This is a genomic window from Pseudomonas sp. FSL W5-0299 (assembly GCF_005930655.1).
Classification (GTDB): Bacteria; Pseudomonadota; Gammaproteobacteria; order Pseudomonadales; family Pseudomonadaceae; genus Aquipseudomonas; species Aquipseudomonas mandelii.
In genome coordinates this window covers 1-56,538 of the sequence record NZ_RXHX01000024.1, presented here as the reverse complement: position 1 = coordinate 56,538, position 56,538 = coordinate 1, and the positions used below count along the sequence as shown (strand labels likewise).

The 56,538-nt window shown below is 60.2% G+C and carries 55 protein-coding genes (1 of these 55 only partly in view); 19 read left to right on the top strand and 36 right to left on the bottom strand.

What is annotated here, in order from left to right; translation table 11 throughout:
• The 14 genes from FHL16_RS23835 to rfaH all read right to left on the bottom strand — a co-directional run.
• Window positions 1–193, bottom strand: the start of a protein-coding gene (locus tag FHL16_RS23835; RefSeq protein ID WP_077749508.1) for a family 16 glycosylhydrolase. Its footprint begins 1,280 nt before the window's first position; 193 of the gene's 1,473 nt are visible here — the first part of the coding sequence; the start codon lies at window positions 191–193; the stop codon falls past the left edge of the window.
• A 5-nt stretch (window positions 194–198) separates the two neighbouring features.
• The gene (gene galE / locus FHL16_RS23830; RefSeq protein ID WP_077749473.1) at window positions 199–1,254 is read right to left on the bottom strand and encodes a UDP-glucose 4-epimerase GalE; all 1,056 of its coding nucleotides are present in this window, start codon (window positions 1,252–1,254) and stop codon (window positions 199–201) included.
• Between the two features lie 30 nt (window positions 1,255–1,284).
• On the bottom strand, window positions 1,285–2,703 hold the full coding sequence (locus FHL16_RS23825; RefSeq protein WP_077749472.1) for an oligosaccharide flippase family protein: 1,419 nt from the start codon (window positions 2,701–2,703) through the stop codon (window positions 1,285–1,287).
• A gap of 15 nt (window positions 2,704–2,718) precedes the next feature.
• Window positions 2,719–3,672, bottom strand: a complete 954-nt coding sequence (locus FHL16_RS23820) for a glycosyltransferase family 2 protein (protein ID WP_077749471.1) — start codon at window positions 3,670–3,672, stop codon at window positions 2,719–2,721.
• 17 nt (window positions 3,673–3,689) lie between these two features.
• Window positions 3,690–5,003, bottom strand: a complete 1,314-nt coding sequence (locus FHL16_RS23815; RefSeq protein WP_077749470.1) for an O-antigen ligase family protein — start codon at window positions 5,001–5,003, stop codon at window positions 3,690–3,692.
• Window positions 5,000–6,112: a glycosyltransferase gene (locus FHL16_RS23810; RefSeq protein WP_077749469.1), complete on the bottom strand. Its 1,113-nt coding sequence runs from the start codon at window positions 6,110–6,112 to the stop codon at window positions 5,000–5,002. Before FHL16_RS23810 ends, FHL16_RS23815 begins: the two co-directional genes overlap by 4 nt.
• Window positions 6,109–7,191 (bottom strand): glycosyltransferase, encoded by a 1,083-nt coding sequence (locus FHL16_RS23805; protein WP_077749468.1) that lies wholly within the window; start codon window positions 7,189–7,191, stop codon window positions 6,109–6,111. The genes FHL16_RS23810 and FHL16_RS23805 overlap by 4 nt, the downstream gene beginning before the upstream one ends.
• Before the next feature lie 2 nt (window positions 7,192–7,193).
• Complete coding sequence (locus FHL16_RS23800; RefSeq protein ID WP_077749467.1) at window positions 7,194–7,898, bottom strand: WecB/TagA/CpsF family glycosyltransferase; 705 nt, start codon at window positions 7,896–7,898, stop codon at window positions 7,194–7,196.
• Window positions 7,899–7,911: 13 nt separating this feature from the next.
• Entirely contained in the window at window positions 7,912–9,252 is a 1,341-nt protein-coding gene (locus FHL16_RS23795; protein WP_077749466.1) for a UDP-glucose dehydrogenase family protein, read from the bottom strand.
• Window positions 9,253–9,299: 47 nt separating this feature from the next.
• Entirely contained in the window at window positions 9,300–10,691 is a 1,392-nt protein-coding gene (locus tag FHL16_RS23790) for an undecaprenyl-phosphate glucose phosphotransferase (protein WP_077749465.1), read from the bottom strand.
• Window positions 10,692–10,859: 168 nt separating this feature from the next.
• Entirely contained in the window at window positions 10,860–13,175 is a 2,316-nt protein-coding gene (locus FHL16_RS23785) for a GumC family protein (RefSeq protein WP_077749464.1), read from the bottom strand.
• Window positions 13,176–13,177: 2 nt separating this feature from the next.
• Complete coding sequence (locus FHL16_RS23780; RefSeq protein WP_077749463.1) at window positions 13,178–13,711, bottom strand: polysaccharide biosynthesis/export family protein; 534 nt, start codon at window positions 13,709–13,711, stop codon at window positions 13,178–13,180.
• A 12-nt stretch (window positions 13,712–13,723) separates the two neighbouring features.
• Window positions 13,724–14,884: an outer membrane beta-barrel protein gene (locus tag FHL16_RS23775; RefSeq protein WP_077749462.1), complete on the bottom strand. Its 1,161-nt coding sequence runs from the start codon at window positions 14,882–14,884 to the stop codon at window positions 13,724–13,726.
• A gap of 27 nt (window positions 14,885–14,911) precedes the next feature.
• Entirely contained in the window at window positions 14,912–15,448 is a 537-nt protein-coding gene (gene rfaH, locus FHL16_RS23770; protein ID WP_077749461.1) for a transcription/translation regulatory transformer protein RfaH, read from the bottom strand.
• Between the two features lie 611 nt (window positions 15,449–16,059).
• On the opposite strand from rfaH, the gene FHL16_RS23765 reads away from it, so the two are divergent.
• Complete coding sequence (locus FHL16_RS23765; protein WP_077749460.1) at window positions 16,060–17,037, top strand: NAD-dependent epimerase; 978 nt, start codon at window positions 16,060–16,062, stop codon at window positions 17,035–17,037.
• A gap of 82 nt (window positions 17,038–17,119) precedes the next feature.
• Here the strand turns inward: FHL16_RS23765 and FHL16_RS23760 are convergent, their stop codons facing one another.
• The gene (locus FHL16_RS23760; RefSeq protein WP_077749459.1) at window positions 17,120–17,908 is read right to left on the bottom strand and encodes an alpha/beta hydrolase; all 789 of its coding nucleotides are present in this window, start codon (window positions 17,906–17,908) and stop codon (window positions 17,120–17,122) included.
• Between the two features lie 100 nt (window positions 17,909–18,008).
• On the opposite strand from FHL16_RS23760, the gene FHL16_RS23755 reads away from it, so the two are divergent.
• Together FHL16_RS23755 and FHL16_RS23750 are read left to right on the top strand one after the other, a co-directional pair.
• Window positions 18,009–19,295: an NTP/NDP exchange transporter gene (locus FHL16_RS23755; protein ID WP_077749458.1), complete on the top strand. Its 1,287-nt coding sequence runs from the start codon at window positions 18,009–18,011 to the stop codon at window positions 19,293–19,295.
• The gene (locus tag FHL16_RS23750) at window positions 19,282–20,226 is read left to right on the top strand and encodes an aldo/keto reductase (protein WP_077749457.1); all 945 of its coding nucleotides are present in this window, start codon (window positions 19,282–19,284) and stop codon (window positions 20,224–20,226) included. Before FHL16_RS23755 ends, FHL16_RS23750 begins: the two co-directional genes overlap by 14 nt.
• 74 nt (window positions 20,227–20,300) lie before the next feature.
• Here FHL16_RS23750 and FHL16_RS23745 read toward each other — a convergent pair whose 3' ends face one another.
• A complete protein-coding gene (locus tag FHL16_RS23745; RefSeq protein ID WP_077749456.1) occupies window positions 20,301–21,692 on the bottom strand; it encodes an aldehyde dehydrogenase family protein in 1,392 nt (463 codons plus the stop codon).
• Between the two features lie 101 nt (window positions 21,693–21,793).
• Between FHL16_RS23745 and ptrR the strand changes: the two genes are divergently transcribed.
• Window positions 21,794–22,672, top strand: coding sequence for a putrescine utilization regulator PtrR (gene ptrR, locus FHL16_RS23740; protein WP_077749455.1), 879 nt, complete (start codon window positions 21,794–21,796; stop codon window positions 22,670–22,672).
• A gap of 152 nt (window positions 22,673–22,824) precedes the next feature.
• On the opposite strand, the gene msrA is transcribed toward ptrR, so the two are convergent.
• From msrA to FHL16_RS23715, 5 genes are all read right to left on the bottom strand, one after another.
• A complete protein-coding gene (msrA, locus tag FHL16_RS23735; RefSeq protein ID WP_010455339.1) occupies window positions 22,825–23,331 on the bottom strand; it encodes a peptide-methionine (S)-S-oxide reductase MsrA in 507 nt (168 codons plus the stop codon).
• A gap of 170 nt (window positions 23,332–23,501) precedes the next feature.
• Window positions 23,502–23,954, bottom strand: coding sequence for an Ohr family peroxiredoxin (locus FHL16_RS23730; RefSeq protein WP_010455338.1), 453 nt, complete (start codon window positions 23,952–23,954; stop codon window positions 23,502–23,504).
• A gap of 109 nt (window positions 23,955–24,063) precedes the next feature.
• Window positions 24,064–24,516, bottom strand: a complete 453-nt coding sequence (locus FHL16_RS23725) for an Ohr family peroxiredoxin (RefSeq protein WP_077749454.1) — start codon at window positions 24,514–24,516, stop codon at window positions 24,064–24,066.
• Window positions 24,517–25,065: 549 nt separating this feature from the next.
• The gene (locus FHL16_RS23720) at window positions 25,066–25,485 is read right to left on the bottom strand and encodes an organic hydroperoxide resistance protein (RefSeq protein WP_010455335.1); all 420 of its coding nucleotides are present in this window, start codon (window positions 25,483–25,485) and stop codon (window positions 25,066–25,068) included.
• A 171-nt stretch (window positions 25,486–25,656) separates the two neighbouring features.
• Window positions 25,657–26,439: an SDR family NAD(P)-dependent oxidoreductase gene (locus FHL16_RS23715; RefSeq protein WP_077749453.1), complete on the bottom strand. Its 783-nt coding sequence runs from the start codon at window positions 26,437–26,439 to the stop codon at window positions 25,657–25,659.
• 207 nt (window positions 26,440–26,646) lie between these two features.
• Here FHL16_RS23715 and FHL16_RS23710 point away from each other — a divergent pair, with 207 nt between their 5' ends.
• Window positions 26,647–27,096, top strand: coding sequence for a winged helix-turn-helix transcriptional regulator (locus tag FHL16_RS23710; RefSeq protein ID WP_010455332.1), 450 nt, complete (start codon window positions 26,647–26,649; stop codon window positions 27,094–27,096).
• Window positions 27,097–27,241: 145 nt separating this feature from the next.
• Window positions 27,242–27,694, top strand: a complete 453-nt coding sequence (locus tag FHL16_RS23705) for a cupin domain-containing protein (RefSeq protein ID WP_010455330.1) — start codon at window positions 27,242–27,244, stop codon at window positions 27,692–27,694.
• Window positions 27,695–27,742: 48 nt separating this feature from the next.
• Here FHL16_RS23705 and FHL16_RS23700 read toward each other — a convergent pair whose 3' ends face one another.
• Window positions 27,743–28,870 (bottom strand): DmpA family aminopeptidase, encoded by a 1,128-nt coding sequence (locus FHL16_RS23700; protein ID WP_077749452.1) that lies wholly within the window; start codon window positions 28,868–28,870, stop codon window positions 27,743–27,745.
• Between the two features lie 65 nt (window positions 28,871–28,935).
• Window positions 28,936–30,039 (bottom strand): extracellular solute-binding protein, encoded by a 1,104-nt coding sequence (locus tag FHL16_RS23695; RefSeq protein WP_077749451.1) that lies wholly within the window; start codon window positions 30,037–30,039, stop codon window positions 28,936–28,938.
• A 111-nt stretch (window positions 30,040–30,150) separates the two neighbouring features.
• Here FHL16_RS23695 and FHL16_RS23690 point away from each other — a divergent pair, with 111 nt between their 5' ends.
• A complete protein-coding gene (locus FHL16_RS23690; protein ID WP_077749450.1) occupies window positions 30,151–30,924 on the top strand; it encodes a helix-turn-helix transcriptional regulator in 774 nt (257 codons plus the stop codon).
• A gap of 137 nt (window positions 30,925–31,061) precedes the next feature.
• Here the strand turns inward: FHL16_RS23690 and FHL16_RS23685 are convergent, their stop codons facing one another.
• Window positions 31,062–32,003, bottom strand: a complete 942-nt coding sequence (locus FHL16_RS23685; protein WP_077749449.1) for a class I SAM-dependent methyltransferase — start codon at window positions 32,001–32,003, stop codon at window positions 31,062–31,064.
• 200 nt (window positions 32,004–32,203) lie between these two features.
• On the opposite strand from FHL16_RS23685, the gene FHL16_RS23680 reads away from it, so the two are divergent.
• A complete protein-coding gene (locus FHL16_RS23680) occupies window positions 32,204–32,605 on the top strand; it encodes a response regulator (protein WP_010455297.1) in 402 nt (133 codons plus the stop codon).
• Window positions 32,606–32,658: 53 nt separating this feature from the next.
• Window positions 32,659–33,327, top strand: a complete 669-nt coding sequence (locus FHL16_RS23675; RefSeq protein ID WP_077749448.1) for an HAD-IA family hydrolase — start codon at window positions 32,659–32,661, stop codon at window positions 33,325–33,327.
• A 105-nt stretch (window positions 33,328–33,432) separates the two neighbouring features.
• On the opposite strand, the gene FHL16_RS23670 is transcribed toward FHL16_RS23675, so the two are convergent.
• The gene (locus FHL16_RS23670) at window positions 33,433–34,092 is read right to left on the bottom strand and encodes a methyltransferase family protein (protein ID WP_077749507.1); all 660 of its coding nucleotides are present in this window, start codon (window positions 34,090–34,092) and stop codon (window positions 33,433–33,435) included.
• Between the two features lie 155 nt (window positions 34,093–34,247).
• Between FHL16_RS23670 and FHL16_RS34100 the strand changes: the two genes are divergently transcribed.
• A complete protein-coding gene (locus FHL16_RS34100; protein WP_158080550.1) occupies window positions 34,248–34,385 on the top strand; it encodes a hypothetical protein in 138 nt (45 codons plus the stop codon).
• Between the two features lie 57 nt (window positions 34,386–34,442).
• Here the strand turns inward: FHL16_RS34100 and FHL16_RS23665 are convergent, their stop codons facing one another.
• Window positions 34,443–35,390: a GlxA family transcriptional regulator gene (locus FHL16_RS23665; protein WP_077749447.1), complete on the bottom strand. Its 948-nt coding sequence runs from the start codon at window positions 35,388–35,390 to the stop codon at window positions 34,443–34,445.
• A gap of 124 nt (window positions 35,391–35,514) precedes the next feature.
• On the opposite strand from FHL16_RS23665, the gene FHL16_RS23660 reads away from it, so the two are divergent.
• A complete protein-coding gene (locus FHL16_RS23660) occupies window positions 35,515–36,306 on the top strand; it encodes an SDR family NAD(P)-dependent oxidoreductase (protein ID WP_077749446.1) in 792 nt (263 codons plus the stop codon).
• A 100-nt stretch (window positions 36,307–36,406) separates the two neighbouring features.
• The gene (locus tag FHL16_RS23655) at window positions 36,407–37,327 is read left to right on the top strand and encodes a pyridoxal-phosphate dependent enzyme (protein WP_077749445.1); all 921 of its coding nucleotides are present in this window, start codon (window positions 36,407–36,409) and stop codon (window positions 37,325–37,327) included.
• A gap of 63 nt (window positions 37,328–37,390) precedes the next feature.
• Here FHL16_RS23655 and FHL16_RS23650 read toward each other — a convergent pair whose 3' ends face one another.
• The 6 genes from FHL16_RS23650 to FHL16_RS23625 all read right to left on the bottom strand — a co-directional run bounded on the left by FHL16_RS23650 (window position 37,391) and on the right by FHL16_RS23625 (window position 44,086).
• The gene (locus FHL16_RS23650) at window positions 37,391–37,708 is read right to left on the bottom strand and encodes a DUF2388 domain-containing protein (protein WP_010455283.1); all 318 of its coding nucleotides are present in this window, start codon (window positions 37,706–37,708) and stop codon (window positions 37,391–37,393) included.
• A gap of 106 nt (window positions 37,709–37,814) precedes the next feature.
• Window positions 37,815–38,582, bottom strand: coding sequence for a hypothetical protein (locus FHL16_RS23645; RefSeq protein WP_077749444.1), 768 nt, complete (start codon window positions 38,580–38,582; stop codon window positions 37,815–37,817).
• Window positions 38,583–38,598: 16 nt separating this feature from the next.
• Window positions 38,599–38,973 (bottom strand): SLOG family protein, encoded by a 375-nt coding sequence (locus FHL16_RS23640; protein WP_010455279.1) that lies wholly within the window; start codon window positions 38,971–38,973, stop codon window positions 38,599–38,601.
• The gene (locus FHL16_RS23635; RefSeq protein WP_077749443.1) at window positions 38,961–40,616 is read right to left on the bottom strand and encodes a Na/Pi cotransporter family protein; all 1,656 of its coding nucleotides are present in this window, start codon (window positions 40,614–40,616) and stop codon (window positions 38,961–38,963) included. Before FHL16_RS23635 ends, FHL16_RS23640 begins: the two co-directional genes overlap by 13 nt.
• Window positions 40,617–40,803: 187 nt before the next feature.
• Complete coding sequence (gene mgtA, locus FHL16_RS23630) at window positions 40,804–43,524, bottom strand: magnesium-translocating P-type ATPase (protein ID WP_077749442.1); 2,721 nt, start codon at window positions 43,522–43,524, stop codon at window positions 40,804–40,806.
• Between the two features lie 286 nt (window positions 43,525–43,810).
• A complete protein-coding gene (locus FHL16_RS23625; RefSeq protein WP_077749441.1) occupies window positions 43,811–44,086 on the bottom strand; it encodes a hypothetical protein in 276 nt (91 codons plus the stop codon).
• A gap of 583 nt (window positions 44,087–44,669) precedes the next feature.
• On the opposite strand from FHL16_RS23625, the gene FHL16_RS23620 reads away from it, so the two are divergent.
• The 3 genes from FHL16_RS23620 (at window position 44,670) to FHL16_RS23610 (ending at window position 48,359) form a co-directional block, all read left to right on the top strand.
• A complete protein-coding gene (locus FHL16_RS23620; protein WP_077749440.1) occupies window positions 44,670–45,608 on the top strand; it encodes a cyclase family protein in 939 nt (312 codons plus the stop codon).
• 165 nt (window positions 45,609–45,773) lie between these two features.
• Entirely contained in the window at window positions 45,774–47,357 is a 1,584-nt protein-coding gene (locus FHL16_RS23615; protein WP_077749439.1) for an aldehyde dehydrogenase (NADP(+)), read from the top strand.
• Between the two features lie 72 nt (window positions 47,358–47,429).
• Window positions 47,430–48,359, top strand: coding sequence for a LysR family transcriptional regulator (locus FHL16_RS23610; protein WP_077749438.1), 930 nt, complete (start codon window positions 47,430–47,432; stop codon window positions 48,357–48,359).
• Here FHL16_RS23610 and FHL16_RS23605 read toward each other — a convergent pair.
• The 3 genes from FHL16_RS23605 to FHL16_RS23595 all read right to left on the bottom strand — a co-directional run bounded on the left by FHL16_RS23605 (window position 48,352) and on the right by FHL16_RS23595 (window position 50,972).
• Window positions 48,352–49,335, bottom strand: a complete 984-nt coding sequence (locus tag FHL16_RS23605) for a cyclase family protein (protein WP_077749437.1) — start codon at window positions 49,333–49,335, stop codon at window positions 48,352–48,354. The genes FHL16_RS23610 and FHL16_RS23605 overlap by 8 nt on opposite strands.
• Before the next feature lie 142 nt (window positions 49,336–49,477).
• Window positions 49,478–49,792, bottom strand: a complete 315-nt coding sequence (locus FHL16_RS23600) for an NIPSNAP family protein (protein ID WP_077749436.1) — start codon at window positions 49,790–49,792, stop codon at window positions 49,478–49,480.
• A gap of 13 nt (window positions 49,793–49,805) precedes the next feature.
• Window positions 49,806–50,972, bottom strand: coding sequence for an iron-containing alcohol dehydrogenase (locus FHL16_RS23595; RefSeq protein ID WP_077749435.1), 1,167 nt, complete (start codon window positions 50,970–50,972; stop codon window positions 49,806–49,808).
• Window positions 50,973–51,126: 154 nt separating this feature from the next.
• Here FHL16_RS23595 and FHL16_RS23590 point away from each other — a divergent pair, with 154 nt between their 5' ends.
• The 4 genes from FHL16_RS23590 (at window position 51,127) to FHL16_RS23575 (ending at window position 55,327) form a co-directional block, all read left to right on the top strand.
• Window positions 51,127–51,915: an SDR family oxidoreductase gene (locus FHL16_RS23590; protein ID WP_077749434.1), complete on the top strand. Its 789-nt coding sequence runs from the start codon at window positions 51,127–51,129 to the stop codon at window positions 51,913–51,915.
• Between the two features lie 270 nt (window positions 51,916–52,185).
• Window positions 52,186–53,499 (top strand): MFS transporter, encoded by a 1,314-nt coding sequence (locus FHL16_RS23585; protein WP_010455258.1) that lies wholly within the window; start codon window positions 52,186–52,188, stop codon window positions 53,497–53,499.
• Window positions 53,500–53,515: 16 nt separating this feature from the next.
• A complete protein-coding gene (locus tag FHL16_RS23580; RefSeq protein WP_042933077.1) occupies window positions 53,516–54,631 on the top strand; it encodes an NAD(P)/FAD-dependent oxidoreductase in 1,116 nt (371 codons plus the stop codon).
• 102 nt (window positions 54,632–54,733) lie between these two features.
• Window positions 54,734–55,327 (top strand): DinB family protein, encoded by a 594-nt coding sequence (locus tag FHL16_RS23575; RefSeq protein ID WP_077749433.1) that lies wholly within the window; start codon window positions 54,734–54,736, stop codon window positions 55,325–55,327.
• On the opposite strand, the gene FHL16_RS23570 is transcribed toward FHL16_RS23575, so the two are convergent.
• Window positions 55,248–56,168 (bottom strand): LysR substrate-binding domain-containing protein, encoded by a 921-nt coding sequence (locus FHL16_RS23570; protein ID WP_077749432.1) that lies wholly within the window; start codon window positions 56,166–56,168, stop codon window positions 55,248–55,250. The genes FHL16_RS23575 and FHL16_RS23570 overlap by 80 nt on opposite strands.
• Between the last annotated feature and the right edge of the window lie 370 nt (window positions 56,169–56,538).

Sequence of the window (56,538 nt, the reverse complement as noted above, 5' to 3'; positions counted from 1 at the left end):
TGGCGTGATGGGACTCGCCGGATTTGTCGCTCCAGTGCTGGACACGGTTCTGCGCATCCAGGGTCATTGATGATGCATCGGCCGCATCCAGCCACAGCACGAGCCCGGTGGTGGGTACACCGGGGGGCGCTTGTGCGGCGTTGCAAACCATCGACACCGACAGCAGCAGGGCCAGCACAGAGGCATTAAACATCGGCTTCACTTCACGGCACTCAGCACTGGCGTTTCGAATGAAGACTGATACCCCTGCGGATTACACGACTGCCATCGCCAGGTATCGATAATCATCTGTTGAAGATCGCGCTGCGCGGTCCAGCCCAGTTCCCGCCCGGCTTTGCTGGGATCGGCCCAGCATTTGGCGATGTCACCTTCGCGTCGCGGTGCGAAACGGTAGGGAATGGTGATGCCGGTGATGTCCTCGAAACTCTGGATGATCTGCAGCACGCTGTAGCCAATGCCAGTGCCCAGGTTCCAGAAATTGATGCCGCTGTGGTGGTGCAACACCTCAAGCGCCTTGAGGTGGCCGATGGCAAGGTCGACCACGTGGATGTAGTCGCGCACGCACGTCCCGTCCACGGTTGGGTAGTCGCACCCGTACACCGTGAGTTCGGGCATTCGTCCGATCGCTACCTGCGTCAGGCAGGGCAACAGATTGTTGGGTCGGCCTCTGGGATCTTCGCCGATCATCCCGCTTTCGTGCGCGCCAATCGGGTTGAAGTAGCGCAATAACCCGATGCTCCAGCGCGGATCGGAGTGGCACAGATCGGTGAGCAACTCCTCGATCATGAGCTTGGTGCGTCCATAGGGATTGACCGGCTTGCCGGTGCCGAAATCTTCGGCAATCGGCGTGCGTGTGGGCTCGCCGTACACCGTGGCCGATGAGCTGAACACTAGCTGGAACACGTTATTGCGCGCCATCGCCCGGCACAGGTTGAGCGTGCCGGCGACATTGTTGGCGTAGTAGTCCAGTGGTTTGCGCACGCTTTCTTCTACGGATTTGAGGCTGGCAAAGTGCACCACGGCATCAATGTCGTAGCGGCTGAATATATCGTCGAGCAGGATGGGGTCGCGAATATCGCCATTGACGAAATCGACACGGGTGTGGGTCAGCAACTCAAGACGCCCGATGCACTCTCGACAGCTGTTACACAGGTTGTCGAGCACCAGCACATTGTGCCCGGCGTTGATGAGCGCCAACGCGGTATGGGAACCGATGTAGCCGGCCCCGCCAGTAATCAACGTAGTTTTGCGCATGGTGAGGTCTTCCTGTCTCAGGGATTGAATTCAGCGGGCGGTGAAAACCGATTTGAATTCTTGCGGCCAGCGCGGGTGCATGACGCTATACGCCACGGCATAGCTCAGCGCGCCAACCACGATGTTGCAGAACAGGTGCAGATAGCCGTGCAAACCCAGCTGCGGTGAAACAGACAGGACGGTTGCGGCCATGACGACCGAAGCAATCACGCTGCGGTAATTGGAGTCGAAGAACCGCTGCCAGCCGTAACCGATGGCCGCGATGAGCCCACGGATTTGCAGCGGCGTGATGATCAGCATCCGGGCCAGCAGAGCAAGGGCAGCGGCCATGCCGCCATACAGGTTGCCGAGGGTGTAGACCAGCGCCAGCGCGAGAACGGTGGTTGCCACTTCAGCCTTGATCGTGAGGTGGCTGCGGTTGACTGCCACCAGTGCCGTCGTGGCGTACATGGCGGTGTTGCCAATGGCCGCCGTGCAGGCCAGCACTTGCAGCAGGGGAATGGCGTCGGTCCACTTGGCGCCGAATATCAAAGGGATGAGGTCGTTTGCCGTGAGCGCGATGCCAATGAACAGGGGCGTCAACAGAAAGCCGCTGACGGCGGTTGAATCGCCAATGATCCCCAGGAGCCGCGACGGCTCCGCGCTACGCCGGGCGAATGCCGGCAGCGCATAGCTCAACAGACCGTTGTAAATCGCAGTGCGCGGCAGCTCGATGATACGCATGGCCATGTTGAACATTCCGACCGCGTTGACGCCGGCCGTCATCCCGAGCACCACGTTGACCCCGCGCTGAAGTGTTTGTGAGCTCAGTGCGTTGATGGCAACCGGTGCGCCGGACTTCAACAGTTCGCGCAAGACCGGACCATCGATATGGAAGGCAATGCGGCGCCGGTCTCCGAGCATCAACACGATGATGGATACCAGTTCCATGATCACCGCTTGGGCAATTACCGCCCATGCCCCCAGACCCCAGAGTGCGACAGCAATGCCGGCAACACCGCCAAACACCTTGCCCAGTAACGTGCGTGACGCCAGCATCTTGAAGTTGCCATTGCGGCGCATCTGCGCCACGTAGACGCGCGCCATCATGGTGAACAGGATTTTCACCGAGGCCACCGCCGTCATCCATTGCAGCACCGGGTCGGGCGTGTACAGCATCACTGCGCCCGAGATGACGACGATGGACACCAGGCTGACGAGCACCGCCGCCCAGAAGGCCGTGGTGATGTGTTTGTCCTCCAGCCGTTCGAGTCGTACCAACGGGTCTTCCAGAACCGATGAGTACACCAGGCCGATCAACTCGACGATGGCAATGATGACCGTGCCCACACCCAGTTCCGCCGGCGACAGCAGCCTGGCATACACGACAAACGTAATCATGGACAGGAAGATCAGGCCGAATTTCTCGGTGAAAATCCACCCTAGGGTAATGAGGCGATGATTGGCCATGGGTGTGGGACCGGTTCAATGAGCGGTGGTTGACGCCGTCGCCTTGCGCAAGGTTCTGGCGCGGGCATAGAGGTAGCGCAAGGTCGGTTTGCCGTTGGCGAAGATCAGTGCTTGCCAGGAGCACTCAAGCATTCGCCGGTACACGTCGAGCACCTCGGCATGCTCGTCGCGTCGGGAAAAGGCATTGAGAAAATCTGTGTGGTTGCCCAGCACGAAATCGATCCGTTGCTGCTTGCTGAGCTGCGCGCCATAGCGCGCCAGGTACACCTCGATGAACCGGATCTTGTTCTGGTAGTACTTCTTCGGCTGCGCGGTCATGTTGCCGCCGTTGACCGTGCGCTCCAGCAGCACCTGCGGCACCGTGTGGATCTCCCAGTGTTCGGCAATCCGGGTCCACATGTAGCGGTCTTCGGAGTAACGCAGGCTGGCATCGAAGCCGCCGAGTTGCATGATCACCTCGCGCTTGACCAGCGCGGTGGAGACGCCATTGACGACGTTGGCGTGGATGAAATCGTAGAAATGCCGGCCGTTCTTGCGCCGGTTGTCCAGTTGCCGCCGGCCGTCGCTGTAATTGACCTGCGTGTAGCAGTCGATCAGCCCCACCGACCGTCCCTGACGAGTGAGTTCGTCATACAGGGCCAGTTGCAGCTCCAGCTTTTGTGGACGAAATTGGTCATCGGCATCGAGCATCGCCACAAACGTCTCTTCCGAGTGCCGCAATCCGTGGTTGCGGGCGCTGGCCTGGCCTTCGTTGGCTTGCTGCAACAGCGTCAGGCGAAACGGCGCCACGAAGTCTTTGACCCGTTGGGGGCCGTCATCGGTGGAGCCATCGTCGACGACGATCACGTGATCGGGCAGCCGGGTTTGCTCGACCAGGGACGTCAGCGTTTGCTCGATGCTGCCGGCGCCGTTGTACATCGGGATTACGACGCACACTGAATGCGCTAGAGGGGAGGTTTGGTCTGACACGGGTGTTTCTCCTTTGATTACGCCTGGGCTGAATCGCGCGGGAATTCCCCGCCAGACGGACGCTGGCGCAGGGGTGTCGGTGATAATTCGGGGTAGGTCGCGTGGTGACGCCGAAAGGACAGGGCCAGGGTGCAGAACACCAGGAACTCGGCGGAGCGGTAGTTGGGAATCACGTACGCCACATAATTGGTGACGACGAACAAGCCGATGATCACCAGGGCACTGGCGCGAAACTGCGCCGCCTGGTTCGCCGTCACGGCGCGGTATTGTTTGAACAGCGCTTCGCCCAGCAGCAACGCCAGTGCGGTCAACTGGATGACGCCGCCGTTGAGCAGGGTCTCCATGTAGCCGCTGTGGGCGTTGCCGATGTAGCCCCAGCGAAGGATGAACGCATTGGCGTCGGGACTGGCCCAGAAGGCGCCAAAGCCGTAACCCTTGAGCCATTGTTGGTCGACAAAGGGCGCGAGCAACTCCCAGATCAACGTGCGGTCCGTGAGTGACGGATCGCGGCCGGCGATCTCCAGCAGCCACGCAAGGTGGTTGTACAGCAGCAGGCAAACCAGCAGGAACGCCAGCGTGCAACCGAAGAACAGCCACTGCGAGCGGTTGATACGCAGGCGGATCAGGGTGAGGAAATACCAGTAGCTCAACGTGCCGGAAACAATCAATGCCACGCCGGTCGCCGACTGGGCAAGCAGGATGGCAATCAGCGAAAAAAACGAGCAGAAGAGGGCCCAGCGGTTGCGTTGGCGGATCATCGGCAGCAACAGCAGGATGGCAATCGCGTTGAGCCGGGCGCCGGCGTTCTTTTCGGCAAAAATACCCTTGAATGCGCCGTCGCGAATACCACCGGACAAGAACGCGACGCCCGGCATGACCACGGCGAGTATCAATCCGATCAACGCCGCCACCCCGATGGCACAGCCGAGCATGAAGGTGATTTTTTCAAGGGGGTAGTTGTAGGCAATGAAACCGGCAAAAAACACCACGCTGAGCATCGCGATGAACCGCTTGAGGCTCAGCATCGGGTCGTGGGACCAGCCGATCGATGCGATGACGCAGAGCATGAACACCAGCAGAAAGAAGTTGCTGCGGTAAAAGGTTTTGCTGAGGAACACCTTGTTGCGGATGAAGAAGAACAAGGGCACCAACAGTGTGATCAGGCCGCAGATCTGGTTGGCGACGTTGCCTTCGAGGTCTTTATCGATGTCGCCGAAGCTGGAGGCGCCCCCCAGACTGAGGGCAAACGTGATCACCTGGATGTAGAACAGCACGCCAAACAAGGTGAAGCCATCGCGCAACGTCGAATACCTGATCTGCAGTGTGCTCATGATGACGGACTCCCGAGCAACGCGGCGAGGTAGGTCTGCACCGCGCTGGCATTCATGAACCGGGTGGCCGCATCCAGGCGGGAATGACGTTGCAGGTCCCGTGGTGTGGAGAGTTGCAGGGCAACCGCCTGCGACAGCGCGATCGGGTCGTCGACGGGCACGAGCGGTGCGACGAGGCCGCCGATGAGGATGTCCTGAGGACCATGGGGGCAGCGCGTCGCCACCACCGGTGTACCCGTGGACAAGGCCTCTACCAGCGCATTGGGACTGCCCTCGAAGCGTGACGACAACACAAAGCAATCCGCCGCGGCCACTTCTGCCAGAGGCTCACAGGTGTAACCCGGCAGGTCGAAGCGATCCGCCACGCCCAGCGTCCGGGCCTGGTCAAGCAACTGCGCCCTGAGCGGGCCTTCGCCAAAAATGATCAAGCGGGCGTCTGAATCCGGCAACGCGGCGAACGCTGTAATCAAGGTGTCGAAGCCTTTTTGCGGCACCAGGCGACCCACGGCAACAATCACCGAACCGGTTTTTTCCAGCAGCCAGCGGTGGCTTGGCGGCCCAGGCGACTTGTCGCGGAAGTCGTTATCGAGCACCGGGTTGTCGGCAATGGTCACGTCCTGGCGACGCGCAAGGGTGGTATCGACCAGGTCCTGGGCGACACCGCGCGAGACGCAGATCACCGGGTTGGGAATGAGCCGATACAGCAGTGGCGCCACCAGATACGCGACCCGCACCATGAAGTCGGGGTTGACGTGTTTGTCATGGGAAAACGCATTGCGTTCGCTGACGTGCAGGCGTGCCAGCGTGCCGGACAGCACGGCTGCGGCGATCGCCACCACGTTGACGTGCGTGAGGGCCGCCAGTTGCGCGTCAAAGCGATTGGCGCGCAGAAATCGCGCGAGTGCCGGTACCGCACGTGCGGTGCGTTGGCTTTGCAGTTCAACTTTCTTGACACGCGGGTCGAGGTTCGCCGCATGGAGGCCGCCGCCGGTGAGCAACAGCAAGGTCACGTCATTGCCAGCGTCCACCAGGGCACCGGCGAGGCGCGCCATCATTTTTTCAGCCCCGCCTGCGCCGAGGTCATGCAGGATAATCAGCAGCTTTTTCATTGGCTCCATACCTGGTAGTACGCTTGCGCGGCGTGCTGGCTGGTGTACGGATGGATGGCGTCACTGAGCATTTTTGCGCTAGGTGCAACGCCGCTTTGTGCGGTCAGGCTTTGAAGCATTCCCCGCGCCAGCGCCGGTACGTCGTTGACGGCGACCAGTTGACCCAGTCGACCGTTGTCCAGCAGTTCCCTTGGGCCGGTCTCGCAGTCGCATGCCAGCACGGGCGTGCCCAGTGCCAGCGCCTCGATCAGGACGGTCGGCATGCCTTCCTGCACGGAGCTCAGAATGAACAGCCGTGCGTGCCTCAGTAGCGGATAGGGGTTGCTCAGGAATCCGGTGAAATGCACCCGGTGCGTGATGCCCAGTCGGGCTGCCTGAGTGGTCAGTGCGTCGAGCAACGGACCGTCACCGACAATCACCAGATCCGGCAGTGTCTCGCTGCGCAACGCCAGGGCGTAGGCATCCAGCAACAGATGAAACCCTTTAGGTTCCACCAGGCGGCCCAGGCTCAACCAATAGTCGCGGGGCAAATCAGCGGACAACGGCGCTTGTGCGGCTTGAAGCAGTTGTTCGGTGACGACAGCGTTGGGGCAATAGCGGATTCGTTGCCGACCCCAGGGCATCACCTCGATGAGGGACTGGCGCAAGGCGGTGGAGACCGTGACCACTTTGCCGCTACCGCAGAGGTACAACGTATAGAGCAGGCGCAGGCTTGAAGGGCCGGCTTTCTGTTCAGTGCAATCCAGTGCCGCGTGGCGGCTGTAAATGACTTTGCAAGGAGTGCCCAAGGTGGCGAACCAGGCGCAGAGGTTGGCTTGCTCCTTGGCGGAAATCACGTGGGTGACGCCCTCACGGCGAATGAGCCGGCGCAACTGCACAATGGACTTGAGCAGGCCGACGATGCCGCCACCGCTGGCGCTGCCGAGCGTTTGAACACCTTCCGTGTCCGGCGTGTCGCCGTTCATGACGAAAAAACTCACGCGCTGGCCATCCTTGAGAAACTGCTCGGACAGCCGTTGCTGGACGCGCTCGACGCCGCCGCCCACCTTGAAATCCTTGAGAATAAACAGGATGTGCATGGTCATTCCTCAACGCTGATGGCGACTTTTCGTGACGCGATGAGCGCCAACAGGTGTACAAAGTTGTTCGGGTAGTCGATGAGGTAGCGCTTGATCGTATGGGGCTCGCGATACATGCGATAAAACGCGCGCATATGCAGGCGATTGATCAGCGCCGGGTAATAGTTGCGCGTGGCCAGGGCTTCCTGACGAATGAACCCGCCACAGGTGAAGGCGACCCCGCGAAACCCCGCGCGCAACGCGTCCTGCTCGAACTGCTCTTGCAGTCCGGCACCCAGGCCCACGATCAGGATGTGCGCTTCGCTGCGGCAGATGTCGGCCTGAATGCCCTCGGCCTGGGACGCATTGAAGTAACCGTTGTGGTAACCGGCGAGGGTCAGCCGTGGGTAAAGGGCCTTGATCTTGCTGACGAACAGTTCCAGTTCCGCTTGCCGGGCCCCGACGAAATACACGCGCTTGCCCTGTTGCTCGGCGCTGCGCAGCACAAGGTCGGCGATGGACGTGAAGTCAAAGCTGACCCTTCCGATCCTCCTGCCGGTCACACGCGACATGAAAGTCGACATCAGCATGCCGTCGCAAAAATAGGTGACGGTGTTCGGGGGCTGCTCGAAAACACTGCCAATGGACGCGAAGTTGATGAAGGAATAGGCCTGGTTGGCCTCCAGTAACTTCGTTGAGTATTGCCCGACTAATTCCAGCCTGATCATGGCGCCGCTCCTTTCAGATGACTGAGCGGGTCTGTCGGCCCACGGAGACGTAGGTAAAACCCCGTTTGCTCAACCGCTGCGGATCGAACAGATTGCGTCCGTCAAAAATCAACGGGTGCTTGAGCTGCCGGCCAAGCAAGTCGAAGTCCGGGGCTCGAAACGATTGCCACTCGGTGACGATGATCAAGGCGTCGGCATTTTTCAGGGCCGCCTCCTTGGTGCCGGCCAGGGTCAGGTCGTCGCGCGAACCGTAAATGCGCTGGGCCTCCTCCATGGCTTTGGGGTCGAACGCCTGGACGCTGGCGCCGGCGTGCCACAAGGCTTCCATCAGCACCCGGCTGGGGGCCTCGCGCATGTCGTCGGTGTTGGGTTTGAAACTCAACCCCCACAGGGCAAAGGTCTTGCCGCGAAGGGCGCCGTCGAAGTGATTGAAAATCTTCGTGTACAGGCTGGCCTTCTGTTCGTGGTTGCGCGACTCGACGGCCTTGAGTACCCGAGCATCGATGTCGACGCTGGCGGCGGCCTGTATCAGCGCCTTCACGTCCTTGGGAAAGCACGACCCGCCGTAGCCCACACCCGGATAGATGAATTGATAACCGATGCGCGGATCAGAGCCGATACCGTGTCTGACCATCTCGATATCGGCGCCCAGTTTTTCGGCGAGGCAGGCCATTTCGTTCATGAAACTGATCTTGGTTGCCAACATGCTGTTGGCGGCGTACTTGGTCAGTTCGGCGCTACGCAGGTCCATGACGATGATCTTTTCGCGGTTGCGATTGAACGGTTCATACAGTTCGCGCATGACCTCCTCGGCGTGTTGGCTGTCGGTGCCGATGATGATCCGGTCCGGGCGCATGCAGTCCTCGACCGCGCAGCCTTCCTTGAGAAACTCGGGGTTGGAGACCACGTCGAAGGTCAGGTTGCAGCGACCGGTGTCGGCCAGCACCTGCTCGATGTGCGCGCGAACCCGGTCACCGGTCCCGACGGGGACGGTGGATTTATCGACGATGATGTGATGCCGGTCCATGTTCAGCGCGATGGTTTGCGCAACGCTCAATACATGTTTGAGGTCTGCCGACCCGTCTTCATCCGGCGGTGTCCCCACGGCAATCAACAGCACATCACCATGGTGGACAGCGCTGGCGAGATCAGTGCCGAACTGCAGCCGGCCACTTTGGTAATTGCTGTGGACCAGGCTTTTCAGCCCCGGCTCGTAGAGCGGCAGCGTGCCGTCCTTCAGCGCCTGTACCTTGTCGGCGTCGACATCCACACAGAGGACGTTATGGCCCACTTCCGCCAGCGCGGCGCCTTGGACAAGGCCCACGTAACCAATACCAAATACGCTCACATTCATGATCAAACCTCAGGTCGGCGTGACAGTGATCAACGAGGGGGCAGGGGTCAGTAGATGTTTTTCGAGAACAGCGTGAAGGGGGTCTTGATGAGGATCTTGATGTCCAGCCACAGCGACCATTGGTTGATGTAGTTGAGGTCCTGGGCGACGCGCAGCTGCATCTTTTCCACCGTCTCGGTTTCGCCTCGATGCCCGGTGATCTGGGCCAATCCGGTAATCCCCGGTTTGAGGCGGTGACGGGCCATGTAGGCGCGCACTTTGCCGGTGTAGTAAATGTTGTGGGTGACCGCATGCGGGCGAGGACCGACCAGGGCCATTTGCCCGAACAACACGTTGAACAGCTGCGGTAACTCGTCAATGGAACTGCGGCGCAGAAAGCGTCCGATCAGCGTGACGCGTTCATCGTCACGGGTGGCCTGGTGCACTTCGCTATCGTCGTGGAGGCGCATCGAACGAAATTTCCAGACCTTGATCACTTCGCCGTTGCAGCCATGGCGATTTTGCTTGAACAGCACGGGACCGGCGGAAGTCAGCTTGACGGCGATCGCCACCGTCAAGAGCATCGGACTGAGGACAATAATGGCCACGGCGGCCAGGCTGCGTTCGAACAGGTCTTTGCAAAACAGGCTGGCCGGATGGGAGCTGATCAGGCTTTCGTTGAGGTAAATGGCGGGCATCCGCTCGATTTCCGAGATCGAATGGTTGAGCAATACCATGCTGCCGAAATCCGGGATCCAGACCACGTCGACATTCATGTCCAGCAGGTCGATGTACAACGCTTCGATGGTCGCGGCATGCGTCATCGGCAGGACAATGTAAACGCGGCGCACATCCAGGCGCGTGATGATTTCGCGGATCGAATCGACGTGGCCGAGCAACGGCAGGATGCTGGGGGCCGGGCCGCTGTTGTCGGCTGCGGCGATGAAACCCATGACCAGCGCACGGTTTGGTCTGGAGAGTTTTTTCGCCAGTTCATGGGCGGTCGGGCAGGTGCCGATGATCACCGCACGACGCTCGTTGCAGACCATCCGCGAATGCAACCGGGCGAAGTAATGCAGGGGCAGAAACATCGCAGCCTGGGCGACGAATCCCAGCACCGCCCAGACCATGATGACCTGGCGCGAGTAAATCGCGCTGGTCTGGGTGATGAACGCAATGGCCGCCAGCACGGCCAGCAGGATCAGCCAGCCGGCCAGCAACCGGCCGAGCCCGACCACCAGGCCGTGACGCTTGTGGTAAACCTGCATCACGCTGTAGATCGGCACCGAGCCGAGCACCGTCAGAACTATCAGGATGCGGTATTCGCTGGTGAGGCTGCCAACGCGCCAATACACGAGCAGCATCAGCAGCGAAGTCGCCAGCGTCAGTGCACACAACCACTGCCCCCAGAACGTCAGGCCTCGGCGGTGTGTCATGTGAGCGGTATAGAGAGGAGTCATGGGCTTAACCTCAAGGCAGAATTAATGCATCAACGCTGATGGGCGCGCACGGCGTGGCTCCCGCAGGCTTTTCCGTAGCTCGGCAGAGGTGAAGCAATGTGTGGTGATGGCAGAAAGACTGTGGTGAGGGGGCTTGCCCCGTTCGGCCTCGCCGCAGATTTTATGGTGTCAGCGGGGGGCGAAGTCGTAGTTATAAAACGTCTTGGAATGGTGGTAGCCGTACTTGCGCGCCTTGCGCAGGTCTACCTGGTTGAGCACGGTGCCAAATACCGGCACATGGCTTTGCTGCAACATGGCAATGCCCTTCTGCACCTGACTGATCGGCGTGCTGTCGGCCTTGACCACATAGATCACCGCATCCGAATGCTTGGCCAGCAACAGTGCATCGCTGATCATTTCCGCAGGCGGTGAGTCGATAATGATGTGGCGGTAACGCGACTTCAGCGCCTCAAGCATGCGCGCCATGCGCGGCGAACTGAGCAGATCCTGCGGTGGAGGCTGGCGTGACGGGTTTAGCGATTCGGCGGGGGAAGGCAGGCGCGGCGCGGTGAACAGATCACGCGAAGGCGGCATGACCATGCCAGCCGGCAGCATGTCCAGATTGCCCACCGAAACGATGCAGTCTTCAAGCCTGGCGGTGCCCGCAATGACATTGGCCAGTCCCGGGCTGTCAGGCGGAAAATCGAAGTTCAGTGAAAGGGTCGGTTGGCGCATGTCGGCATCGATCAGCAACACTCGCTCCAGCGAAGTGAGGGAACTGGCCAGGTTGGTGGCAATGGTACTTTTACCCTCACCGGCAACGGTCGACGTCACGAGTACCACCTGCGACGGCATTTCACTGCTTTGCAACATCAGCCAGGTGCGCAGATTGCGGATGGTCTCGGAAAAGCGCGGGTTGTCGTTGTCTTCGAACAAGCGCGCCAATTGGCGGCGACTTTTCTTCATCACCAGCGGCACCACGCTGAGCAGAGGAATGTTAAGCGTGCTTTCAATCGTCTCGTCGGTTTTAAAGGTGTTACTCAGGCTGTCGAAGAGCAGCGCCAACGCGACGCCGATCACTGCAGCCACCAACCCGACGATCCCGACAATCAATGTTTTACGTGGCTTGCTCGCTTCCACTGGCACAATCGCCGGGTCGACGATGCGCACTTTGGTGGAGTCCATGTCGGCAGTGGCCGCAGTTTCTTTCAAGCGGGTGACGAAGGTTTCATACAGTGCACGGGTGCTGTCGACTTCCCGCTGGAATTCGCGCAACTGAAATTCCTTGCGGGCGATGTCCTGGATCTGCGCCTTGTTGCTGTTGAAGGATTGGCGCAGCGAAGCTTCACTGGCTGAGGCCAGCTGGTATTGCCGTTCGATCCCGGCGACCACTTGCTGCACCTGCAATTGCAGACTGGTGGTGGCGGCGCGCAATTCCGATTGTGCGGAAATCAGGCTCGGGTGTTTCGGGCCATAGCGTCCTGACAGCTCATCGACCTTGGCTTGCGCCTTGGCTCGGTCCGCCTGGAATTGCTGGACCAGCGGGTTACTCAAGACTGCCGGCACGCTGGAGAGTCGGCTCAGGTCGCCGTTGCTCAGGGCTTTCGCCTGGCGGTATTCACTCTCGGCTTCAGCGCGGTTGCGGCGGGCGTCGACCATGCGATTGCCGGTCATTTCCAGTTCGTTGGCGCTGATGGTGGCAACCCCGCCGACATCGACCAGGCCTTGTTCCTCCCGGTAGCCCTGAAGCTTTTTCTCGGCAACACGCAGGTTGTCGCGCAGTTTGACCAATCGTGTGTTCATCCACGCGGTGGTGGTCTGCGAGGACTTTTCGCTGGTGTCGAGCTGACTGTCGGTAAAGCCATGGGCCAACGCGTTGGCCGCCGCTGCCGCCAGGACAGGGTCTGGCAGCTCGACCTCGATTTCGAGCAGTTGGCTCTTGCCGACGAACTTGACGCTGGTGTGCAGCATGAGGTTCTGCGTGACCTGATTGAAGACATCATCTTCACTTGGCTCAGCTTTCATCGGCTTCAACAGGCCGCCCAGCCCCGGGATCCATTGATCAAGGTTCAGGTCGGCCAGCCATTGGCGTGGCGTGAACCATGGCTTCGATTGCTGGCGCGGATCGGTGACCGGGTTGGTCGTCAGCTCGAGTTTTTTTACTGCTCGTTCGGCAAGGTCCCGTGATTGCAGGAGCGCCTGTTGTGTCTGCAAGTAATCAGTGGCGTTGCTGCCTGAGTCCTTGACTTGCTGGAAGGACATCAGCGGCGGGGTTTTATCGTTGAACAGCAAGGTGGTGCTGCCGACGTATTGCGGGGTGATGTTCGAGACCACAACGACCGCCAGCAAACCGCACAGCAGGACAAACCATCCGATGCTCCATTTGGCGCGCCAGATCACCCTCCAGAGTTTGAGAAGATCAATGGTGTCCTTGTCGTCGCTGTACTGCTGATGCAGATGCGTTTGCAGAGGACGTTCGACGTAGGTGCTAGGGCTGTTGTCCATGATTAGAAAAAGCCTTGTGCAATGGAAATGGTGTCACCGGGGGCAATCGTGGTGTTTCGCGTGACCTCATCGGTGAGGGTCGGGCCGCCATCACCGCGCAAGATGGTCACGCGTTTGATGGAAGCTCGCTCGGTCAGTCCACCGCCCAGAGCGATGGCTTTTTCCAGGGTCAGTCCGGGTATGAAGGGATAGCTGCCGGGTTTTTTCACTTCGCCGTTGATGTAGAACGAGCGGTATTCGATCTGGCTCAAGCTGACTTTCGGGTCGTTCAGATAGCCTTGTTTAAGTCCGTCGACGATGATCTTTTCGACCTGGCCGGGTGTGAGTCCCTTGGCGGAAATCTCACCCAGGAACGGATAGGAAAATGTGCCGGCATCGCTGAGGCGGATTTTTTTAATGCTCAGCTCCGGCTCGCCGAACACGATGATGCGCAAGACATCGCCAGCGGCCAGTTTGTACTGGGTATCAGGGTCTGCGGCGTAGGTATCGGGTAGCACAAGCAGTGCGAGCAATAAGCCCAGGGTGCGTGAGTTCATGTCGAAACCCTCTTAAAGGCTGACGTTGAAGCTGATCTGAACAACGTTGCGGGTGTAGCTTTGGTCGTCGGCATCAGAGTCGTTGTCGCGGAATCGATAGCCGAGCTCGATGTCCAGCCAGCGGCGCATCGCATACACCACGGCCAGGTTGTAGTCCTGATAGTTGTCGGTTCGGCTTTCGCCTTCGTAGACATAACGACCGTACCCGGCCTGTGCAATCGTGGTGATCCGTTCGGTCCAGCCATGGCGCCAACCGACCTGGGTGAAGGTGGACTTGACGGCATCGGCACCGTCGTCGCCCTCGGCGAGAGCCTGGCGGGCCACAAGGGTGAATGTCGAATAAGTGCGTGGTTTCCATTGCAGGTCCACTTGCCAGGTGGGGTTGTCGAGGTCTTTGGATTCGCTGCTGTCGAAGTCCTTTTTCTCATAACCGACACGGACTTTACCGGTGGTCTTTGCGGTAATGTCCCAGACGGCACCGGCGAGTACCGCGTTGGATTTGCTGCTGCGCGGGCTGTTGGGTTCCTGATAGTCAAAATTGGTGTGGTCGTACTCGAGCAGGCCACGGGTATTGCTACCGATGCGGTGATACCAGGTACTGGTCAGGGCGGCGGTATTGCGCTCTTTGTCGTCATTGATGCCGTCGGCGTTGTCGTAGCGAAGTTCCGCGTAACTGGCGCCAAAATCGATCTGGTTGTCAGCGCTCCTGGCGCCATAGGTATAGAGGCCACCGACTCTTTTGTTATTGAGCTTGTCGTTGATGCCGTCGACCGCCGTGTCCTCGGTGCGCTCCCACTTGCGGTATTCGGCGTCGAGCTTCAGACGGTGCCGGTCGGTGAACTCCATGATGCTGTCCGCCCGCACCCGTTGTGCGGTGTTCGAGGCATCCGACTCGTCGTGATAAATGTAGCGGATGGGCTGCCAGGTCAGTCGGGTAGCGCTGTTGCGATCTTCGGCCTTGAGTTCGAAAGAGGGCGCCAGCTTCGTGACCATCGAGGACTGTTTGTTGTTCTCCAGTTCTCGAAAGTTATCGTCATAGCTTTCTGAAAACAGAAAGGTAGGTGTGAAATCGAACCCGTAAACATCGATAGGTGCCGGATCAATACTCCAGGCCATTCCAGGGTAGAGGGAGGCCATGATCAGTGCAAAAGGGCAGCGTGAATTCAAGGCCATGTCATGGCTCCTGGAATAAGCGATCAGTCAGATATTGGATTGAAACGAGGGGTGCTGAAGTTCGAGGTCACTCAAGGGCATGCAGATCGCCTGGTCCCGATTCAGAAACTGCATCAGGATCATGACGCGCTCAGCCCCATGTGAAGTGATAAAAATCCCCTCGAGTGTCGACAGTGGTCCACGGATAATTTGCAGGTGGTCGCCGGGCGTAAGGGGCGGGGTATCTGGGGATACCGATGATTCGAAACAGCGTGCACGCAGGTGCTCGATGACGTTCTCAGCCACCGTCGCAGGACCATGATTGAATTCGACGAAACGACTGACGCCCCGAGTGGAACGTATGGGCGCCCAGTTGTCATTACCGCCAAGATGGATAAACAGATACCCGGGAAAAAGGGACTCGCGCACCCTCTGATATTTGCCGCGAATCAGGCGTTCACTCAACAGTTGGGGGTGAAATACGACATAGTTTTGTTGAAGCAGGTTTAGGTGGGCTCGTTCATCCTGGTGAGGCTTGCACTGCAGAAGGTACCAGTTAGAGCGTTCGGAACGGATTGCTGGCATGCTGGTAAACTCCGTATATATCGAAAGTTTAGGCAGGCAGTGGCTCTATAGAGGCCCGAGAAGTAATTAAGCCAGGCAGGGTTGTTTTTTTTATGTGAGGGGCGAAGACGTGTGTCAATAATGAATCAGGTGGTGTTACATAGGCGTAACAGCGTGATAATGAATGTCCGCTATATCTGACAGCCTGTTGGATATATAGCTTGAGTCATTATTCGGAGACAAAGCTACCGCACGGTCCATACGAAGGGGCCGCAAAAAACAAAGACTTCAGAAGTTGTCTGAGAAGCAGCGATAAACGAACAAACTGCACTCGGATTCTGTTTCATCAGACCCGTGTAGTTATTGACCACTCACGACAAGCTGTCAAACGTTCCTTGTCAAAAAACATGCCTTTCATCCAAAAGTGCATTCGGCAATGTTCAAGTGATTGTTTTTAAAGCTGATTTAGTTTCCGTCGAACGGATTAAACTTTTTTTAGCTATAAATAGTCGTCGTGGGGGGCGGGCAAACCGGAAGGATGCCACCCTGATGGGGCCAGTTATAAAACTTGGAATCACGGTCATTGCAACGCTATAACTAACTGCCTGTGATTAGGCAAGCGGGGCGGTATTATGACTATTCTCGTGACTGGCGCGGCAGGTTTCATCGGGTATCACACGGTCAAACGATTGTGCCTGGAAGGGCGTGATGTTGTTGGTATCGACAACCTCAACGCGTATTACAGCGTGGAATTGAAACATGCCCGGCTCAAGCAACTGAGCGAATTGCAAGGTTTCCGTTTTCAGAGGATGGACATTGTCGATAAGCCGTCCTTGATGGCGTTATTCGAAGACAATAAGTTCACCGAGGTCGTGCATCTGGCGGCGCAAGCGGGGGTTCGTTATTCGCTGGATAACCCGGATGTGTATGCGCAATCGAATCTGGTGGGATTCCTGAACGTGCTCGAAGCCTGCCGGCACTACCGGCCTGTGCACTTGATCTATGCGTCGAGCAGTTCGGTGTATGGCGCCAACAGCAAACTCCCGTTCAGCGTCGACGACCCGGTCGATCAACCGGTGTCGCTGTACGCTGCCAGCAAGCGCGCCAATGAGTTGCTTGCCCACAGCTACTGCCATCTCTATGGGATTCGTGCCAGCGGCCTGCGTTTTTTTACCGTGTACGGTCCTTGGGGACGTCCAGACATGGCGCTGTTCACGTTCACCGAAGCGATGCTCAAGGGCCGGCCGATTGATATCTACAACCATGGCCAGATGGCGCGTGATTTCACCTATGTCGACGATATTGTCGAAAGCATCGCCCGGTTGCTTGCGAAGCCGCCGGTCCCGGACAAGGAGGCAAATGGCGTCAACCGGATTTTCAACATCGGGCGTGGAAAACCGGTCGCATTGCTCGATTTTGTCGAATGCCTGGAAGCGGCGCTGGGCATAACAGCGCTGCGCAATTATTTGCCGATGCAGCCGGGCGATGTCGTCAAGACATGGGCCGATGTGTCGGCGCTGGCAGACTGGGTCGGTTTCTCGCCCCAGGTTGAGGTTGATGCAGGCGTGAAGCAGTTTGTGACGTGGTATCGCGACTTCTACCAGGTCTGAGTCTGGCGCTTCAATCCGACACGAAATCCACCGGTTCGAGAAGCCAGCAGGGCAGCTGCTACAGGTCATAGACAGGCGTTGTTCACAGCGCGTCGCCAAGTAATTTCAGGTATTCGGGACTTTCGGAAATGGAATTGTGGCCCACCCCCGGTACGACTCGCAGCGTGGCCACGCCTTTGGCGAAATGCGTGTAGAGCAGCTCGGTGCTTGAACGCGGTATGACTTCATCGTGCTCCGCCGCGATCAGCAACGTCGGTATCGTGATGTGCGCCGCGTACTTCCAAGATTCAAAGCGCTCCTGCAGCAACCACTTCACCGGAAACCACGGGAACTGGCGCACGGCGAGGTCTTCCAGGCTGTTGTAGGGCGTAATCAGGATCAGGCTCGAGGCCGGCCGCTGGCTGGCGAGGCGCACGGCGACCCCCGAACCGAGGCTGCGTCCGACCACGGCGATGTGCGGATGAGTATCGTAGACCTTGTCAAACAAGGTCATGGCATCGCGCTGAATTGACTCCTCCGAAGGCGAGCCGGAGCTTTCCCCGAAACCTCGATAGTGCAGCAAATAGATCGCATGCTCCGGGAATGCCTGGGCGAACCCTGGCAGGTTGCGAGAAACATCCTCGGCATTGCCGCCGAAATAGATCAACGCCTTCGGCCCGTCGTGGGGCCTGATCGACACCGCCACGTCCACATCGTCCACCGTCAGCTTGAGCAGCGTTTCGGACGTCTCGATGGCGCTGGGCTGCGGGAAGTAGATGAGCGCGCGCTGAAACACGAACAGCGCTGCACAGAGCGCCAGGTACAACGCGACCAGGATGGCGACGATTAACACCAGGGTTCGTGGCATTCGGCTAACTTTAGTGGGCGACATTGACGGCTCTGGGCTGAGAAACCCAATCCACTGGATCGGAGCCAGAGTTTAGTTCATCGGTAGCGAGGCACACCGAGCCCGGCTACAGAGGAGGGCACCCATGCCCATCGCGGCAAAATGGCTCGACGTGCAGCCCGGCGAAAGAACCGCCCTGATGCTGGGGTTCGCGTTCCATTTCTGCGTGCTGGCCAGTTATTACCTGGTGCGACCGTTGCGCGATGCCCTGGGCCTTGAGGGCGGTGCCGACAAATTGCAGTGGCTGTTCACGGCGACGTTCGTGGTGATGGTGCTGATGGTGCCGGTGTTCGGAGCGCTGGCGTCGCGGCTGCCGGCCACGCGGTTCGTGCCGTTGATCTATCGCGTGATCGCCGCGTCGATGCTGGTGTTTGGTGTGTTGATCGCCAATCGCATTGCGCCGGTGGCCGTCGGGCGGGTGTTTTTCGTCTGGATCAGCATCTACAACCTGTTCATCGTCAGCATTTTCTGGAGCGTGCTGGTCGACCGGTTTTCCAGTGAACAAGGGCGACGGTTATTCGGGTTCATCGCCGCGGGTGGCACCCTGGGCACGTTCATCGGGCCGTTGCTGGCCGCGACCATGGCCACGCGCTTGGGCCCGGTGGCATTGACCGTCGCGGCGGCGTTGCTGCTGGAAGTCGCGGTGCGCTGCTATCGGGCGCTGCTCTCTCGCACCCAATCGCAGTCCGGCAGCCGCTTGATGGAGGATCGGCGCATGGGCGGCAGCATGCTGGCCGGGATCACGTTGATTACGCGTTCGCCTTATCTGCTGGGGCTGGTGTTGTTCATGTTGCTGCACACCAGCGCCGCGACCTTGTTGTATTTCGAGCAGGGACGGATTGTGGCGGGTAGCTATGCTGATGTGGCCAGCCGGACGCAATTCTTCGCCGTGGTCGATCTGATCGTGTCGGCGCTGACCTTGATCTTTCAACTGCTGCTGACGGCGCCGTTGATTCGGCTGGTCGGTGTCGGCGGGGCGCTGGTGGCATTGCCGCTGGCGACCATCGTGGCGTTTAGCGCCATGGCGCTGGCGCCCGTGCCCGCTACCGTCGCCCTGGCGCAGGGGCTGCGTCGTGCGGTCGAGTTCGCCATCGTGCGGCCGGCGCGTGAAGTGTTGTGGACAGTGGTCAGCCGCGAGGAAAAGTACAAGGCCAAGAATGTGATCGAAACCCTGGTGTATCGCGGCGGAGACGCCGCCAGTGGCTGGTTGTCGGTCGGTCTGACGGCATTGGGCGCCGGTTTTGGTCTGGTGGCGCTGGTGATCGTGCCGTTTGCCGGGCTGTGGGGCTGGTTATGCCTGTGGCTGGCCAGGCATCAGGAAAAACAGGTTGAAAGCAAAAAGGTGGAAGGGTCATTCCATGAGCCACACTGATGAATACACACGTCGCCAAATACTCACGCTGGCTGCCGGTGCTTCGGCGGTTTTCACCTTCGGCCCGGCCTTCGCTGCAACCACGCCGTCGAAGGACACAGGAGGCAAGAACATGCTGACCCGCGCCATTCCTTCCAGCTCCGAGCCATTGCCCCTTGTCGGGTTGGGCACCTATCGCGGGTTTGATGTCGGGCCTTCGAGTCCCGCCTACAAGCAGTTGCCCGCCGTTCTGCGCGCATTGTTCGAGAAGGGCGGAAAGGTAATCGACAGCTCACCGATGTACGGCCGGGCGGAAGAGACGACCGGTGAGTTGCTGTCGATTCATGAGCCACGTTCACCCGCTTTCCTGGCCACCAAGGTCTGGACCCGTGGCCGCGAAGAAGGCATCGCGCAGATGGAGCAGTCCTTCAAACTGCTGCAAACCGATCGCATCGATCTGATGCAGATCCATAACCTGCTGGACTGGCAAACCCATTTGCCGACCTTGCGCAAATGGAAGGAAGAAGGGCGCATCCGCTACATCGGCATCACCCATTACACGGCGTCGGCGTATGACGAGGTGGAAGCGGTACTCAAGGCCGAGCCGTTGGATTTCTTGCAGATCAACTATGCGCTGGATGACCGCGGCGTCGAGAAGCGCATCCTGCCGATGTGCCGCGAACGTGGCGTGGCGGTGATCTGCAATCGGCCGTTCGGCGGCGGCAACCTGCTCAGCCGCTTGAAGGACAAACCCTTGCCGCGCTGGGCGGCGGACGTGAGGGTCAACAGTTGGCCGCAGATGGCGCTGAAGTTCTTGCTGTCGCATCCGGCGGTGACCTGCGTGATTCCCGGTACCGGCAACCCGCGCTACATGGCGGACAACGCCGGCGCCGGTTTCGGGCCGATGCTGACCGGTGCGCAGCGCGAGCAGTTGATCGATATCGTCGGTTAACGACAAGGTCTATTTTCTGAACGATAAAGCGCAGAGGCCCGGGCGTGAAAAGACTCCCGGGCCACTGGAGGTGATCAGCGGCGATCCAGCCAAACCGTCTGCGCATTGCAAAACTCGCGCACGCCGAAGTGCGACAGCTCGCGGCCAAAACCGCTTTTCTTCACGCCGCCGAAGGTGACGCGCGGGTCGCTTGCGCAGTAGCCATTGATGAACACGCCACCGGTTTCCAGTTCGCCGGCCATCTGCTGGGCACGTTCGACGTTGCCGGTGTAGATCGTCGCGGCGAGTCCGAATTCGCTGTCATTGGCCAGTTCCAGCGCATGGGTGGCATCGCGTGCGGTGATGATCGAGGCGACCGGGCCGAACAGTTCCTGCTTGAACGAAGTCATTTGGTCGGTGACATCCTTGAAGACCGTAGGCTCGTAGAAGTTGCCCGGGCCTTCAGCCTTTTTGCCGCCCAGCAACAATGTCGCGCCTTCTTCCAGGGTGTCGCGCACCTGTTGATCCAGTTCATCACGCAGATCGAAGCGAGCCATCGGGCCGATGTAAGTGTCGGCGGCCAGTGGATCGCCGATCACCAGTTTGCCCGTGGCCTCGACGAACTTGCGCGTGAATTCCTCGACGATGCCTTGTTCGACGATCAAGCGTTTGGCTGCCGCGCAGACTTGCCCGGTGTTCTGATAACGGCCAATCACCGCGGCTTTGACGGCTTCGTCGAGGTCGGCATCGTCGAGCACGATGAAAGGATCAGAACCGCCCAGTTCCAGTACGCATTTCTTCAACGCTGCACCGGCCTGCGCACCGATGGCCATGCCGGCGCGCACGCTGCCGGTGAGGGTCACCGCTGCGATGCGAGGATCAGCGATCGCCGTGGAGACGCCCTCTGGCGTGACGTTGATGACCTCGAACACACCTTCAGGGAAGTCGGCTTGCTTGAAGGCTTCCTGCAGCAGGTAAGCGCTGCCCATCACGTTTGGCGCATGTTTGAGCACGTAGGTGTTGCCGGCGATCAGCGCGGGTACGGCGCCACGCAGGACCTGCCAGATCGGGAAATTCCACGGCATCACCGCGAGAATCGGGCCGAGCGGACGATATTCGATGCGTGCTTTGCCGCCTTCAACCAGGGTCGGCTCGGCGGTCAGCATGGCCGGGCCGTGTTCGGCGTACCACTCGCAGAGCTGGGCACATTTTTCGATTTCACCGCGGGCCTGGGTAATCGGCTTGCCCATCTCCAGAGTAATCATGTTCGCCATCGCTGCGGCGTTACCGCGTAACGCTTGCGCCAGGGCGATCAAAAGCTGTGAGCGTTGCGCCACCGCTGTGCTGCGCCAGACACGGAATCCGTCAGCGGCTCGGGACAGTGCGGCTTGCAGCGCCGAAGCGGATTCAAATGGGTAGTGGCCGATCTGCTCGCCGGTGGCGGGGTTGATCGAAATGGCGTGGGTGAGACTGGAAACGTTGGTCATGGCACCGTCCTGCTAGGTGGGAATGCGCTCAGGTTACGGTGGCGTTAGTTTTCTGGAAACTGAATAATGCTGAGCATATCGTTCACGTTTGGAGAATGACTGTGGATCTGATTCAGCTGGAAATTTTCAAGGCAGTGGCCGAGCACGGCAGCATCAGCGTGGCCGCCCAACACATCCATCGCGTGCCGTCGAACCTGACGACACGGATCAAGCAACTGGAGCAGGACTTGGGCGTGGACCTGTTTATCCGCGAGAAAAGCCGTCTGCGCCTGTCGCCCGCCGGCTGGAGTTTTCTCGATTACGCCCGGCGCATTCTCGATTTGGTGCAGGAGGCCCGGGCGACGGTGGCCGGTGAAGAACCCCAAGGCACCTTTGCGCTAGGGTCGCTGGAAAGCACGGCGGCGGTGCGCATCCCCGAGCTGTTGGCCGCGTATAACCAGAAGCACGCCAAGGTCGAGCTGGACCTGTCCACCGGACCGTCCGGGACCATGATCGACGGTGTGCTGTCGGGCCGACTGGCCGCTGCGTTTGTCGACGGCCCGGTGCTGCACCCGGCACTGGAAGGCGTGCCGGCATTCGAGGAAGAAATGGTGCTGATCGCGCCGCTCAACCATGCCCCGATCCACCGCGCGCGGGAGGTCAACGGCGAAAACATCTATGCGTTTCGCTCCAATTGCTCCTACCGCCACCACTTCGAAAGCTGGTTCGCCAAGGACTCGGCAGTGCCCGGGAAAATCTTCGAAATGGAGTCCTATCACGGCATGCTGGCCTGCGTCAGCGCCGGAGCCGGCCTGGCGCTGATGCCGCGCAGCATGCTCGAAAGCATGCCGGGCTGCACCACGGTGAGTGTCTGGCCGTTGTCGCCAGCCTTCCGGTTTTTGCGCACCTGGCTGGTATGGCGCAGAGGGACGGTGTCGCAAAGCCTGACCATGTTTGTGCGCTTGCTGGAAGAACGCGGCGTGGTGCAGCAAGACGCCTGAATCCTTTAAACGCAAACCCTGCGGGAGCAAGCTCGCTCCCACAAGGGTATTGAGACTGACGTCGGTCGGCGTGCTGTTTAGCCTGCCCTGCGAGGCCAATACCTGATGCCACGGTGCCTGGACGCCGCTGCCGGAACCCAGGGTGTACCGCGTCATGCGCGCTTGGGCAGTTTCCAGTTCGGCCGAATGAAATGGCAGGTGTAACCGGTCGGCAGCCGTTCGAGGTAGTCCTGATGCTCCGGCTCTGCCTCCCAGAACGGGCCGGCGGGGGCGATTTCGGTGACTGCCTTGCCGGGCCAGAGACCAGATGCATTCACATCGGCCACGGTGTCCTCGGCCACTGCCTTCTGTTCTTCATTCAGATAAAAAATCGCCGAACGGTAGCTGAGACCGATGTCGTTACCCTGACGATTGGCGGTCGACGGATCGTGAATCTGGAAGAAAAACTCAAGGATCTGGCGGTAGCTGGTAATGGCCGGGTCAAACTCGATCTCGATTGCTTCGGCATGGGTGCCGTGGTTGCGATACGTTGCATTGGGCACGTCGCCGCCGGAGTAGCCGACTCGAGTCGACAGCACGCCTTTCTGTTTCCTTATCAGATCCTGCATGCCCCAGAAGCAGCCGCCGGCCAGGATTGCGGTTTCAGTGTGCGTGGTCATCGCTTACTCCTCAGTGTTCATTGATGTGATCAGGTTGTTGCGCAGGCGCTCGATCGAGGTCTGCAGTGGCGTGAACTCATTCTGCATCAGACAGGTCGCGTCCGAGAACTTCGTTGCTGCCTTCCGGCGGGTCGACGTGCAGGGTAACGTCGAACCCGCCGTGCGGTGCATCACGCCGTGAGGACTTTCAAGTCCACGTCGATGTTGCCACGAGTCGCCTTCGAGTACGGGCAGATCTGGTCGGCGGTGTGTGCCAGGGTTTTTGCAACGTCGTCCGCCAGGCCGGGCACGCGCAGGGTCAATCGAGCTTGAAGGAAGTAATCCGCACCGGTCTGGCCGACGTCGACTTCGATGTCGACAGACATGTCCGCCGGCAGCACAACGTTCAGGTCATTGGCCACCAGCCCGACAGCGGCGGTGTAGCAGGCCGACCATGCGCCGGCGAACAATTGCTCGGCGGCCGGGTGCGGCTGGGTGGCGGCGAACACGTGCGCAGGCTGGGTGCTGCCGGGCGACGAGAGGGCGATGTCGAGGCTGCCGTTGTGGCCGCGCGAGGTGTTACCGGTGCTGCTGGCGGTGGTGTGGGTTTTGCCGGTGGCCAGTACTTTTTCGATCTTGCTCATGGATGATTACCTGAATGTTTCAATGTGTATGTTTTCGTATGCGCTTTAGTCGCATGCGATATATATGATGTTTCTTGAAAGCCAAATGATGTCAAAGCGTCGCTGTTTATCAGGCCGTGACTACGTTCAGGGCCACGTCAATGTTGCCGCGTGTTGCTTTGGAGTACGGGCAGATCTGGTCTGCGGCGTGGGCGATTTCTGTCGCGACGGCCTGATCCAGACCTGGAGCGCGCAGCGTCAGGCGTGCCTGGAGGAAGTAAGCGTCGCCGGTCTGGCCAAGGTCGACTTCGATATCGACGGACACATCGGAGGGAAGCTCAACGTTGCGCTGTTTGGCAGCCAGACCGACGGCGGCGATGTAGCAGGCCGACCAGGCACCGGCAAACAGTTGCTCGGCTTTCGGGTGTGGCTGAGTGCCTTTGAATTCATGAACGGGCTTGTCGCTGCCAGGTGACGAAAGCACGATGTCGAGGCTGCCGTTATGGCCGCGCGAAGTGGTACCGGTGCTGCTCATGGTGGTGTGGGTTTTGCCGGAGGCCAGGACTTTTTCGATCTTGCTCATGGGATGAATCCTCAAAGGTGTACTAGGTTTGTTTGTATGTCGTATACGTTTGTATCGTATGCGACTGAAATAATATTCCCGCAGTCGCCAATTGAAGTCAATAGGGGAAAGGCCTGCTTGGCGACGAACGGTTGGATTGAGGGGAAGTGGCATTGGCTGCCGGTCCTGCACACAACGAAAAAGCCCGCACAAGGCGGGCTTCGAAATAGAGTAGGTGGCCAGCGCTGGTCTCTGGCTTACAAGGTTTATCAGGCTTCTGACAGAACAGTTTTGTGCTGTCCTGCTTCACACGGCATAAGGGCTGGATCTCAACTCGGAGAATCTTTCTAACCGTGTACCCTTAGGAGCGCGCCCCACGCTTCCTCGCTATCCTCTTGCGCATCAGTCTGCGTCTTCACCTACAGGTTTTAGAATAGCAAAGGCTGCGAAACGCAAACCGGACTTTTTAGACCGATTTCGTCCTTGATCAACGGCGGCAGGATGGATAAATGCTATAGGGAAAAACTCGGTACAGCCTGCCGGGATGGCAGGCCGCATTATGGGCCCGGTTTAAACCAGATTAAGCGTGACGTCGATGTTGCCACGGGTCGCTTTGGAGTACGGGCAGGTTTGATGGGCGGCATCGACTAACGCCCGTGCGACAACAGGATCGAGACCCGGAAGGCTGACATTGAGGCGTGCCTGGAGGAAAAAGGCGTTGTCGGTCTTGCCCAGATCCACTTCGGCATCAACGGCGACGCCGCTCGGCAAGGTCACCTTCAGCGCGGCAGCCGCTTTACCGATCGCGCCGATGAAACAGGCCGACCAGCCTGCAGCCAATAGCTGTTCGGGATTGGTCCCAGCCCCTGAAGAGCCTGGCGGGGAAAGCTTGATGTCCAGACGTCCATCCGAACTCTTCGATTCGCCGTCGCGGCCGCCAGTGGTGTGGGTCTTTCCGGTATACAGCACGGTGTCGATTTCATTGATCATGACGGGTTCCTGCTAAAGGGTTGGGGGCCTCACCGTTTATGTCGCCGCGTTACGGACGAACGGGAGAAGCCCCCACTTTTCCACCTTTATGTAGTGCCTATGTGTCCTGATCCGCTGGTTGTGTATCGCTGTGTAAGATCGTCAGCGAACATACACGCCGATACAAACCCGTTACGCCTGCCAGTTTTTTCGGTGAGCCGGTGCGCCCAATGGCGAACTGGTTGCACCGCCGTCGACAACAATCTCCGCACCGACGACATTCGAAGAGTCGCTGGAGGCGAGGAACAAGGCGACGGTGGCCACTTCTTCCGCTTCGCCAATGCGACCGAGCGGGATCGTGGTGTTCAGTTTTTCCTCCAGCGCATCCATTCCCACTTTCACCGTGTGGGGGTTCCAGACCGGTGTGCGTGCAGCTCCGGGGGTAATCTGGTTGACGCGAATGCCGCGCGGCGCAAATTCTGCGGCCATCACCCGTGTCATGGAACGAACGGCGCCCTTGCTTGCTGCGTAGGCGCTGTAACCCGGCCATCCCATCACAGCGTGCACCGACCCGTTCAAAATGATCGAAGCACCCGGATTGAGGTGCGGTTCGGCTGCCTGCACGGTGAAAAACGTGCCGGTGAGGTTGGTCTGGATGATGGTCTGGAAGGTTTCCAGCGAAGTGCCGCCAACCGGGGTCTGTCCGGCGATACCGGCATTGGCGAACACGATATCCAGTTTGCCGAATGTTGCGACGGCTTCTGATACGGCGCGCTCGATCTCTTTCACGTCGGTCAGGTCCGCCTGGATCGCCAGCAGGTTTGGCCCCAGCGCCTCCCGGGCTTCATCCAGGGTTTTTTGACTGCGACCGGTGATCGCCACTTTTGCGCCTTCTGCGATGAACAGTTTGGCGGTGGCCAGGCCCAGGCCGCTGTTGCCGCCGGTGATGAATGCAGTTTTTCCAGCCAGTTTCATTGGGAATCTCCTACGGTTTTATCATGCAACCATTGAGGGCGAAATCACTGTGCGTCTGGCACAGGGAATCACTCGAAATCGGGTTGTAGGTTTCATTATGAAACCAGTGGAAGTGATTTTTACCAGCATGGGTTGTATTATGCAACCACCTGCCATCTGACCAAATTATCGTCAGCGTTGGCACCCTTTTGGTGGAGGTTCGTTTACGTGAAGCGCAAAAGCTTGCAGGGCAGTCCGTGTCCGGTCGCTCGATCCCTGGACCTCATTGGCGATTGGTGGTCCTTGCTGATCATTCGCGATGCACTCTCAGGCACAAAACGCTTCAGCGATTTTCAAAAAAGCCTGAATGTCGCGAAAAACATTCTGAGCACCCGCCTCAAAGGCCTGGTGGCAGAAGGTGTGATGCGGATGGAGCCGGCGGCTGATGGAAGCATCTACAAGGAGTACGTGCTGACTGAAAAGGGCAGGGCCTTGCAAACCGTCCTGATTGCCTTGTCGCAGTGGGGCAACGAGTTTTTGTACGAACCCGGCGAAGCGGGATCGGTCATGGTCGACGCACAGGATCGTCAGCCAATCCAGAAATTGCAGTTGGTTTCAATGGATGGGCGACAGCTCAAGCCAGAAGACATCGTGACCAGATTCGGCGTTGCGCACTGACGCGCATCTGCGGTTGTATCCGAACGTATCCCCGGCGCCGGTAGTTACCTGGGCATACAAAACCATGCTGTTCTCGACACTTGCGCGATACACCGCGACCTCGTAATGAAGCCACCGCAACCGCGGCATTCATTGGAGAATTGCGATGTCCCGTATCAACTCCCGTCACACCGCAGGCCTGCTCGGCATCGCCCTGGCTGCCGCCGTATCACTCAACGCTTTCGCGGCTGAAGAAGCCAAAGCGCCGGCGCAAGCCACTCCGGCAAAAAGCTGGCAGACAGGCCTGCACCGCACGGACCTGGTGCGCCAGGACCTCGATATTTCCAAGGGTGAGGTGATTCAGGTGCGTGTCGATTTCGACCCGGGCGTCACTTCCCCCAAGCATTCTCATCCTGGGGTGGAGGTCGCCTACGTCATCTCGGGCACGTTTGAGTATCAACTCGAAGGGCGGGCGCCCGTCACGCTCAAGGCCGGTGACTCCTTGTACATCCCCGCAGGCACTGCGCATGTCGCGAAGAACGTCGGTGACGGCAAAGCTTCGGAGCTGGCGACGTACCTGGTGAAAAAAGACACGCCGCTGTTGATCCTGGAAAAATAAGCGATAGCCGCCCGATGCACTGCATCGGGCGTCTTCGTTAAAGCGTATTCAGATCCCGACTGTTTCCCCCGGCCAACCCGCCTGACGCAAGGCCTTGAGCAGTGTTTTCGCGTCCAGCCCCGGCACGGTGTGGCCGTTACCTTCCGTCGTTTCAGCCGCCAGCACGGCGTTGATGATCGCTTCCTCCACCGCTTCAGTCGCGGCCAAAAACAACTCACTGATGTGGTCGTTGTTGACCATGCTCAGGTTGTTGCAGGTGGGGGCACCTTTGCCTTCATAAGCGGCCGGTGGCACGTGTTGGTTGCCGGTGGCGAAGGCGATGAAAATGTCGCCGCTGTGGTCTTCGTTGCCGCCGCCAGTACGGGCAAGCCCGAGGCTGGCGCGCTGTGCGAGGCGCGTGCATTGATGCGGCAGCAGCGGCGCATCGGTGGCCAGGCAAACGACGATCGAGCCCATGCCCGGATAAGGCAGCGATGCCCTGAGGAACGGTGAGTCAGCCTGTTCCATATAGCGACCGACCGGGTAACCGTCGACGCGCAGTTCATTGCGAATGCCATGGTTGGCCTGGACGATCGCACCGACGGTCCAGCCTCCCTGCGCCTTGCTCAATTGGCGCGAAGACGTGCCGATGCCCCCCTTGAATTCGTGACAGATCATCCCGCTGCCACCGCCCACCGCGCCTTCCGTGACCGCTCCGCCGACGGCATTGCGCTGGGCCTCGGCCACATGTTCAGGCTTCACATGAAAACCGTTGATGTCGCTGAGCAGGCCGTCGAAGGTCTCCAGCACCACCGGCATGTTCCAGTAAAGTCGTCCGTCATCGGGCTGAGCCTGACGATCCAGGGCAATCAGCGCATCACGCACCACGCCCAGGCTGTGGGTGTTGGTGAAGGCGATCGGGCTGGTCAGCAAGCCGGCTTCACGAATCCACTCAAGACCCGTGGCGTCACCGTTGCCGTTGAGCACATGGACGCCGGCAAAACACGGTTGCTGATTGGTGGACCCGGCACGCGGTTCTATCAGGGTCACGCCGGTGCAGATGTCGCGGCCATTGGCGGTCCGTCCGCGGACATCGCTGTGGCCGACGCGCACGCCGGGCACATCGGTAATGGCGTTGAGGGGGCCGGGTTGCAGTTGGCCGAACTGGATGTTCAAGTCGCGGGCACGTGGTTTCATCGGTTCTCTCATCTTCAATTTATTCAAAAAATGCGTGGCTGATGCGATCCCTGTAGCAGCCTGAATTACTGCCCGTTCTTCACCTTGCTCCAGATCCGTGTGCGCACCCGCTCGATGGCCGGCGGCAATGGTTGAAGGGTGAACAATGTCGCCAGTGCTTCGGCCGACGGATAAACAGCGGGGTTGTTGCGGGTCGATTCAGCCACCAGCGGTGTCGCGCTGCGGTTGCCGTTGGGGTAGGACAGGTGATCGCTGACCGGGGCGATGACTTCGGGGCGCATGAGGTAGTCGATGAAGGCCAGGCCTTGCTCTGGATGCGGTGCGTCCTTGAGCAACACCAGCGTGTCGAACCAGACCGGCGCACCTTCCTTCGGCAGGCTATAAGCGATCTTCACGCCATTCTTGGCCTGCTCGGCGTTGGTCTTGGCTTCGAGCATCGCGCCGGACCAGCCCACCGCCACACAAATGTTGCCGTTGGCCAGGTCGCTGATGAACTTCGACGAGTTGAAGTAGGCGATGTGCGGACGCAGCTTGAGCAGCAGTGCTTCGGCCTTTTTGTAGTCCTCGGGGCTAGTGCTGTTCGGCGGCAAGCCCAGGTAGTGCAGGGCGACCGGCAACATCTCCGACGGCGAGTCGAGCATCGCCACCCCGCACTGGCCGAGTTTGGCCAGGTTCTCTTCGTTGAACACCAGGTCCCAGGAATCCACCGACGCCTTGTCACCCAGTGCGGCACGGACCTTGTCGATGTTGTAGCCGATGCCGTTGGTGCCCCACAGGTACGGCACGGCGTACTGGTTGCCCGGATCGTTGTTGGCCAGTTTCGCCAGCAGCTCGGTGTCCATGTTCTTGAAATCCGGCATCTGTGCGCGAGGCAGTGGTGCCAGGGCGCCGGCCTTGATCAGGGTCGGCAGGCTGAAGTTACTCGCCACCACCACGTCGTACCCGCTGCGGCTGGTGAGCAGTTTGCCTTCCAGCACTTCGGCACTGTCAAAGGTGTCGTAAACCGGCTCGATTCCGGTGTCGCGCTTGAAGTCGTGCAGGGTGGTGGGGCCGATGTAGTCATACCAGTTGTAGACATGAACCGTGGGCCCCTCGGCAGCGACCGCCGACAGCGAAACGCACATACAGGCGCTCAGTCCAAGATTGATCTGTTGACGGCGACGACTCATGATGCGGCACTCCTGGCCTGCTGCAGGCCGGTGATGAACAGGTGCTTGCAGCGTATCGGCAGGCGGGGTACACACCCATTCCCATCATGGGTTACTCGAAAGGGGTAGTGCGTGGACGCGTTGTTGAAAGAGTTGCCGGTGCACCAAGGGCTGGCGCGGGTATTTGACGCGTTGGGTCAGGACGGTTTCTGGCGCGCGCTGGTCGACACGCTGCGGCTGCTGGTGCCGCTGGACAACGCACTGGTGGCGGTGATGCGGGAGGGGCGAGTGCCCCGCTTGTTGATCGACTTCGACTCCAAGGGGGGCGCCACCGAACACGAAGAACTGGCGGACTACAGCGCCGGCATGTACCTGCTCGATCCGTTTTACCAAGCGGCTTGCGCGGGCATTGCCGATGGCCTGCACAGCCTCGACTCGGTGGCTCCCGACCAGTTTCAGCAGAGCGAGTATTACCTGAGCTACTTCCGCTCGGTGGTCGGCGGTGACGAGTTGCAGTTCATGGTCAACATCGACGGCGCCGTGCTCGGCTTATCGCTGGGTCGCTCGACGCGGTTCACGCTTGAAGAGCAGGGGAGTTTGCTGTGCGTGCGCGATTGGGTGCTGTCGGCCATGCGCCGGCACCAGCAATTGATGCCGCCGCAAGGTACGACTGCCGAGGCCGTGGCCGGCGATCTGGCCACCTTGCTGGATCGCTTCGATGCGCGATTGTCAGTGCGCGAAGTCGAAACGGCTCGACTGATTCTCCAAGGCTTCTCCAGCAAAGCCATTGCCCAGCAAATGGGCATCTCGCCGGAGACGGTGAAAGTGCATCGACGCAACCTCTATCACAAGCTCAATGTGAACGGTCACGGCGAACTGTTTGCGCTGGTGTTGCAGCCGCGTTGACCCAAGCAGTAGCCCCACACCAGCCCCCCTGTGGGAGCGAGCCTGCTCGCGATAGCGATTTATTATTCAACACAGATATCGACTGACCCACCGCCATCGCGAGCAAGTCGAATCGTCGCTCCCACAGTCAGCAGCACTCAGTCCTTCAGTGTGAACACCAACGCCTTCAACCCGCATTCAACATCAGCATCCGGAAACTCCGGCGGATTCTCCAGCCGCCGCTCGAACCGCAAACCCGGCGCTTCACGCATCACGCCATCGATCAGGAAGTCCGCGCCGAACGCCGGATCGTTCATGCACGCCAGCACCGTCCCTTCGGGACTGAGTAACTCCGGCAGCCGACGCAGCACGCGCTGGTAATCCTTGGTCAGCAGGAAACTGCCTTTCTGAAAGGACGGTGGATCGATGATGACCAGGTCGTAAGGGCCCTTGCCGATCACCTTGCCCCAGGACTTGAACAAGTCGTGGCCGAGAAAACTCACCTTGCTCATGTCATGGCCATTGAGCCGATGGTTGTCGCGACCACGGTTCAGGGCCGGGCTCGACATGTCCAGGTTGACCACGTGTTCGGCGCCTCCCTCGATGGCGGCGACCGAAAAGCCGCAGGTGTAGGCGAACAGATTCAACACGCGCTTGCCTGCGGCATTGGCCCGTACCCAGTCGCGGCCGTAGCGCATGTCGAGGAACAACCCGGTGTTCTGCTTGCGGCCCAGGTCCACCCGATAACGCAGGCCACCCTCGGTGATGATCAATTCTTCGATCGCTTCCCCAAGCAGCCATTCGGTGGTGCTTTGCAGCAGGTAACGGTGTTGCAGCAACAGGGTGTGCGCCCCTGATTGTTGCCACTGCGCCGATTCCGTGACCGTCATCAGCAACCGCTTCAATGCTTCCAGCTGCGCCGCTTCAGGCTCCTTGAACAGCGACACCAGCACCACCCCCTGCAGCCAGTCGACGGTCAATTGCTCCAGCCCGGGCCAGCACCGGCCCCGACCATGGAACAGCCGGCGGGTTTCCGCGGGGGCATCGGCCAGGGCGGTCAGCAAATGGTCGTGAAGGGTGGAGAGAGCGTCAGCGTTCATCGGGCAGGGCCAGCAGTTTGATGGGAGGCAGCATTTTAAACACAATTGTGGGTGGGCGAACGGCTGCAATGGTCGGCATGTACGCACAATATTCAAGACGCCTGTATCAAAAATGAATTTCCTGCAGATCCGCTGCTCATACCTGTAGGCAGCGGTTTTGAGCCTGCGAATTCATTAGGTAATCAGGGAGTGGCAAAGTCATGTGTCCAACACCGACGGCGGGCGAGCAGCTTCCTGGCAGGTTGATTCTGGTGGTTGAAGATGACCCGCTTATTCTTGAGTTTCTCTGTGAAATTCTTCAGGAAGAAGGTTTCATGGTTGAACCGCAAGTCAGCGCGGATGCCGCATCGGAATACCTGAAAAAACACGCCAACGAGGTCGGTCTGTTGTTGACGGACATCACCATGCCCGGAAAGCGGAACGGCGCGGATCTGGCCAATGAGTTCGGCGATCGCTGGCCCGGCAAGCCGATCATGATCATGTCCGGTTTTGAAACTCCCAAATCCTCCGGGGTCCGGCATAAGGTGTCGTTCATCAAAAAACCCTGGGCGTTGGGACAACTGCTGGATTGTGTCGAGGCGGCCTTCAAGTCGCGACAGTAAGTGTCGCTCGTGTACATTAACGGACCTGCCTGACACACGAAGGAAGCTTATCCTTGTCTGCCCACAACTCCGTTTTCAAGACCCCGTATCGCGCGTTCCTGTTCGATATGGACGGCACCGTCCTCAATTCCATCGCCGCCGCGGAGCGGATCTGGACCACTTGGGCCTTGCAGCACGGCGTGGATGTCGAGTCCTTTCTGCCGACCATTCACGGCGCCCGCGCCATCGACACCATTAATCGTCTGGCGTTGTCCGGGGTGGATGCCAAGGCCCAAGCCGACTGGATCACCGAAGCGGAAATCGAGGACGTGGAGGGGGTGGTCGAAGTGGCCGGTGCGGCGAACTTCCTCAGGTCCCTGCCCAAGAATCAATGGGCCATCGTCACCTCGGCACCGCGAGCACTGGCGGTGCGCCGGATGGCGGCAGCAGGGATTCCCGAACCCGATGTTATGGTCACCGCCGAAGACGTCAGCGCCGGCAAACCGGACCCAGCGGGCTACCGACTGGCGGCTCAACGGCTGGAAGTCGAGGTGACTGACTGCCTGATCTTTGAAGATGCCGCCGTGGGGATACTTGCGGCGGAGGCGGCAGGGGCGGACCTTGTGATCATCACCTCGACTCATGACCATCCGATTCAGACGGTGCATGCGACATTGGCCGGCTATGACTCCGTTGCGGCGCAAGTGGCTCCCGATAACCATATCCGCCTGCACCCACTCTAATGTGGGAGTGAGCCTGCTCGCGATAGCGGTCTTTCAGTCAAACAGAGGCTGGATGTGCCGACGCTATCGCGAGCAGGCTCGCTCCCACATTGGGACTGTGCAGGGTCAATAAATCCCGGGGATCAACCGCCAACTCCGGGCGCAATAAGCCTCATATTCATTCCCGAACTGCGCCTTCAATAACGCCTCTTCCGAATGAATCCGCGCAATCAGCGGAATTACCGTCAGCGCCGCAAGCAACAGCCCGACCCCCGAGCGAAACGCCAGCGCCCAGCCCACGGCGATGACCAACATCCCCAGGTAACTGGGGTTGCGCAAGCGGCGGTAAATCCCTTCGGTCACCAGACTGTGCCCCGGCTGAATCGCCACCAACCCGCTAAACCGCTTGCCCAGCACAAACACCGGCCACATCCGCAGCGCGCCGCCGCCGATGAACAGCAATGCCCCCAACCAGCGCACATCCTCGCCACCGAAGGTCCAGACGTCGATCCGATCGGTATAGGCCGGCAGAAATCCGCTCAGTAATCCGATGACGCCGAATGCCGGCAACACCCAGCGATTGGCCCGATCTTCACGTTCGCCGGAGCTCAGATTGACCTCGGTGAACAACGAGGCAACCGCCATCGCCAAGGTTGCAATGGCCACGACCACCAGCGAGCCATGGGCAAAAAACGCCGCAAACCCGCCCATTCCCCACACCGCGAGACCGAGGTAGGCGAGGGTGGAAACGATGGCGAAAAACGCCAGCTGGGCCGAGATTTTCATGGGCACCCATTCCCGCTTTGCACCGATGTCTTCAGTGTAGATGTTCATGCCGATTCGCCGGTTTGGGCTGGCGTCAGGAAACGTTTCGGTCAGGCAAAAGCAGAGGTGCATGGACCGTTTGAATCGGGTCTGCGAGAAAACCCTGGAAGGGGCTGGTGATTCCGATTCACTGGGATGATTTTTTCGAGCCGCTCGACGAGGGGTCGCCCCCGATGCCTGCGTGGATGGACCCCTTCGAGGTGGCGATGCCAAGGTTGATGCCGCTGGTCCAGGCCGATGGCGTGGCCCTGTGATTAATGCCGCTGTATAAAACGGTCGACCTGCGAGCAGCGCTTCCCCCGCGCTGACGCTTACGCCGTCATCTGCGACCTGGCATTACGCCGAATGACCTGCGGCGGTTGGCCGAACGCCCGGAGGAAGGCTTCGCGCATGCGGCGGCGGTCGGTGAAGCCGGCCTCGGCGGCGATCTGGTCGAGGGTCAGCCGTCCGCGCTCGAGCATTTGCCGCGCCGCCTCCAGGCGCAGATTTTCGATGGCCTTGGCCGGGGACTGCCCGGTCTCGGCGCGGAAGGTGCGGCTGAATTGTCGTGGGCTGAGGCGTGCCACTTCCGCCAGTTGCTCCACCGATAACGCCGATGTCAGGTGTTCCCGGGCGTAGCCGAGGACGGTCTGAATGCGGTCGGATTTGGGCTCCAGTTCCAGCAAGGCCGAATGCTGCGACTGACCACCCGCGCGGCGCTGGTACATCACCAGTTTCTGCGCCACCGAACGGGCCAGGTCGGCGCCATGATCCTTTTCAACCATCGCCAGCGCCAGGTCGATGCCCGCGGTCATGCCGGCGGAGGTCCAGATGGAACCGTCGACCACGTAAATACGATCATCTTCCACTTTTATCGAGGGAAACCGCGCTTGCAGGTCCCGCGCATAGGCCCAATGCGTGGTGGCCCGCCGTCCGTCGAGCAGGCCGGCCTGGGCCAGCACGAATGCCCCCGAGCAGATCGACGCGGTGCGCCGGGCGGTTTTCACGCTGTCGCGCAGGTACGCCAACACACCCTCGGGCGCCTGCTCGAGAATCGAATCGCCGCCGACCACGATGACCGTGTCGAACACCCGCTCATCAAACGCCTGGGTGCCGACACTCAAGCCGCCGGAAGCCCGCAGGGAGCGACCCTCCTCAGAGATCACGCTGACTTCGTAAAGCGCTTCGCCAGCGCTGAAGTTGGCGTATTCGAACACCGGCATCGCCGCCAACGCCATGGACTGGAACCCCTCGAAAACCACGAACGCCACGGAAGTCATGATGGTGCCCTCAAAAGCCAATGTCCGAAAAACGTACTTTAAACGTCATTTGAGACGAGCGTCAGTCAATTTATAACAGTTCACACCCGGCGACCTTATCGCCTCACTGTGAAGGAAATTGAACATGGCTCTTTCATCCAAAGGCACTGCACTGATCACTGGCGCTTCTTCGGGCATTGGCGCGGTCTACGCCGACCGTCTCGCCCGGCAGGGTTACGACCTGATTCTGGTCGCCCGCAGCCATGGCAAACTCAACGCTTTGGCCAATCATCTGAGCAACGAAACCGGCCGCGCCGTGGAAGTGGTTGCTGCCGACCTCAAAGACAAAGCCGGCCTGCTACGGGTTGAAAGCATTCTGCGCAACGACGCGAGCATCACCTTGCTGGTCAACAATGCCGGTGTTGGTGGCGTGATGCCGTTGCTCGGCAGCCCGGTGGACGACATGGACGCCATGATCAGCCTCAATGTCACCGCGCTGATGCGTCTGTCCTATGCCGTGGTGCCCGGCTTCGTCGCGCGGGGCACCGGCACCGTGATCAACATTTCCTCCATCGTCGCAATCGCTCCAGAAATCCTCAACGGCGTTTACGGCGGTACCAAGGCTTTCGTGCTGGGCTTGAGCCAATCGATGCACCACGAACTGGCCGACAAAGGCATACGCGTTCAGGCGGTGTTGCCCGGCGCAACTGCCACGGATTTCTGGAGCGAGGCCGGCAACCCGGTGGAAAACCTGCCACAAGAGATCGTGATGTCCGCCGAGGACATGGTCGATGCGGCGCTGGTCGGCCTGGCGAAGGGTGAGGTGGTGACCATCCCGGGCCTGCACGAGGCTGATAAATGGGACGCTTACGAAGCCCGGCGCCAAGTGCTGTCAGGCTCGTTCGGCCACTCATCGGCGGCACCGCGCTACCGGTAAACCGATAGCCCTGGGGCAGGGTGAACTAAGCTTGGAGAAGGATCGTTCATCACCGGCTCGCCGAAACCTCGACAGGCCGGTGCTGCCGAGGGAGCACACAATGCTTCACATCAGAACGCCTTTGATTCTGCACCCTGGCTTGTCAACGCCGACCCGGCGCATCTGGCTCAAGCTGGAAAACCTGCAACCCAGCGGCTCGTTCAAATTACGCGGCATGGGCCTTCTGTGCAGTCAGGCAAAGGACCAAGGCAAAAGCAAAGTCGTCTGTCCTTCCGGCGGCAACGCCGGTTTTGCCACCGCCATGGCCGCCGCTGCCCTCGGGCTGAAAGCCTGCATTATTGTGCCGCACACCACCCCGGAAACCACCCGTGCCAGGATCAGGAAAACCGGCGCCGAGGTCATCGTTCACGGCAAGGTCTGGGACGAGGCCAACCAACGGGCCAAAGCGCTTTCACAGGATGCGGATACCGAGTACGTGCCCGCCTTCGATCATCCCGTGCTGTGGGAAGGGCACAGCACCCTGATTGATGAAGTCCTCGAGGATTGCCCTCAAGTCGATGCGCTGGTGACGTCGGTAGGGGGCGGTGGATTACTGGCGGGGTTGCTGACAGGTTTGATCCGGCACCATCGCATGGACTGCCGGATCATCACTTGCGAAACCCAAGGAGCAGCCTCCTTTGCCGCCGCTGTCGAGGCCGGACATCCGGTCAGGCTGCCGCGTATCGACACCGTCGCGACATCGTTGGGCGCTGCGAAAGTGGCCGCGTGGCCGGTGCAGCACATCCTCGACTTTCCTCACGAATGCGTGGTGCTCAGTGATGACGAGGCAATCATGGGCGTGGTGCGTTACGCCAACGACCTGCGCCAGTTGGTCGAACCGGCGTGCGGCGTTTCATTGGCGGTGGCATACCTGGACCATCCGGCGATCGCCGAAGCCCATGACGTGGTGATTGTGGTGTGTGGCGGAGTCAGCATCAGCGCGCAGCTGGTGGCCGGGTGGGCGCGCTTGTCCGCGGAGTGAAGCAAAGGGGCAGGGCTGGAGACTATCCGGCTGTCGCGAGCCCCACCGTTACCTTTTAATCCTTCATTGGCCAGCAGCAACGCCTTCGTGGATGAGGATGGCTCTGGCCAGCTCTTCGTCGCTGGCTTTGAGTCCGGGATTTTCCTGGCGAATCTGATTCAACACCGACTCCAGGTACACACCGCGAATCGTACCGCCACTGGCAACGAAGCTGGAGGCGTCATCACGGGCGGGAATCGCCAGTTTGTGGTCCTTGAACGTCGAGTACAGTGATGCGGAAACCCCCGCAGAGGTGGCGACATCGCCGGCGTCCACTTTGGCGAAGGCCGAACCGAAGGGCAAACACAACATGAATGAGGAGATGATAATCAGACGGCGCATAGCAATGTCCTCTGAAGCGTGAAGCAAAAAAAGGAGTACTTCATCATTTAGGATGCCTGGCGAACGTCAGGAGTTCCCTGTGGATGCGTTATCCGCACCTAATCGTTCAAAACCGCAGCGTTGCTCCGGTGGTCAGCCACTGATCCCGTTCCCCCGTCAGGTTGCGGCCCACCACCAGATCGACGTCGATGCGCTCACCGACATGCAACCTTGGCCCGGCCTGCCATGCCTGTTCGCCGCCTTGCTGGCCGTAGCGTTCAGCAATCAGCGTCAGGGAACGGGCCAGGTCGTATTCGACGCCGGTGCCCCAGGTCCAGCGATGGTTTTGCTCGCCATCGTCATAGGCATGGGTCCAGCCGGCATTGAAGTTCAGGCGCAGGGTTTCGAAAGGTTGGTAGGTGAGGGGCAGGTTCAGGTCGACGCCATCGAAGGCGTGGGCCCGATTGAAGGCAAAGTGAGTCGACCCCGCCAGCGCCAACTCAAGGCCAAGGTCTTCCCGGGAGAAAATTTGCGCCTTGAATTGCGGGCTCAACCGGGTTTCCGAGTCCCCGTCGTCGCGGTCGTGCTGCACGGCGGCACCGAGTTGCACGTTGGGCAGACCTTTGAACGTGCAGTCCTGTGACACCACGCTGCTGGATGAGCCGTGCCGACCGTTTTGATACCAGGCGTCGATGTTGCATTCGCCGGGGGCATTGATTCCGGCGTCATCCACCGTATATGCACCGCCGGCAGCGTTGGCTTTGGAGATGATGCTGAGCACCGCAATCAGGCTCAGAGTGAGGCTGACGAACAACAGATTGCGGCGCAGGCGCCGGCCTTGAGCGGCTGGCAGGCTGCGCACGAAGGACGCGAATAGACGAGTGGGGTTTTGCATGAAGTTTATCTCGAAGTTATTTGATGGCGGCGGCGGTCAGCCCCCGATCCTCTACCGATAGGGTTTGCAAGCCGGCCGTCCGGGCCCGGGCGACCAACTCTTCGGTGTCTTCGCCGCCGGGCAGGGCGATCACCACGTCAGGTCGGCTGTCGAGCAACATGAAGTGGTTGCGCAGTCGTTCAGCCAACTTGCCGTGGCGCTGCCAGTTGGGCGGGTAGCGCACGATGTCGGCGCCGTGTTCCCGGGCCCACTCTTCGATGTCACCGCCCAGGTATTGATTGCCACCATGGATCAGCACACGCACGGGGTGCAGGCGCTGGAAGGCGTCGAGGACCCGTCGGCACAGACGGCTGTCGGCGTAATAGCGGCCCGCGCAGATCAAGAGGCGCATGAGGAATTCTCCTTGGTCAGGTCGGTGCTCTCGACCGGTTGCTCGCCGGCACGCTCCAGCAGCGGATAGCCCAGGGCGGCGATGTGGTGATGCACGCGGCGGTAATCGCGCAGGACCCGCTGGAAGATGTCGCCGGACTCCGCCCAGGTGTTCTTGTCTTCCTGCAACTTGCGAAAGTGCTCGCGGCTGGCGTGCGCTTCGAGCCTTCTGACCGTCTCCTTGCGATGGATCAAGTGGTGCGCGGTGGGAATGTCTTCACGCAGAAACACGGTGATCGCCAGGCTCAGGCTTTCCAGCAGTGCGTCGTGCAGCGGCGCGATGTTGCCCAGCTCGAACGCCGAGAACTGTTCGCCACGGCGCAAGCGGCGCATGGCCAACTGCGTCAGGCTGCTGGAAAGAATGTCCGCGGCATGTTCGAGGTTGATCACGAACAGCAGGATTTCCTGGGAACGATCGGCATCGCTGTCACTGATGCCTTCCTTGCCGATGTCCGCCAGGTAAGCCCGAATGGCCGCGCCCAGCAGGTCCAGAGACTGATCGACGCGTCGCACTTCATCGGCACAGGCGGGCACCGAGGTGTGGAACAGCTGCACCAGGCGGCCGAGCATTGCCGAGAGCATGTCGGCCATGCGCAACGCTTCCCGGGCGGCGTTGGACAGGCCGATGTTGGCCACTTCCAGACCCGCTTCGTCGAGGTAGTGCGGCATGCCCGGGTCGACATCCCGCTCGGGGGCCGGCAGCAGATGGGTCAGCCCTTTGGCGAGCACATCGGTCAGGCCGATGAACACCAGCGCCAGCAGCAGATTGAAACCGCTGTGCAGCGACACCACCAACACCGACGGCTCCAGCTTCAGCTCGGCCAGCAGCCCGGCAAACGGCAACACCACCAAGGCACCGACCGCACGCACCAGCAGATTGCCCAGCGGCAAGCGCCGGCCGACGCTCGAACCGGCATTGATCACCGAAGGCAGCGCACCGCCAATGTTCACCCCGAGCACCAGCGCGACGAGGGTGGTTCCCGACAGCAGGCCGGTGGCGGCCAGCGAGACGATCAGCAACACCACCGCCACGCTGGAATGGCACAGCCAGGTGAGGATCAGCGCCAGCAGCAACGCAATCAGCAGATCGCCGTCCAGGCTCTGCATGATCAGCTGGAAGACCGGCGTGCCTTCGACGTCCGCCAGGGTTGAGCCGAGCATGCGCAGGGCCAACAACATCAGCCCCAGGCCGATCAGCGCACAGCCGACGCTTTCGTAGCGTGAGTCATCGCGCAGCCGGAACACCATCAAACCCGCGAGCAACACGATGGGGGTGAGAATTGAAACGTCGACGCTGAGCAGTTGTACCACCAGGGTCGAACCGATATTGGCGCCGAGCATTACCGCCAGCGCCGGCGCCAGCCCCAGGGTCCCGGCGGCCGTAAACGACGTCGCCATCAGGCTGACGGCGGTGCTGCTTTGCAGGATGCCGGTGATGCCGATACCCGACAGCAGCGCCATCCAGCGGTTGTTCAAGTTGTGGCCCAGCCACTGGCGCAGCGGCGTGCCGAAGCCGCGCAACAACGCCGAAGAAATCATGTGAGTGCCCCACAGCAAGAGTGCGATGGAGCCTGCGAGGTTGATCAGTAGAGTCGTTCCCGACATCAGGACTCTCCCTTTTCGATAGGGTTAAGCGCATTCCCCTGTAGGCGTGAGCCTGCTCGCGATAGCGGTGCATCAGTCGACATCTCTTTTGGATGTCCGTCAGCTATCGCGAGCAGGCTCGCTCCCACAGGGGATTGTGGTGTTCAGGTCATTTGGGATTGCCCCCGGATTTCGGGGGCTCAGGCCATCAGAACCACTGCTTGAAGCGGCGGATGTAGATCGTCTTCATGATCTGCGCGAACACGCAGTAGCTGAGCAGGGTGCCCACCAGCCAAGGGAAGTACGCCCACGGCAGCGGTTGCAGGCCGACCAAAGTACCCAGTGGCGAGAACGGAATGTAGATACCCAGCGCCATCACCAACCCGGTCATCAGGATCACCGGCAACGCCGCCGTGCTCTGGAAGAACGGAATCTTCTGCGTGCGCAACATATGCACCACCAGCGTCTGCGACAGCAGCCCCTCGATGAACCAGCCGGACTGGAACAGGCCCTGCATTTCCACGCTGTTGGCGGCGAACACGTACCACATCAGGGCGAAAGTGGTGATGTCGAAGACCGATGAGGTCGGCCCGATCCACAGCATGAAACGGCCAATGTTTTTCGCGTCCCACTTGCGTGGTTTGCGCAGGAACTCCTTGTCCATCTTGTCCCACGGCAGCGACAACTGAGAGATGTCGTACATGAGGTTTTGCAGCAGCAGATGGATCGACAGCATCGGCAGGAACGGAATGAACGCACTGGCCACCAGCACCGAGAACACGTTGCCGAAGTTGGAGCTGGCGGTCATGTTCAGGTACTTCATGATATTGCCGAAGGTCTCGCGGCCCTTGAGCACGCCTTCCTCCAGCACCATCAGGCTCTTCTCCAGCAGAATGATGTCGGCCGATTCCTTGGCGATGTCGGTGCCGCTGTCCACCGAAATGCCGACATCGGCATCGCGCAGGGCAGGGGCGTCGTTGATGCCGTCACCGAGGAAACCCACGGTGTGACCGTTGGCCTGCAACGCCTTGAGCACCCGGGACTTTTGCAGCGGCGTCAACTTGGCGAACACCGTGCGTTCTTCGACCCGCAGCTTGAGGGTGGTGTCGTCCATGCTCTCGATGTCTGGCCCGAGCAGCGGCGTACCGGGTTCCAGCCCGACTTCGCGGCAGATCTTGCAAGTCACCACCGCGTTGTCGCCGGTCAGCACCTTGACGGTCACGCCCATGTCGCGCAGCGCGGCAATCGCCGGGCCCGCGGTTTCCTTCGGTGGATCGAGAAAGGTCAGGAAGCCGCGAACCACCAGCTCGCGCTCATCCGCGGTGTTGTACTGGTTTTTGCTTTGCGCTTTCGGGATCTCGCGGGTGGCGACCAGCAGCACCCGGAAACCGTCCTCGTTGTACTCGTTGGCCAGCGCCAGCAGGTCTTTGCGGCGCTGTGCATCGAGTGCCACGACGGTGCCGTTTTCGTGAATTTGGCTGGCGATGCTCAGCATTTCCTCGACCGCGCCTTTGCACACCATCAGATGATCGTCGCGGCTGTCCTTGACGATGATCGACAGGCGCCGACGGACGAAGTCGAACGGCAACTCATCGACCTTGCTGTAGGCAAACGGCACCCTGAATTTTGGATTGGCATTGGCGAACTGCACCACCGCCTGGTCCATCAGGTTTTTCAGACCGCTCTGGTGATGGCTGTTGAGCCACGCCAGTTCGAGGAGCGTGTCGTCGCGCCGGCCGTTGCTGTCGACGTGGTGCTCAAGGATGATCTTGTCCTGGGTCAGGGTGCCGGTCTTGTCGGTGCACAGCACGTCCATCGAACCGAAGTTCTGGATCGCATTGAGGCGCTTGACCACCACTTTGCGCTTGGCCATGGCCATCGCGCCTTTGGCCAGGTTGGCGCTGACAATCATCGGCAGCATTTCCGGGGTCAGGCCGACCGCGACTGCCAGCGCAAACAGGAACGCGTCACTCCAGTCGCCCTTGGAGAAGCCGTTGAGCAGGAACACGATCGGCACCATGACCAGCATGAAGCGGATCAACAACCAACTGACGCTGTTCACCCCGCGGTCGAAGGCTGTTTGCACCCGCGAACCGACAATCGCTTTGGCCAGCGAGCCGAAGTAGGTACGCGGGCCGGTTGCGACCACCACCGCTTTGGCCGTGCCGCTGACCACGTTGGTGCCCATGAAGCAAATGTTCGGCAGGTCCAGCAGGTTGGATTGATCGGCAGCGCTGCGGGTCGCCGACTTCTGTGCGACGTCGCCCAGGGTGTCGTACTTCTCGACAGGCAAGGCTTCGCCGGTCAGCACCGCCTGGCTGATGAACAGGTCGCGGGATTCGATCAGGCGGATGTCCGCCGGGATCATGTCCCCGGCGCTGAGCTGAACGATGTCGCCGGCCACCAGTTCGCGCATCGGCACTTCGCGCAGCACCGGGGTGTTGCCGTTTTGTCCGCGTCGCAGCACGGTTGCGGTGGTGCGCACCATGGCTTTGAGGGCTTCGGCGGATTTGGCCGAGCGGTATTCCTGCCAGAACCGCAGCAGGCTGCTCAGGGTAACCATGGTCATGATAATGATGACTTTGGTCAGGTCCGCTTCGTCGCCTTCGCCCTGGCTGATCGGCAGCCAGTAATCGGTGAAGAAACTGATGCCTGCCAGGGTCAGCAGGACATAGATGAAGGGATTGTTCAGGGCCTTGAGCAGTTGGACGATGGCGTGAGGCGGCTTGTCGTGGGCGACCTCGTTATAGCCTGCGCGGGCTAGCCGGCCTTCGGCCTCGAGTTCAGTCAAACCGTCAGGGGTGGCGTTGAGATTGGCGAGGGTCACGGTCAGGTTGTTTTGCGCTTCCCGGGCGGCGCGCATCGACAGTTTGGCGTTATCGCTGCTGGCGCCTTTGGCGCGAGTATTCGGCGTTTTTACAGTCGTCATTGTGTGTGCTCCTGCCGCCGTCTTGCGGCACGACACACGGCTCGCTCAACTATTCATAGGCGAGCGAATGTATGTCGAGTCGCAAACAGGCGATCAATTTCGAAAGTGTTGTTTTCTTGTGTTTTAACGTTCGCTGCGTATCAATCAAAAGTTGATGCGCAGCGAACCGTCTACTGGCTTCGTCCATAACTAACTCCGATAACTTTGTGTTTTAACAGGCAATAAGAAGTTGCCGAATTCCCTATCAAGGAAAACGCTGGGGGAAGAACTTTAAAGTGTCTTCAGGTCAACTGAATGCGCGGGGCTCGAGGGTAAGGCCGAGCATCCGCGCGATGCGCCGACTCGGTGGTTCCTGGCTGTCGTCGAAGCTCCAGCGTTGCTGAAGCCGACCCGTCATCGGGCAGACGCGCCAGTTGGCACGAGGGTGTGCCTTGGCAGGGGCGGAAGGGCTGGAAAACGGGGCGCTGACCCAAGTCGTCAACAGGCGTTCACGGCACAGTTTGACCCGCATGGTCGATGCAAAGGCGCGCACGCCCGGCATTACGGTGGTTTTGAAGTTCATAACATGCCTCTGGACCGGACGGACGCCGGTGAGGCAAGTTACGGTGGAGCATCAAGCTCTAGCGCAGCTCACCCGACCGAAAAATCGAGTCCCGTCATTTACTGGGTTATGTGCCAGGCTCCGCGAATTCGCAGTGACCCGACAGCGACTAGATACTGTGTCCATTGGATTCTTTTGTGAGTTGAAAAAAGGCCTTCGTCGAAGGCCCGGGCAATTTACTCAGGGAGGTGGGTGAAGTCAACCGCCAATACCCGCCAAATACCAAGATGAATGGGGAAAACATCGAAACTTGATATTGAAGTTAGAACTGGTTCAGCTAATTGACAGTTAGTTGCATACGAAATGGCTGCCAGCCCCCTAATGGCCCTCCGGCTTACAACATTCCCTGTAGGAGTGGACCTGCTCGCGACAGCGGTCTGTCAGCCGACGTCGATGCTGGCTGACCCGCCGCTGTCGCGAGCAGGCTCACCCCCACTGATGTCACTCGTGATAATCCAGAACAATTGTATTGCCCATCCCTGTCTGTTTCGGCAAGGACGGGCTGCGTACCTTGGGTCCACTGCAACCTCACAAGGACCCGCTCATGCTGACCCGATTGGTACTGCCGTTTGCCCTGTTGTTCACCCTCCATGCCGCCCATGCGGCGGATAGCGAAAAATGGTATCCCTCGAAATACGGCGCCAACGATGAAATCGGCGCGCTGAATCTGTTAAACGCCGAGTCGGTGATCAACGCCTCCAAATTGATCAAGAGCGGCAAAACCTATCCGCTGGCCGTGCCCATCGACAAGACTCTGCCAGCCTTCCGTCACCGCAGTTTTCACCTGACCAACATCCAGCCGGGCGAGGCGGGTGGCACCACCATGGGGCCTAACAAGTTCACCTTCAACGATGAACTGGTGGTCGGCTGGACCGGTGTCGGCACCCAACTCAACGGCATCGGCCATATCGGCATCGACAATGTCTACTACAACGGCAACCGTGCGGCGGACTTCGTCACCGTCGAAGGCGTGAAAAAACTCGGCATCGAAAAAGTCCCGCCCATCGTCACCCGTGGCGTGGTGCTGGACATGACCGCCGTGTACGGCAGCGCCATCGTGCCGGAGAAAACCGAGTTCAGCGTTGCCGACATCCAGAAGGCACTGGACCTGCAAGGCATCAGCATCCAGAAGGGCGACGTGGTGCTGTTCAACACCGGTTGGCTGGAACTGCTGGGCAAGGACAACGAGAAATTCCTCGCCGTGGAGCCGGGCATCGGCATGGCGGCGGCCAAATGGTTGGCGGACAAGCAGATCGTCGCGTTCGGCGGCGACACCTGGGCCTCGGAGATCTACCCGGCGAAAGACGGCCAGGAGTTCCCGGTCAACCAGTTCATGCTGGCCAAGAACGGCATCTACAACCTTGAATTGATCGACAGCCGCGCGCTGGTGAAGGACAAGGCCTGGGAGTTCATGTTCGTCCTCGGACAGCCGCTGTACAAGGGCTCGACCCAGGTCAACATCAACCCGGTCGCGATTCACTGACACCTGGTGCCACCGATGACGGGCGGGGGATGACGAATACTCATCCCCTGGCCCGTTGTTGTCATTTGTTGCCCATCAGCCCGGCCAATAGAGTGAAGCGTGCGCCATAGGCGTACCCCTTCAATTCGAATGATCGCCTGCCGAACGCCGGCGAGGGAGTTTTTGATGTCCGCTATTTTGGGCCAGCAGTTTATCGACGGGCAGCGCAGCGCTCTGGGCGGCGAAACGTTGCAGAGTTTCGACGCCAGTACCGGGCAAGCACTGCCCTATGTTTTTCATCAGGCCAATGATCAGGAAGTCGAGCTGGCAGTGACGGCCGCCACGCGAGCTTTTGCCCCGTTTCGTCAGCTGTTGCCGTTACGACGTGCGGAATTTCTTGGCGCAATAGCTGATGAAATCGATGCGCTGGGTGACGATTTTATCGCCTTGGTGTGCCAGGAAACCGCCTTGCCCGAAGGGCGGATTCGCGGTGAGCGCAATCGCACCACGGGCCAGTTACGCTTGTTTGCGCAGGTGTTGCTCCGGGGTGATTTTCTCGGTGCGCGGATCGATCAGGCTCAGCCCGAACGCACACCGTTGCCGCGCCAGGACATCCGTCAGTACCGCATCGGCGTCGGCCCGGTCGCCGTGTTCGGAGCGAGCAATTTCCCACTGGCGTTTTCCACCGCCGGTGGCGATACCGCTTCTGCGCTGGCCGCCGGTTGCCCGGTGGTGTTCAAGGCCCACAGCGGGCACATGGCGACCGCGGATCGCGTGGCCGGCGCCATCGTGCGCGCGGCACAGCGCACCGGCATGCCTTCGGGCGTGTTCAACATGATTTACGGCGCGGGTGTCGGCCAGGGGTTGGTCAAGGCCGATGGCATCAAGGCCGTCGGTTTCACCGGTTCATTGAAGGGCGGTCGAGCCTTGTCCGACCTGGCCGCCGCGCGCCCGCAACCGATCCCGGTGTTCGCCGAGATGTCGAGCATCAACCCGGTGATCCTGCTGCCTGAGGCGCTGAACACCCGTGGCAGCCAAGTCGCCGAGGAACTGACCGCGTCGATCAACCTCGGCTGCGGCCAGTTCTGCACCAGCCCCGGACTGATCATCGGTCTGCACTCGCCGCAGTTCAGCGAGTTCCTGGACGTATTCGCGCAAAACATGGGCAGCCAACCGGCCCAGACCATGCTCAACGCTGGCGCCCTGAACAGCTATCGCGCAGGTCTTCAACACATCGTGGCCCACGAACGGGTCGATCACCTCGCCGGTCAGCCGCAGGGCAAATCCACGGCACAACCGCAGCTGTTCAAGGCCGACGTACAGTTGTTGCTCGACGGCGATCCGTTGTTGCAGGAAGAAATCTTCGGCCCGGCCACGGTGGTGGTGGAGGTCGCAGACCCGCACCAACTGCGCGCCGTGCTCGGCAGTTTGCACGGTCAACTGACCGCCACGCTGATTGCCGACCCGGCGGACCTGGATCGCTTCGGCGACCTGTTGCCGCTACTCGAAGACAAGGTCGGACGCTTGCTGCTCAACGGCTACCCGACCGGCGTCGAAGTCAGCGATGCGATGGTGCATGGCGGACCCTATCCAGCCACTTCGGATGCGCGCGGCACCTCAGTCGGCACCTTGGCCATTGATCGCTTCCTGCGGCCGGTCTGCTACCAGAACTATCCTGATGAGTACCTGCCCCAGGCGCTGCAAAACGCTAACCCGCTGAGCCTCAATCGACTGGTCGATGGCCAGTGGAGCAGGGCGCCCCTGAGCTAACCACTTTGCCCACGCCGGCAAATGGCGGCGTGGGCCTGACGGATTTGTCCATTGAATCGAGCACACACCGATATGGTTCCTTCACTTGGCAGCATCGCTTCGCGGCTTCGACTCAAACAACTGCGGTTGCTGATCGCGCTGGACGATCGTGGCTCGTTGCACAAGGCCGCCGAGCACATTTCGATTTCCCAGTCCGGCGCCACCAAGGCCTTGCACGAAGTCGAGTCGTTGCTTGGGATGCCGCTGTTCGAACGTCAGCCCAAGGGCCTGGTTGCTAATGAAATGGGCCGTTGCATGATTCGGTATGCACGGCTGATCTACAGCGACGTCGAACATTTGCGCGAGGAAATGCTCAGCATCATGCAGGGCCAGGGCGGGCGGTTGTCGGTAGGCGTGATCATGGGCGCGGTGCCGTTGCTGACCCGGGCCCTGAGCGAATTAAGGCTCAAGCAGCCGGAGTTGTCCGTGGAACTGGTGGAAAACACCAGCGCCACCTTGCTCGGTTTGCTGGATCAAGGGCGGCTGGACCTGGCGATCTGTCGCACCAGCGTCGGCCAGCGCTCGGACGCTTATGACTGCATCGAACTCAGCGAAGAGCCCTTGGCGGTGGTCGCCAGCAAAGACCATCCGTTGGCCCGTGCCGAGTCGTTGCAGTTGTCGCAACTGAGCGATTACCGGTGGGTGGTCTACCCCAAGGACATGCCGATGCGCCAGGCCCTGGAGCGTGAGTTAAATGAGGCGGGGCTGGAGATTCCGCGTTATCCGCTGGAAACCTCATCGACCTTCGCCACCATTCTGTTGGTGCAGCAGGACCCGACCTTGCTGGCGGTGATCCCGGTGGAAGTCGCGCAATTCTGCGAGCAACACGATTTGCTGGTGAAATTGCCGGTGTCCATGCGCGCGCTGATCGAGCCTTATGGTGTGATCAGCCGGGTCGGCGCCGACCTGTCTCCGGCAGCGACCCTGCTGATCAACGAGCTGAAGCAGGACCTGACTACTTGATCACAATCGGATTCACTGGCGCACCGGTCCCGCCGACAATCTTCAACGGCGCGGCGGTGTAGAGGACCTGCCACTGGCCGTCTTCGGCGCAATCTGTGGCCAGGTCGTCGAGCAGCGCCACTTCGGTGAAGGTCACGCCGAGGTTGCGCATCAAGGCATTGTGCAGCGGGATCAACACGCCCGAGGAGGGGTCGACCGCCACTTCGTTGGCCATGGTGTCGGTCACCAGGTTGGGAATTTCCATCTGGTGAAACCACTCCACCAGCTCGCGGCTGAAGGTCAGGCCCGGCTCGGCGAAGTCCTTGTAGAACTCTTCCGGTTCGCGCTCATAGAACGAGCCGATCCAACCCGTGCGGATGATCAGGATGTCGCGTTTCTCGATCTCGATGCCCTGGGCTTTTGCTGCGGCCAGCAGGTCCAGGTGATTGAAGGTCTCCCCCTTGTCCAGCACCGCTTTGCCGCGATGGCGCGCCATGTCGATCAGCACCGCGCGGCCGACAATTCCGCGTTCGGCAATCGGCAGGATGCTGGCCTTGTCCATGCTGCCGATGGTGCTCATGGCGTCGTAGCCGTTCCACAGTTTGTTGTCGTGCCAGACGTGGCCGAGCGCATCGTATTGAGTCGAGCCTTGCAGGTGCATGAAGATCACATCGTCGGCGTATTCCACGTGACCGTCAAAGTGGGTCTTGCCCGCCAGGAAGTGGCCCTTGTCCAGCACGTTGACACGCATCGACGGGCGTCGGCCGGGCCACAACGGCTCGCCCTTGGGATGGCCGATCTGCACTTGCAGGGTGAAGGTCTTGCCTTGGCGCACCGAGGCGATGCCCCGGAGGATCTCGGCGCTTTGCAGGTAATTCAGGGCCCCGACTTCATCGTCCGGCCCCCATTTGCCCCAGTTAGTGGGCAGGCCTTCGAGCAAGGCCTTGATGTCGGGAGATCGGTCGGCGGCGGTATTGTTGGGATTGTGGTCGCACATGAGGTTGTCCTTGGTTTGAGCCGATTCGGCAGGCCAGTACAAATCCCCGTGTGGGAGTGAGCCTGCTCGCGATGGGGAGTGCCAGTTAACCTTGATGCGTCTGACATACCGCTATCGCGAGCAGGTTCGCTCCCACAGGGGTTTATTTGATCGGGGAGAAATCGGCGGCGATCAGCAGTTTCGATTCCATCTTTTCCAGCATCGGGAACGCTTTCGGCACGAAACCCTCAAGCCAGTCAGGGTCCTGATACAGCGCGGCCCGTTTCTTGATCCGGTCATCAAGGCTCTCGTAGGCCCAGATGTGGATCACCTGATTCAGCTCGCCGATTTCGGTGTACCACCAACCCACCAGCGTGGTGTAGCGGGAGATCACGGGTAGCCCGGCCTCCTCGAAGTGCTTGAGGTAGGTCTGCATTTTTCCGATTTGAATCGTGTAGGTGCGCATTTCGTAAAACATGGGCGTGTTCTCTTCAGGAATGAGTGCCGTGCCAGGCGTTGCTGATGATTCGCTCAATGTCGGCGGCGGTGGTCAGGCGTGGGTTGACCAGCACGTTGCCGCTGCGCATCGAGTCACTGACCATTTGCGGCATGTAATCCAGGTCCACGCCCAGGTCCTTGATGTTGTCGGGAATGCCGATGGCCTTGTTCAGCGCCACCACGTGGTCCACCACTTTGTGCCCGGCGCGGGCCAGGCTCAGGCCGTCGATGTCTTCGCCCATGGCGATGGCAATCTCGCGAAACAGCTCCGGGCAGGCCGCCAGGTTGTATTCGATGACGTAGGGCAACAGCGTGGCGTTGGCGATGCCGTGGGGAATGTTGAAGACGCCGCCGAAGGTATGGGAGATCGCATGCACGTTGCCCAGTTTCGATTGGGCGAAGGCCACGCCCGCCAGGAACGACCCAAGCAGCATCTGTTCCCGGGCGTGCAGGTCGGAGCCGCTGAAAAATGCCTTGGGCAGGTGCGTGCAGATCATCTTGATCGCTTGCAGCGCCAGGGCCTGGCTGACCGGGTTGGCCTGCTTCGACACGTAGGATTCGATGGCGTGGGTCAAGGCGTCCATGCCCGTCGCAGCGGTGATCGACGGTGGAAGTTTGAGCGTCAGCTCGGCGTCGAGAATCGCCAGTTTCGGAAACAGCGCCGGGCTGATGATCACGGTCTTGAACAGGGTCTTGGTGTTGGTGAACACGGTGGAGGCGGTGCATTCGCTGCCAGTGCCGGAGGTGGTCGGGATCGCGAAGATCGGCAGGGGTGGGTGCAGCAGTTTGTCGTAGCCCTCGTAGTCGAGGATGTTGCCGGGGTTGGTGGCCATGGCCGCCACGCCCTTGGCGGTGTCGATGCTGCTGCCGCCACCGACACCGATCACCGAGTCACAGTCGTGGTTTTTCAGGAAGGCCACGGCTCGTTCCAGCACGTCGGTGGTGGGGTTCGGTTCGACGCCGGAAAACACTTCATAGCCGATGTCACTCTCGGCCAGGGAGGCGAAAAAACCTTCCATCACGCCCGACGCCATCAGCCCTGCGTCAGTGACCACCAGCAGTTTTTTCCGAACATGGGGCTTGAGCAATGCACCGGCCTGACGCACCAGGCCATTGCCGCTTTTCAAAGTGGTGGGGAAATAAAACTGGAACGGGTTCATGGGTTTCTCCGGTTCTTATTGGTCCGCAGACAGTAATAAGCGTGGGAGGCGGCTGATAATGAAAAGGTCTGATCCGCCGATCACCCTTTGTCATCCCCCGGCGAGGCGGGTCCTGGTGGTAACGTGAGGTTTTCCAACCGTCAGGAGCATCGTCATGGATTTGGGTATTTCAGGTCGCTGGGCCATCGTCTGCGCCGCCAGTAAGGGCCTGGGTCTGGCCTGTGCGCGGGCCTTGGCGAAGGAGGGCGTCAACCTGGTGATCAACGCCCGGGGTGACGAAACCTTGCAGGCTGCCGCTACAGAATTGCGCAGCCTGGCGCCGGGCATCGACGTGCGCACGGTGGCCGGGGACATCAGCACGCCCGCAGTGCGCGACCAGGTGTTGGCGGCGTGTCCGCAGGTGGACATCCTGATCAACAACGCTGGCGGACCGCCCCCGGGTGACTTCCGTGACTGGCAGCGCGACGACTGGCTGAAGGCGCTGGATGCCAACATGCTCACGCCCATCGAGCTGATCAAGGCCTGCGTCGATGGCATGGCCGAGCGCGGTTTCGGGCGTATCGTCAACATCACCTCCGGCGCGGTGAAGGCGCCAATCGATGTGTTGGGACTGTCCAATGGCGCACGCAGCGGCCTGACCGGTTTTATCGCCGGGCTTGCACGCCAGTCGCGGCTGGCCGGGCATAACGTGACGATCAACAATCTGCTGCCGGGACCGTTCGAGACCGAGCGTTTGCACAAGACCCTGAGCGCCGCCGCCGAGGCCAATGGCACCAGCGTCGAAAGCATCAGCGAACAGCGGCGCAAGCACGTGCCGGCCCAGCGCTTCGGGCAACCCGATGAGTTCGGCGCCTACTGCGCGTTCATCTGCAGCGCCAATGCCGGTTTCCTCACCGGGCAAAACCTGCTGCTGGACGGCGGCAGTTACCCCGGGACGTTCTGATCTTTTCGGGGGATGACGTTTGGTGATCCCCTAATCAGATCCCCTCATTATTCAGCCCGAGGACGCGTGATTAGAGTTGGGGTGCTTACCCAATACCCGTCAGCCAAGATGTAAACCCAGTAGGAGCGAGGCTTGCCCGCGAAGGCGATGTGTCATTAACAATGATGTCCACTGACACTCCGCCTTCGCGGGCAAGCCTCGCTCCTACAGGTTTTGCGTTAATAGGCGGGTATTGGGCCGCTTGCACCCACAACAACAAGAGCGCCCCTCATGAACAATCCGAGTGCTGAAACCCTGCGGCTCGCCGCCGCGTCTGCCACCGAGCGTCCGACCAGCGTGCGCTGGCGGATCTTCCTCATCATGTTGCTGCTGACCGCCATCAACTACATCGACCGCGCTTCGCTGTCGGTGGCCTTGCCGCTGATTTCCAGTGAGTTCCAGATCCCTCCCGCGCTGGAAGGCTTGATGCTCAGTGCGTTTTTCTGGTCGTACGCATTGATGCAGATTCCCGGCGGCATGCTGCTGGACCGTTTTCAGACCCGTCGCGTCATCGTCATCGCGACTGTCGCCTGGGGCGCCTTCCAGGCCTTGGCTGCTGGTGCGCATAACTGGATCACGCTGTTGATTACGCGCATGGGGCTGGGCATCGCCGAGTCGCCGATCATGCCGGCCGGGGCCAAACTCAACGGCGCCTGGCTGACCCCCAACGAACGCGGACGCGGCGCGGTGCTGGTCGATGGCGGCGCACCGCTGGGCAGTGCTTTCGGCGCGATCATCATTGCCGGGCTGATCGGCTGGTTCGATTCCTGGCGCATCGCCTTCGTGATCGCCGGTATCGGCACCATGCTTGCCGGTGTACTGGCGTGGAAATACATCCGCAACCATCCCAGCGAACACCCCGGTGTCAACGCGGCGGAACTGGCGCACATCACCGAAGGCAATCGCAAAGTCAGCCAACCCGGCACGGTGACCAGCATCTCCCTCAAAGAGCTGCTCAAGGACCGTTCGGTGCTGGCGATGTTCGCCGGTTACTGCTGCATTCTCAGCGTGTTCTACGGTTTGCTGACCTGGATGCCGAGCTACCTGCACCAGACCCACGGCCTGAACATTTCGAGCATGGGCGGTGCGACCTTCCTGATTTTCATGTGCGGTTTCGTCGGCGAGCTGGTGGGCGGTTATCTGGGGGATAAATGGAAAACCAGCGGCGCCTCGCCCAACCTGGTGATGCGCAGCATGTTCAGTGGTTCGGCGCTGGTCGCGGCCCTGTGCATGCTGGCGGTGGCCTATACCAATGAAGCCGGCAAGGCCATCGGTCTGCTCTGCGTAGCGATGTTTTTCATTCGCTGGTGCGGCATGTACTGGTGCATTCCGTCGATCCTCGGCGGCACCTCGAAAACCGGTGTGCTGGCCGGCACCATGAACTTCTGCGGCAACATGGCCGGGGTTATCGTGCCGATCCTGATCGGATTGATCGTGCAGTTCACCGGCTCGTATTTCCTGGTGCTGATCTTCTTCGTGGTCATGGCCATGCTGCTGGCGATATTCTCCAGCCTGATCGATTATCGGGAACGAGGGCTGGCTTGACATGAGCGGAGGGCAGGTGAGCGTCGATATCGAATGCGTGGTGGTCGGCGCCGGCGTGGTTGGCCTGGCGGTGACCAGGGCACTGGCCCGTAGCGGGCGGGAAGTGATCCTGATCGAAGCCGGCGAGGGGATTGGTGTGGGCATCAGTTCGCGCAATTCAGAAGTGATCCACGCCGGCATCTATTACCCGAGCGGCAGCCTGAAAGCGCAATTGTGCGTGGAGGGCAAGCATCGCCTGTACGCCTTTTGCGATGAGCGCGGTGTCGATTACCAGCGCCTGGGCAAGTTGATCGTGGCCACCGATGACAGCCAGTGCGCGGCCTTGCAGAGGTTGCTGGAGCAGGGCCGGCGCAATGGCGTCGATGACTTGCAATGGCTGGACGCCGGGCAGGCTCGGTCGCTTGAACCGGCGCTGTCCTGCGTCGCCGCGCTCTGGTCGCCGTCCACCGGGATCGTCGATTCCCATGCGCTGATGTTGGCGCTTCAGGCAGACGCCGAAGCCTCGGGCACTTCGATTGCCTTGCACACGCCGTTGGTGTCCGCCCGTTGCACCGAACAAGGTTTCGAATTGCACATGGGCGGCGCACAGCCGATGACCTTGACCTGTCGCGAGTTGATCAATTGCGCCGGTTTGTCCGCGCCGGAGGTGGCGAGCCGGATCGAAGGCTTGCCGACGCAATACGTTCCCGAGGCACGCCTGTGCAAGGGCAGTTATTTCAGTTTCAGTGGCCGGGCGCCATTCCGGCATCTGGTGTATCCGGCACCGGAGAGCGCCGGCCTGGGCGTGCACATGACCCTCGATCTTGGCGGGCAGGCGCGTTTCGGGCCGGACGTCGAATGGGTCGACCATGTCGATTATCGCGTCGATCCGCGCCGGGTCGACGGGTTCTATCAGGCCATCCGCCGCTACTGGCCGACGTTACCCGATAACAGCCTGCAACCCGCCTACAGCGGCATCCGCCCGAAGATTTCCGGCCCGACCGAACCGGCCGCCGACTTCCTCATCAGCGGCCCGGTCGAGCATGGTGTGCCGGGGTTGGTGAATCTGTTCGGCATCGAATCACCGGGCCTCACCAGCTGCCTGGCGCTGGCTGATCGGGTGGTACAACGCCTGACACCGCATTCCCTGTAGCAGCTGTCGCGTTGCGGTGAGGTGCCGGTTATCAGCGTCTGCGCTGCCAGCCGCCGAGCGGTCTATGCTTGCCAGTGTGCCCATCGTAATGGGAGAACTCTGATGATCAACATACGCACTGCCCGCATGCTTGCCGATTACAAGCAATGGGCCGATGAGCGCCTCTTTGACAGCCTGGCCGCGCTGCCGCCGGGGGAGGTCAACAAAGAGCGGGTGTCGGTGTTCAAGAACATGATCGGCACCCTGAATCACATCTATGTCGTGGACTGCATCTGGCAGGCTCACCTCGAAGGCCGAGGGCACGGCTTCAAAACCTCACACGATCTGCTCCATCCCGACCTGGCTGATTTGCGCATGGCGCAAAAGGACATCGATCACTGGTATTGCAACTGGAGCGCAAGGCAGACCGAGAGGTCGCTGGATAAGCCGGTCGAGTTCACGTTCGTCTCCGGCGAGAGCGGCACCATGAGCGCCGGCGCGATGCTGCTGCACGTGGTCAATCACGCCAGTTACCACCGCGGCTGGGTGATCCAGATGTATTTCGACATCCCGGCGATGCCACCGATGACCGACCTGCCGATCTTCCTGCGCGAGACCGATCCGGCTTTCAACGCGCTCAAAGCACCGGCAACTCAGCCGACATGTGTTGCGCAATTCGCGAACGCAACCAACGTTCTGCCGGGTCGTTATCGTTGACCCCGTTCCAGACCATGGACAGTTCGGACAGCACGATGTCAAACGGCGGGTCGTCGGCCCGCAGCTGGCTGCTGCCTTCGATCAGCGCACACGCCGCGTAATCCGGCACCGTGGCCAGCAGGTCGGTGCCGGCCAGCAGGGCACGCAACCCGGCGAATTGCGGCACCGCCAGCACCACCCGCCGCGAGCGGCCGATGCGCGCCAGATCGTTGTCGATAGCACCGGTCAAGTCTCCGGAAAAAGACACCAGCGCATGAGGGCGTTCGCAATATTCATCCAGGGTCAGGGGGCCGGGACGGTTGTCGCCACGCAGAATCTTCACGCTCAGGTCGCGCAATTTCTTGCGCTTGGCATTGGCCGGCAGCTCCGTGGTGTAACTGATCCCGACGGAAATCTCCCCGGAGGCCAGCATCGGTGACATCAGCAAGTAATTCACCCTTCGCACCACCACCACGACGTTCTGCGCCTCTTCGCGTATTTGCTTGAGCAGCGGCGGAAACAGACCGAACTCGGCGTCGTCGGACAAGCCGATGCGGAACACATCGCGGCTGGTGGACGGGTCGAAATCCTTGGCCCGGCTGACCGCGCCGGAAATGGTGTCCATCGCCGGCTGCAACTCCTTGAGAATCGCCAACGCCCGTTGGGTCGGCTCCAACACCCGACCGTTGCGCACCAGCAGCGGGTCGTCGAACAGATCGCGCAACTTGGCCAGCGAAGCACTGACAGCGGGCTGACCGAGAAACAGTTTCTCCCCGGCCCGGGTCAGGTTCTTCTCGAACATCAACGTTTCGAAAATCACCAGCAGGTTCATGTCCACGCGGCGCAGGTCGTTGCGGTTCATTGCGGCGTTCTCGCTGGGGTTCAGGGTCTTTTCAGTAAAGCATCAAACCCGAGCGATGCGACGGTGACCCTCGATGACAGTAAGGAGCGGGGGTATAGTCATTTGTCTGTTTGGCACCGCGTAATCCGGATAGATACTGCCCAAGGGGATGACTGCCATTCATCTGGAAACATACCCAACCTGTTATTTCTGACAGTAGCCAACCGCCCTTTCTAACACCTTAAATAACTCCGTCGCCCAGCCCCCCTCGACAGGAGTCTCCCCCATGCTCGTGCAACCCGTCCGTCACCCCTTTTCCATGCTGCTGCGTGAACCAGAAATCCCCGGTGCCCGTCTACTGGACTCTTCCACTGACGTCTGGGCAATCAAC

Coding starts and splice junctions, on each gene's coding strand:
- FHL16_RS23800 (WP_077749467.1), bottom strand. CDS start 7,898: ATGATCAGGCTGGAATTAGTCGGGCAATACTCAACGAAGTTACTGGAG.
- FHL16_RS23745 (WP_077749456.1), bottom strand. CDS start 21,692: ATGACCAACGTTTCCAGTCTCACCCACGCCATTTCGATCAACCCCGCC.
- FHL16_RS23595 (WP_077749435.1), bottom strand. CDS start 50,972: ATGAACCCGTTCCAGTTTTATTTCCCCACCACTTTGAAAAGCGGCAAT.
- FHL16_RS23790 (WP_077749465.1), bottom strand. CDS start 10,691: ATGACTCCTCTCTATACCGCTCACATGACACACCGCCGAGGCCTGACG.
- FHL16_RS23780 (WP_077749463.1), bottom strand. CDS start 13,711: ATGAACTCACGCACCCTGGGCTTATTGCTCGCACTGCTTGTGCTACCC.
- FHL16_RS23615 (WP_077749439.1), top strand. CDS start 45,774: ATGTCCGCTATTTTGGGCCAGCAGTTTATCGACGGGCAGCGCAGCGCT.
- FHL16_RS23655 (WP_077749445.1), top strand. CDS start 36,407: ATGCTTCACATCAGAACGCCTTTGATTCTGCACCCTGGCTTGTCAACG.
- FHL16_RS23590 (WP_077749434.1), top strand. CDS start 51,127: ATGGATTTGGGTATTTCAGGTCGCTGGGCCATCGTCTGCGCCGCCAGT.
- FHL16_RS23680 (WP_010455297.1), top strand. CDS start 32,204: ATGTGTCCAACACCGACGGCGGGCGAGCAGCTTCCTGGCAGGTTGATT.
- FHL16_RS23785 (WP_077749464.1), bottom strand. CDS start 13,175: ATGGACAACAGCCCTAGCACCTACGTCGAACGTCCTCTGCAAACGCAT.
- FHL16_RS23700 (WP_077749452.1), bottom strand. CDS start 28,870: ATGAAACCACGTGCCCGCGACTTGAACATCCAGTTCGGCCAACTGCAA.
- FHL16_RS23765 (WP_077749460.1), top strand. CDS start 16,060: ATGACTATTCTCGTGACTGGCGCGGCAGGTTTCATCGGGTATCACACG.
- FHL16_RS23730 (WP_010455338.1), bottom strand. CDS start 23,954: ATGAGCAAGATCGAAAAAGTACTGGCCACCGGCAAAACCCACACCACC.
- FHL16_RS23750 (WP_077749457.1), top strand. CDS start 19,282: ATGAGCCACACTGATGAATACACACGTCGCCAAATACTCACGCTGGCT.
- FHL16_RS23795 (WP_077749466.1), bottom strand. CDS start 9,252: ATGAATGTGAGCGTATTTGGTATTGGTTACGTGGGCCTTGTCCAAGGC.
- FHL16_RS23760 (WP_077749459.1), bottom strand. CDS start 17,908: ATGTCGCCCACTAAAGTTAGCCGAATGCCACGAACCCTGGTGTTAATC.
- FHL16_RS23645 (WP_077749444.1), bottom strand. CDS start 38,582: ATGCAAAACCCCACTCGTCTATTCGCGTCCTTCGTGCGCAGCCTGCCA.
- FHL16_RS23575 (WP_077749433.1), top strand. CDS start 54,734: ATGATCAACATACGCACTGCCCGCATGCTTGCCGATTACAAGCAATGG.
- FHL16_RS23605 (WP_077749437.1), bottom strand. CDS start 49,335: ATGTGCGACCACAATCCCAACAATACCGCCGCCGACCGATCTCCCGAC.
- FHL16_RS23665 (WP_077749447.1), bottom strand. CDS start 35,390: ATGACTTCCGTGGCGTTCGTGGTTTTCGAGGGGTTCCAGTCCATGGCG.
- FHL16_RS23610 (WP_077749438.1), top strand. CDS start 47,430: ATGGTTCCTTCACTTGGCAGCATCGCTTCGCGGCTTCGACTCAAACAA.
- FHL16_RS23660 (WP_077749446.1), top strand. CDS start 35,515: ATGGCTCTTTCATCCAAAGGCACTGCACTGATCACTGGCGCTTCTTCG.
- FHL16_RS23640 (WP_010455279.1), bottom strand. CDS start 38,973: ATGCGCCTCTTGATCTGCGCGGGCCGCTATTACGCCGACAGCCGTCTG.
- FHL16_RS23715 (WP_077749453.1), bottom strand. CDS start 26,439: ATGAAACTGGCTGGAAAAACTGCATTCATCACCGGCGGCAACAGCGGC.
- FHL16_RS23635 (WP_077749443.1), bottom strand. CDS start 40,616: ATGTCGGGAACGACTCTACTGATCAACCTCGCAGGCTCCATCGCACTC.
- FHL16_RS23695 (WP_077749451.1), bottom strand. CDS start 30,039: ATGAGTCGTCGCCGTCAACAGATCAATCTTGGACTGAGCGCCTGTATG.
- FHL16_RS23620 (WP_077749440.1), top strand. CDS start 44,670: ATGCTGACCCGATTGGTACTGCCGTTTGCCCTGTTGTTCACCCTCCAT.
- FHL16_RS23825 (WP_077749472.1), bottom strand. CDS start 2,703: ATGGCCAATCATCGCCTCATTACCCTAGGGTGGATTTTCACCGAGAAA.
- FHL16_RS23625 (WP_077749441.1), bottom strand. CDS start 44,086: ATGAACTTCAAAACCACCGTAATGCCGGGCGTGCGCGCCTTTGCATCG.
- FHL16_RS23705 (WP_010455330.1), top strand. CDS start 27,242: ATGTCCCGTATCAACTCCCGTCACACCGCAGGCCTGCTCGGCATCGCC.
- FHL16_RS23810 (WP_077749469.1), bottom strand. CDS start 6,112: ATGAAAAAGCTGCTGATTATCCTGCATGACCTCGGCGCAGGCGGGGCT.
- galE (WP_077749473.1), bottom strand. CDS start 1,254: ATGCGCAAAACTACGTTGATTACTGGCGGGGCCGGCTACATCGGTTCC.
- FHL16_RS23725 (WP_077749454.1), bottom strand. CDS start 24,516: ATGAGCAAGATCGAAAAAGTCCTGGCCTCCGGCAAAACCCACACCACC.
- FHL16_RS23585 (WP_010455258.1), top strand. CDS start 52,186: ATGAACAATCCGAGTGCTGAAACCCTGCGGCTCGCCGCCGCGTCTGCC.
- FHL16_RS23815 (WP_077749470.1), bottom strand. CDS start 5,003: ATGAGCACACTGCAGATCAGGTATTCGACGTTGCGCGATGGCTTCACC.
- FHL16_RS23720 (WP_010455335.1), bottom strand. CDS start 25,485: ATGATCAATGAAATCGACACCGTGCTGTATACCGGAAAGACCCACACC.
- FHL16_RS23650 (WP_010455283.1), bottom strand. CDS start 37,708: ATGCGCCGTCTGATTATCATCTCCTCATTCATGTTGTGTTTGCCCTTC.
- rfaH (WP_077749461.1), bottom strand. CDS start 15,448: ATGCCAGCAATCCGTTCCGAACGCTCTAACTGGTACCTTCTGCAGTGC.
- FHL16_RS23805 (WP_077749468.1), bottom strand. CDS start 7,191: ATGCACATCCTGTTTATTCTCAAGGATTTCAAGGTGGGCGGCGGCGTC.
- mgtA (WP_077749442.1), bottom strand. CDS start 43,524: ATGACGACTGTAAAAACGCCGAATACTCGCGCCAAAGGCGCCAGCAGC.
- FHL16_RS23755 (WP_077749458.1), top strand. CDS start 18,009: ATGCCCATCGCGGCAAAATGGCTCGACGTGCAGCCCGGCGAAAGAACC.
- FHL16_RS23570 (WP_077749432.1), bottom strand. CDS start 56,168: ATGAACCGCAACGACCTGCGCCGCGTGGACATGAACCTGCTGGTGATT.
- FHL16_RS23600 (WP_077749436.1), bottom strand. CDS start 49,792: ATGTTTTACGAAATGCGCACCTACACGATTCAAATCGGAAAAATGCAG.
- FHL16_RS23670 (WP_077749507.1), bottom strand. CDS start 34,092: ATGAAAATCTCGGCCCAGCTGGCGTTTTTCGCCATCGTTTCCACCCTC.
- msrA (WP_010455339.1), bottom strand. CDS start 23,331: ATGACCACGCACACTGAAACCGCAATCCTGGCCGGCGGCTGCTTCTGG.
- FHL16_RS23685 (WP_077749449.1), bottom strand. CDS start 32,003: ATGAACGCTGACGCTCTCTCCACCCTTCACGACCATTTGCTGACCGCC.
- FHL16_RS23775 (WP_077749462.1), bottom strand. CDS start 14,884: ATGGCCTTGAATTCACGCTGCCCTTTTGCACTGATCATGGCCTCCCTC.